The organism is Bacillus cereus group sp. TH152-1LC (assembly GCF_027710505.1).
Taxonomy (GTDB): Bacteria; Bacillota; Bacilli; order Bacillales; family Bacillaceae_G; genus Bacillus_A; species Bacillus_A mobilis.
Genome location: NZ_JAQFNK010000009.1, coordinates 1 through 57,671 on the forward strand (window position 1 = coordinate 1; position 57,671 = coordinate 57,671).

Consider the following 57,671-nt stretch of genomic DNA (forward strand, 5'->3'; position numbering starts at 1 on the left):
GGATCAAACTCTCCAATAAAGTTAGTTTGTCTAGCATCTAAAAATAAAAATTGACGTTTCACGTTGTTTGTTTCGTTCAGTTTTCAAAGAACTACTTGGTCGCTCATTTGCGACTTCCTTATGTTAACATCTTCGTTTTTCGATGTCAACCAAGTTTTTCAATTTCTTTTTTGTCGTTTTCTGCGTTTCCGCATCAGCGACGGTTATTAATATATCATGCAGTACATACAGGGTCAATACTTTTTATAAAAAAATTTCACATCCCGTTAAATCCTTTAAAACATGTTTCAAAAAATCATTATAATCTCCCTTCATTCTTTATCACACTCCGCATTTCATATCTTATCACTTTATCATGTTTCCGAACGAGTGAAAATTCTAAATTTTATGTTATATTATTGTTATAGGAGCGTGGTGAGAATGAGCATTAAGTATTCAAACAAAATCAATAAAATCCGGACCTTTGCATTAAGTTTAGTATTTATCGGCCTCTTCATTGCATACTTAGGAGTCTTTTTCCGCGAAAACATTATTATTATGACAACATTTATGATGGTTGGCTTCTTAGCTGTTATCGCTAGTACTGTCGTTTACTTTTGGATTGGCATGTTATCTACTAAAACTGTACAAATTATTTGTCCAAGCTGCGATAAGCCAACAAAAATGCTCGGTCGTGTCGACGCATGTATGCATTGCAACCAGCCTTTAACAATGGATCGAAATCTAGAAGGAAAAGAATTTGATGAGAAATATAATAAGAAGAGCTATAAATCATAGGTATATACGGGGACAATGTAGCCTTACAAAACTAAACAGTAAAAGGTGATTTCTTAACCAAGAAATCACCTTTTGTATGTATCCTTAATTAAATTAGGTTCTTCACTGAACATTTTAAATCCTCCTGAACCTAATGCAATTCCCATATATAATAAAGAAAGAGGTTGACGTAAAGCCGTCAGCCTCTTTCTTTATTATATATTACGCCTTATGACACTCTGGACAAACGCCATAAATTTCTAAGCGATGACTATTAATAACGAAGCCTGTCGTTTTCGCAGCTTCCTCTTCAAGCTGTTCCAAACCTCCATAAGGAAAATCAACAATCTTACCACATTTTTCGCAAATCACATGATAATGTTGACTTGTAACATAATCAAATCTACTTGAAGCGTCTCCATAAGTTAATTCCTTTACAAGTCCAACCTCTTTAAATACACGTAAGTTATTATAAACAGTTGCAACACTCATATTCGGAAACTTACCTTCTAATGCTTTATAAATGTCATCCGCTGTTGGGTGCGTCATAGATTCCACAAGGTACTCTAAAATAGCATGACGCTGTGGAGTAATGCGTACACCCGTATTTTTCAGCATTTCTAGCGCTTCTTTTAATTCTTCTTTGACCACCGTCATGCACCCCGATTCTATACGGATTATTATTTTATAATTCTTATAAAGAGTGTACTCCTTTTCTTATAAATCGTCAATATTTCTACTATAAGTATGTGGTTTATTTTTGTATATAACCTTATTCTTATATATCTTTCCCCATTTTCTATACATTTACATAGAAAAAAAGTGCGACATAATCGCACTTGGAATACTATCATCTGAGGAGGTATGCCCTACACTTCACTTTATGTAAGACGATAAAATATGTATAGACACTCGCCTTACTTCTATATATTTTATCTCCGCAGTGAATTTACTTTATATAAGAAAGAACATCCTCAATATGTCCTTTCACTTTCACTTTACGCCATTCTTTTACAAGCTCACCGTCTTTATTAATAAGGAATGTAGAACGTTCGATTCCCATGTACTCTTTTCCAAAGTTCTTTTTCAATTTCCAAACATCGTACAATTCTGCTACCTGATGATCTTCATCTACTAAAAGTACAAATGGAAGTTCATGCTTCTCAATGAATTTCAGATGTCTGTTCGCTGAATCAGGACTTACGCCAAGAATAACTGTATCTTTCTCTTGAAATAATCCATATGCATCTCGAAAATCACATGCTTCAGTTGTACATCCTGGAGTCATATCTTTCGGATAAAAATATAGAACTACATTTTTACCACGAAAATCAGCTAAGCGAACTTGTTCCCCGTTACTTCCCTCTAATGTAAATTCTGGAGCCATTTCTCCTACTGTGATCATTGTTATCACTCCTACTCTTTTCTTTTACTATATCAAATGCAATCTTATTTTTCATTGTCTATTACAGATTTCATGACAAAAGCAAACGGTAATGTATATCCAATTAGCGCTTCTGCAATCGCAATCCATCTCCCTATTCCAATCGGAGCTATGTCACCGTACCCAACGGACAATAAAGTAACTGCGCTAAAATATAAGCAAATTTCTACAAGTTGAAAAGATTGGGCATGCAAGCTTTCTCCATCTTCTTTCAAAACTGCAAAGCCCATTTCTTCTAATACAACATAACTTAACCCAAACGCAATTAATACCGTTGTATAAATTAGAAATAGGGAGGCTAAATTATAAAGCGAAAAGAAACGCCTAGAATCTGAATATGAACTCCATAACAATTGGACACTTCTCAAAATAGCAATTGCTGCAATTAATAGAATAAATCCCCATAACATGTCCTCCACCTCATTTTATATGTATGAGACAGCCATTGGATTTATCCCTTAGAAACAAACAAGCTTCTATAATTAATTCCCAGCACCACGGTACCTTTTTACCCCTTGATTCCAAAGAGTAATTGCAATCGTAAAACAGATAACACCAACGAATGGTGTTGCAAATGCATAGCTATTCCACTCTGTTTTTCTTAAAAAGTATGCTGCTGGATACACTCCGACAAACGCAAATGGTAATACAAACGTTAAAATGAAGCGAATCACACGATTATAAATGTTAACAGGATAGCGACCATAGTTACCTATGTTATACATTAGCGGCATAATTGAACTTTTCGCATCCGACCAAAAACCAAGACTTGCAAGCGTAACAAATATCCCTCCGTATACAAGAGCTCCCCCTCCTACCATCAGTAAGAATAAGAAAAAATCGTACCAGTAAAAAGATAATTGCAGCTCCACTGCTGCATATCCCATTACAATCACTCCTGTAATCGCTCCAATTAAAGATTCAAGTTCCATTCTTTCTAATATAATTTGAAATAAACTATGAATCGGTCTCGTTAATATACGATCCATTTCTCCTTTAATAATGTAACGATCATTAAAGTCCCATATGTTAAAGAAAGCTGAGAAAATGGCAAACGGTACTAAAAAGAAACCATAAATAAAGATAACTTCTTCTCTACTCCAGCCTTTTAATGCTTGCGTATGTCCAAACACAACGAGAATAAAGATTAAATTAACAGCCTGCAGTGATAAATCAGAAAGTAATCCAACGATAAAATCGCCCCGATACTCCAATTTTGTTTTTATATATTGGCTTGCATATTGTAAAAATAGGTTTATATATATCATCTCATCATCCCCCTTGTACAATTAGACGTTTTCTCGCCGTTCTCCACATGAGTACAATTGGAATAATAAGTACAATTGCCCAAATTACTTGGAATAATAATGCCTCATACAATTTACTTCCTTGTATACCTTCTGAAAAAATCATACTCGGAATATAACTAATGGCCTGAAACGGTAAAAATACCATTGCCTTCTGAGCCCATAACGGATAAAAGCTAATTGGTAATAATAGACCTGAAAATAAATCAATAACAACACGTTTTGCATACATAATTCCACTATTATTAAATAGGAAGAACGTGAGCATTCCCGTCATTAAATTAATTTGTGTATTAATAATAAAACTAAATATTAAAGATAAGAAGAAATATAACCACGTTTGAAAATTCGTTGTAATTTGCAATGAAAATAATAAAGTAACGATAACCATACCTGGAATTGAAAAGAAGGCAAAACGAAATATCCCTTCACCGAGACCTTGCATTACTTTCATCCCTAAATAGTTATATGGACGAATCAGTTCTACCGCTACACGTCCTTCTTGAATTTCCATCGCAATTTCCCTGTCTATATTATTAAAATAAAAGGCACGTGCCATCCACGCAATTGCGATATACGTAGTCATTTGCGAAATAGATAAACTTTCAATATTCTCTTTTCCGCTATAAATTGCTTGCCATAAAAAATAATACGCACCGATATTAATTGTATAAATTAAAATCCCGCTATAATAGTTTGTACGATACGCAAGCATCATTAAAAAGCGAATCCGAATCATTTCAATATACTTACCCATGTTTAATACCTTCTTCATAAATGTTACGAATGATTTCCTCTGTAGACACTTCGTTAATTTTTAAATCTTTAATTTGAAATGCTTGTACTACTTTAGAAATAAGCATTGAAATGATAACTTCTTCATTCGGTATTTTTGCAACCCACGCGTTTTCCTCTTTCGCTTTCGCCCAAACGACATGACTATCTGGCATAACCATTGATAAAGCCTGATAGGAAACTGGTGCAATAAATTGAAAATGTATTTCCTTCTCCGCTCCCCACTGCGTACGAAGATTATTTAAAGAACCGTCATACATAATATTCCCTTCATCCAGCATGATAACGCACTCACATAAAGCTTCAATATCAGTAATATCATGGGTTGTTAATAAAATTGTTGTTTTATAACGCTCATTCATTTCTTTTAAAAATTCACGTATTTTCAATTTCACAAGAACATCTAACCCAATTGTAGGTTCATCTAAAAATAATAATGGCGGATTATGAATTAATGCTGCCGCTAATTCACAACGCATTCTTTGACCAAGAGATAACTTTCGAACTGGCTTATCTAATAAAGGACCAATATCTAACGTTTCAATTACGTGCTCCATATGCTCTTTATACTGAGCGTCTGATACACCGTACACCTTTTTTAATAAACGAAACGATTCTTGTACAGCAATATCCCACCAAAGTTGCGAGCGTTGACCGAAAACAACACCAATTGTTCTTACAAATTCTTCTCTCTGCTTATGTGGGTTCATCCCATTTACTAAAATCTCTCCTGATGTCGGAGTCAAAATCCCCGTAAGCATTTTAATTGTCGTTGATTTACCGGCACCATTCTCACCAATATACCCAACCATTTCACCTTGTTTCACAGTAAAAGATATGTCATTTACTGCTGGTACTATTTTATAATTACGATTTAATAAATCGCGAAATGCACCCTTTAAACCTGGACGACTTGAATAGGCTGTAAACTCTTTACGTAATCCTTGTACCTCAATTACCGATTTCATAACCGGACCCCCTTCCTAAATGTCACAACGAATAGTTTACCCAACTGCCTTCTCTATCACAAACAATACGTCTTTTCGAAAAACATGTTAGAATAATACATAGATTTTTGTAAGGAGATGAATTGTAGTGAAATTCACAAAATCAGAAGCATTACATAAAGAAGCTTTAGAACATATCGTTGGCGGCGTTAATAGTCCTTCTCGTTCTTTTAAAGCAGTTGGCGGTGGCGCTCCTGTTGCTATGGAACGTGGAAAAGGTGCTTATTTCTGGGATGTAGACGGAAATAAATATATCGATTATTTAGCAGCATACGGTCCTATTATTACTGGACATGCTCACCCGCACATTACAAAAGCAATTACAACAGCTGCTGAAAATGGTGTACTTTACGGAACACCAACAGCGCTAGAAGTAAAATTTGCAAAAATGTTAAAAGAAGCAATGCCTGCATTAGATAAAGTCCGCTTCGTAAACTCTGGTACTGAATCAGTAATGACAACAATTCGTGTCGCTCGTGCTTACACAGGCCGCACAAAAATTATGAAATTCGCTGGTTGTTACCACGGTCATTCTGATTTAGTACTTGTAGCAGCTGGATCAGGCCCTTCTACGCTAGGAACTCCTGACTCAGCCGGTGTACCACAAAGTATCGCTCAAGAAGTTATTACCGTTCCATTTAATAATGTAGAAACTTTAAAAGAAGCATTAGATAAATGGGGACATGAAGTAGCAGCTATCCTTGTAGAACCGATTGTTGGAAACTTCGGTATTGTAGAGCCAAAACCTGGCTTCCTTGAGAAAGTGAATGAACTTGTTCACGAAGCTGGCGCACTAGTAATTTATGATGAAGTTATTACTGCTTTCCGCTTCATGTACGGTGGTGCTCAAGACTTACTTGGCGTAACACCAGACTTAACAGCGCTTGGTAAAGTTATTGGCGGCGGACTTCCGATCGGTGCTTACGGTGGTAAGAAAGAAATTATGGAACAAGTTGCCCCGCTTGGACCTGCATATCAAGCTGGTACAATGGCAGGAAATCCTGCTTCTATGGCATCTGGTATTGCTTGTCTAGAAGTTCTTCAACAAGAAGGGCTTTATGAGAAATTAGATGAACTTGGTGCGATGCTTGAAAAGGGAATTTTAGAGCAAGCTACAAAACATAATATCGATATTACATTAAACCGACTAAAAGGTGCTTTAACTGTATATTTCACAACAAATACAATTGAAGATTACGATGCAGCACAAGATACAGACGGTGAAATGTTCGGTAAATTCTTCAAGCTTATGCTGCAAGAAGGAGTTAACTTAGCACCTTCGAAATATGAGGCATGGTTCTTAACGACAGAACATACAAAAGAAGATATTGAATATACAATCGAAGCTGTAGGCAGAGCATTTGCTGCTTTAGCGGCGGATAAATAATCCCGTCATTACAAGGAAAAAAGAAAACACATCTTTCTTTTTTCCTTTTTTCTATTTCATAAATCCCTCATTAATAGTATAATTATTCATAATTATCTGTTTAATTTTTCTTTTATATCCTTACTATCCTTGTATACAAGGCTGCTCACGCCTTAAATAGTAAGATTATTCAAACTTCAATAAGAGGGGGGATTGACGGATGCTCAATAAAACAAATACATGGACACCGTCTTTATTTCGAGGTTATAAAAATGCAGAACACGATGCGTGTGGAATCGTTTCCGTTATGGAGAAACGAAAATTTCCTACAAAAGAAAACATTGACCTTTGTATACAATCACTAGTCAAAATGAATCATCGGGCTGGCTTCATTAATGGTGAAGGAGATGGAATCGGCATTCACATTGATGTCCCAAAAGCACTTTGGAATGAAAAACTAAAAAGTAGCGGATATAATCCAACGATCGTGGATCATCCCCACTTTATCGTTGGACATTTTTTTCTAAACAAAAATGCAAATATAGTTAATTTAAAGAATCATATTCGTACGCAATTAAATAACGAAAATTTCACTATGATTTTCGAAAGTGACGACGTAATAAATTCCGATGCACTCGGTCCACTTGGTAAACAAGAAGAACCTTTATTTTGGCAAGTTGCTCTTATCGCGGAAAATGAAGTTAAACATATTGAGCAAACATTATTTTCAGTAACGATTAAAATAGAGGAAAACGAAGCGATTCATGTTGCTTCTTTAAGTCGTGACCATGTTGTATATAAAGTTCTAGGTGCTGGGGATACACTTGTTGCCTATTACAATGATTTACAACATCCACTTATCGCTTCAACTATGACACTTGGACATAATCGCTATTCTACTAATACATTATCTAATTTTTTTCGTGTACAACCATTTAGCGTTCTCGGACATAATGGTGAAATTAACACAATTGCAAAATTACGCGATCAAGCTGAAATGATCCATGTTCCACTTACTGCCGGGGGCAGTGACTCCCAAGATTTAAACCGCACCTTAGAAACTCTACTTGTTCAATACGACTACAGTTTATTAGAAGCAATGGACATACTATTCCCACCAATTATTAATGAAATTAAACTTTATGAACCACATTTACAAGATTTATATACGTATATACGTGAAGCTTGGGGCCATTTTGCGCAAGGTCCAGCTGGCATTATTTCACGTTATAAAGATGAAGCTGTTTTCAGCGTTGATTCCCTGGGACTACGACCAGTATGGAAAGTTGAAACAGAAAGCTCTTATATTTTCTCTTCGGAACCTGGAGTTGTATCACCAACTGAATATGTAGCAGAACCAAAACCACTCGCTCCTGGAGAAAAAGTCGGCCTAAAGTGGAATGAACAAGATGAGCTTGTACTCTACGAATACGATGACTACCAAGCTCAAGTATATAACCGTTTTAAAAAACGAGTGGATACGAAAGGTTATCATTTAAACTTATCTATCCCTGAAACGAAAGAAATCTCGGGATTATGTGATTCTATGCAAGTTGAAACGAAGCAATACGTTGCTTTCGGATGGGACCGAGAGCATATTCAGCTTCTTGAACAGATGGCAACAAAAGGCGTTGAGCCAATTCGCTCACTTGGGCATGACTCACCACTTGCCGCACTCGATACTGATAGACGAAATATCGCTGACTTCATTAAGGAAAGTGTAGCCGTTGTTACAAATCCAGCAATCGATCGCGATCGAGAGGTCGAACATTTCTCCACGCGGACGATACTCGGAGAGCGCCCAAGTTTATTGAGCGGCGCTAAACAGCCATTTGTAGTTGAGATGCTTTCCCCCGTTATTTTAGAAGGAAGTGTAGCACAAACTATTGCAGAGGAATTACAAACAATTACGTACGAACAACTTATACAGCTATTCAATACTCACAGCTCTATCGCTACAATCTCTGCTACATTCAGCCCGGCAGAAACTTTACAATCCGCCTTAAATCGAATTAGTTCTGAAGCGATAACAGCCGTTAACGATGGAGCTTCCCTACTATTAATAGACGATGCCGACGCTCATCTAAATGAACGATTATGGATTGATCCGCATTTAGTTACCGCTAAAGTACATCAAGTATTAAGCGAAAATAAATTACGCCGAAACTGCTCTCTCGTTATACGTTCTGGTGCCCTTCGCTCCTTACACGATATCGTCACACTGTATGGATTAGGAGCAGATAGTATTAATCCATATTTATTATTTGCAACCGTAAATGATGGGACGAAAACACCCATTACGAATTTATATTATGCACTTAATAAAGGACTAGAAAAAGTCATTTCAACAATTGGAATTCATGAATTACGCGGTTACGGTCGCCTCTATTCTTCTATCGGATTACATGAGGAAATCGCAAACATATTACAAATTACGAATTTCCTCGGTTCAAACACTTTAGCTTTTTCGCTTGCATCACTTGCTAAAGATGCACAAATGCGCGCGGATGATTACAACGATCCTAAAGTTAGAATGCGAAAATCTTTTCATATATTCCCGCGAATTTGGAAAGCAATCGGCGATATCGCAAAAGGAAATTCTTATGATGATTACCGTGACAAATTAAGTGAGTTAGAAGAAAACAATCCAATCGCGATTAGACACCTTGTTCAAACGAAAGAAACAAAACATATCGTTCCGGCTGAAGAAGTGTCCATCAGCATTCAAAATCATGATTTACCATTTATTATTAGTTCCATGTCATTCGGTTCTCAAAATGAAGTTGCCTTTCGCGCATATGCAGAAGCAGCTGACCAGCTAAATATGATCAGTTTGAACGGTGAAGGCGGAGAAATTAAAGATATGATCGGAAAGTATCCACATACACGTGGACAACAAGTTGCATCTGGGCGATTTGGTGTAAACGCCGAACTACTAAATTCATCAAACTTAATTGAAATAAAAATTGGTCAAGGTGCAAAACCTGGTGAAGGTGGACATTTACCAGGTTCAAAAGTAACAGCCAAAATCGCTGAAGCACGTAACGCTACAATTGGCTCAGATTTAATTTCACCTTCTAACAACCATGATATTTATTCCATTGAAGATTTAGCTCAAATGATTACAGAAATTAAAACCGCCAATCAACTTGCGAAAGTAGCTGTAAAAGTTCCTGTTGTCCCTAACATTGGAACAATTGCTGTCGGTATCGCAAAAGCTGGCGCTGATTTTATTAACATTAGCGGATTTGATGGCGGTACAGGTGCCGCACGTATTCACGCATTGCAACATGTAGGCCTTCCTGTAGAAATTGGTGTGAAAGCCGCTCACAATGCTTTATTAGAAGCAAATATGAGACACAAGGTAGAAATTTGGGCAGACGGTGGTATTCGAAGTGTGAATGACGCCTTGAAAATCATGCTTCTTGGGGCAAACCGTATTGGATTTGGTACATTATCCATGATTGCAATCGGCTGTACAACTTGCCGCGGATGTCATCTAGATACTTGTCACGTTGGAATTGCAACACAAATTGAGTCTGAAGCTCAGGCGAAAGAACATGGATTACGCCGCTTTGTCCCACGTGAATTAGATAGCGCCGTCGCTGGATTATTACATTTATTCACCACTTTTGGCGTAGAACTAAAACAATTAACAGGAAATCTTGGTTATACAAATTTGCAAGAAATTGTTGGGCGTTCCGATTTATTAGAACAAGTTCGAGGTGAAAATTTATTAGACTTATGTAATTTACTACAAACGATAGAACATCCATCTGTCACAAAAACAGAAGACGTACCGGAAACACAATTTGAAACAGTTCATTCCCCTCATTCGAAAGAATTAGTAGGCGTTGGCGTAGAGCAACGCGTTATGGGTGGTCTAGAATCTTGCTATCGCGTTCGTAGTAAATTATATGAAGACACGAAGCTTGAACCACTTACATTAAAGTATACGAATGGCTCTATTCCTGGAAATGGATTAGGTGCTTACAATAGTGAGAACTTATTTATACACGTAAATGGCGGTGCACAAGATGGCATTGGTAAAACTTCCTTTGGTGGTGGTATTTATATAACGAAAGCAAAAGGAAAAGACGGCACATATTATAACGGGTCTGTCGGAAAAGGTTTTGGATACGGTGCACAAAAAGGAGCGCTCTACGTGCAAGGTAACGCTGATGCTCGCGCTGGTATCCGCCTCTCTGGAGCAGACATGATAATTGGAGGGCGCATGACAAAGCCACTCCGCGAAAAAGAACAAGGCAATATAGGTGCATACTCTAATATTAAAGGTTTTGCTTTTGAATATATGACAAATGGGCGAGCGCTTGTTTTAGGGGATCCTGGTCCATGGATCTGTGCTGGTATGACTGGCGGTGTTGTTTATTTACGTCATGATTTAAGCTTAGGTTTAACTGAACAGGCTTTAAAAAGAAGAATCGCAAAAGGAGCGAATGTTACATTACAACCAATTAGTAAAAATGGTGCGCAAGATGTGACTGAGTTATTGCTAGATTATATTCGTGTATTAAATGAGCATGAGCAATACGAAGAAGTTGCTTTATTAACACCGTTACTCGATGATATGCAGCACCAATTTTTTGAAATTATCCCGAAAAAAGAGCAGGCTGATCCGTCTATCTCAACAGAGTGATATAGCTACCTTTCATTTTCAAGAATAAATTGACGAAGTACACTTCTCATAGTAATCTATAGTAACAATTTGAAACCTGCTGAAATTCAGCAGGTTTTTTTACTAAAAATTGATGTTTAAAAAGAATTAGGAAAAAGTATAAATGAATCTTAATTTCTTATGAACGTCACTAAAATATCACTTGCTAACATATTGTAATGAATGTATAGTATCATGTTGTACATTCATTATGACAAGAGAAAGGATCTTATTAAGGGTATGAAACTTGGTGCTCGCATTTTAAAAACGGGTATTGCCATCACATTAGCTTTATTTGCTTGTATTTTACTTCAATTACCGAGTCCGGTATTTGCGGGGATCTCAGCTATATTCGCTGTTCAACCGTCTGTATACCGCTCGTATTTAACTGCTCTTGAGCAAATTCAAGCAAACGTCATTGGCGCGGTATTCGCTATCGTATTTGCTACTGCTTTTGGACATAATCCTTTTATTATTGGATTAACATGTATATTAGTAATTGCGCTTACGTTACAATTACGATTAGAAAACACAATATCAATTGCTTTAGTAACAGTTATCGCCATTATGGAGTATCAGGGCGAAGATTTCTTCAGTTTTGCCTTACTTCGCTTTGCGACGATTATGATTGGAATTATTGCGGCTTCACTTGTAAATTTAGTGTTTATGCCGCCAAAATACGAAACAAAATTGTATCATCGTATCGTTGATAATACAGAAGAAATTGTAAAGTGGATTCGAATGAATAGCAGGCAAGCTTCTGATTTTACAACGCTAAAAACTGATATTGATCGTATGAAAGAAAAAATGATCAAACTAAACCATTACTATTTGCTGTATAAAGAAGAAAGAAGCTACACGAAAAAAGTACAGTTCGCAAAAATTCGTAAGCTCGTTTTATTCAGACAAATGTTAGCGACGACAAGCCGTGCTTTAAGTACGCTAAAATCATTACATCGTACTGAAAATGAACTGCGCTATATGCCAGAAGAATTTCAGGAATCTATCCAAAACGAACTTGATTCATTAACGCATTATCATGAACAAGTTTTATTAAAATTTATTGGTAAAGCAAAAAAACAACAATCCGTTGAAATGCTTGATGAAGTTGAAACAGGTAAACAAGAATTAATCGATATCTTTATGGATTATCAAAACAAAGACGATGAGGAAGCGTATAAAACATGGCTACACCTCTTCCCTCTAATTTCTGCCATTATTAACTATAGTGAAGAAGTAGAGCATTTAGATTTACTTGTGGATAGCTTCTACACATACCATAAACCAGAAGCAGAACTCCAAATCGAAGATAAAAAAGAAGACGAATAAAGAAAACAGCTCCTTTTACGCTAAAGGAGCTGTTTCTGTTATATGTTGAAGTTGATATAAATTGTAATAAAACCCTCTTTTTTTCATTAACTCTTCATGAGAACCTGTTTCTTTAATTTCACCGTCTTCAATATAAATAATCGTATCCACATGCGTAATCGTCGCCAATCGATGTGCGATTATGATCGTCGTTCGATCAGCAGCTAACGTCTGAAGCGCCTCTTGAATATACCGTTCATTTTCTAAATCTAAAGCGGATGTCGCTTCATCTAATATAAGTAACGATGGATTCTTTAGAAACACTCGTGCAATCGCTACACGTTGCCTTTGTCCACCAGATAACTTCACACCGCGTTCCCCAACGACAGTATCATAACCATCGGGTAACTCTATAATAAAATCATGAATTTGCGCAGCTTTGGCAGCTGCAATCACTTCTTCCTCTGTAGCTTTCGGATTTCCATATAAAATATTTGCCCCGATTGTATCACTAAATAACAAATTATCTTGCAGTACAATTCCAATATGACTACGTAAATTTCTCATATCATACTTTCTAACATCTATCCCATCTACATAAACTGCGCCTGAAGAAACATCATAGAAACGCGGGATTAAACTAGCAAGAGATGACTTCCCTCCCCCACTTGCTCCTACAAGTGCTACCTTTTCTCCTGGAAACATAGTTAATGAAAGGTTATGTAATATCTCTTTTTCATCTGAATTGTAACGAAAAGATACATTATCAAATATCACTTCACCATGTAATTTTTTCGTTTGTACCGCACTTGGCACATTCACAATATCGTATTTCTCATCTAACAATTCAAACACTCGATCCATCGATGCGAAAGACTGCGTTAATGTCGTAGAAGAATTAACAAGTCGGCGAAGCGGACTATACAAGCTATCCATATATCCAACAAAGGCAACCATAGTCCCTAATGTTAATTGTCCCTGAATCACTTCGTACGCTGCAAAACCGATCACAAGTAACGGGCCTAAATCTGTTAACGTATTCACTGCCGAAAATGTTCTCGCCGTCCAACTCGTATGTGTTAATGCTTTCGTCAAAAACTCATTATTTCTTTTTTCAAACTGCTTACCCTCATACTCTTCTAATGCAAAGCTACGTGTCACTTGCATCCCTTGAATACGTTCATGTAAATACCCTTGCATCGTCGCTAAAGCCTGTGAACGCTCTTTCGTCAATTTTCGAAGACGCCCGAAAAAATATTTCACTGCCACTACATAAATAGGTAAAATTAATAGCGCAACAAATGTTAATTTTACATTCATAGAAAACATAACAATAACAGCAATAGCGATTGTTGCCGTATCTAACCAAACATTCATCAAACCAGTAATTACAAAATCCTTCGTTTGTTCTACATCATGAATGACACGTGAAATAATCTCTCCTGTTTTTGTATTCGAATAATAGCGTAAACTCAACTTTTGCAAATGACCAAAAATATGTTTTCGCAAATCATATAGTATTGTGTTCGCGATACGCTGCGCGAAATATTGACGATAATATTCAATCGGCGGCCTTACTACTGCAAAAATAAAAAAAGCAATCCCAACAGCTGTTACTAATTGGGATGTTTTATCTTGAAGTGACCCTCCGCCTTGAATCACATCATCGATAATATATTTTAATAACCACGGCATAATAAGCGGGATGCCGAATTTAACTAGACCAATCATAATCGTAATAGCAATAAGCCATCGATATGGTTTAACAAATTGCAAATATCTTTTTATACCTTGCACATAATCCCCCCTCTAATGGGACAAACCTGCCGGGAAATCCCCTGCAGGTTTGTTTTAATTTCTGTACATTAAATATCTTTCATACCACATATCTACGAAATCTGGCGCGAATGGCCCTTTTCTCTGATGAATCCATTGTGTTAATTGTGCTACATTTCGTTTTAAAATAGTATCAATAACAGGTGGGTACTGCATAATTTGACTATGCTTTTCATACTCATCTTCATCTAAAAGCGTATATGTCATATCTGGATACACTTTAATATCTAAATCATAATCAATGTACTTCAATGCTTCAGAATCATATGCAAAAGGTGAGCCTAAATTACAATAATAATATACTCCCTCTTCCCTTAGCATCCCAATCACATTAAACCAATAGTTTGCATGAAAATAACAAATCGCTGGTTCACGAGTAATCCATGTTCGGCCATCTGATTCTGTCACTACTGTACGATCATTTGCTCCGATCACGAGGCTCTGTGTCCCTTTTAAAATTGTTGTCTCTTCCCACATTCTATGAATGGAGCCATTATGTTTATAACTATGTATTTGTACTTTTTCTCCTTCTTTGGGAAATCCCATATATGCTCCCTTCTTTCAACTGCAAATGCCCTTTGAACTGCATCCACTTTTTTTCTATTATAACTTTTTTGTCGAAATTTTAAAACTAAAGCGACAAGACTCCATTTTTCATACTGAATACCATATCCCTAATCTTCTTAGGAGACGAGGTCTTCGCTGAATGATTTACAAACGAGGAAATGGAAATAGAAAAAGCCCTTCCTTATTTCTATCTAAAGAAGAACCTTTCACCAGAAGGTAACAATATGTCTTATCCTAAATTCGAAATCATTTTTTCAGTTTCAAAAGATTGAATCACACTATTTGTTTGCTCTTCGAATTTCTCATGTAACAGTTTTAACGCTAATTCTGTTCTATATATTTCTTGGCGGATAAAATGTAATTCCTTTTTATCGCACGTATCCTTTTCGCTCATTTCAATTTGCTGATACTTTTCTAGATGAGCTTGTAACTTTAACAACTCATCCATCGTTTCCAATTGCTCTCCTACCAACTTATCAAAATCGTTCATTACTTACCCCCTTTTGGACTTATTTATCAATTATTATTCCTCATTACATATTTCTAATCTTTAACTTCCTTCTCCTTTGACTACATTTGTTGACTTATTAGAAGTTATGTCGTTCACTTTCTTTTCATTACCATGACCCAAGCACAAAGAAAACACTTCTCCTGAGTTAGAGAAGTGTTTTTCTTTCGTTACTGATTTGAACTAGAAGATTGTGATTGTTTTGCAGCTGATTTTGCATTTTGTTTTTGTACAGCATGCACATCTGTTTCAGTTGCAAATTCTGTACCATAACTAGCATTTGCACTTTGTGCACCAGAAGCTTGCGCTTTCTTTGCCTCTGATTGTGCGTTTGCTTGTTTTACTGCTTGTGCATTTGTTTCAGTCGCGAACTCTGTACCATAACTAGCATTTGCACTTTGAATGCTAGCACCAGAAGTTGCTTTGTTATAACCTTGTTGTTTTTTACTCATCTTTCTCACCTCCACAACCAATAATGTAACCAATTCCTTTAGAAGCTATCCGTCATTTTCTTTTGAAAAAATTTTGTATATATCTCTCATCACCCATTCAAACTATAGAAAATGGAGGTGGAAATATGTATATAGGACGCGATATGACTGAACTAACGATGGTTTCAAAAAGTGAATGGCAAGAAGATGAATTGGCTTATTTTCATCATTCATTACAACAGATTCTGCCTTATTTAAATGCAGAAGGTCAAAGTATTTACAAAGAAATTGTAATAGAAATTGAAACAAGAGGCGGCTTACAAGAAGGTGAGGCTAGTTGGACTCATGGGACAAAAATTTCTTACGATTAAAAAAGTGTTCCCAATATAGGGAACACTTTTTTATTTATCCCGCTTTAATGGGCAGTAAGACCCCCACCTCAAAATGCAGCGAAAGCAAAGAATTTAGGTGGGGTCGGGCTGCACATAAAAGTTCAATTGGTGAGGGCTGATAATCAGTGGGGGATGAAGAAAACCCCCACTGATTAAAGTTTCACTTTATTGCATTGTAATTTTCTCAACGCAACTCTCATAAATCGTACGATGCGATTTAGAGAAAGGTAACTGTTCAAAAGCTTCTTTCGATACAAATTTCAATGTATCTGTTTCAACAATATCACCAGTTACTTTTCCGTAAAATACGAATATATCCCAAGTGCGATGTGTAAACGTATGTTGTACATTCATCGCGTATTCTTCAATAGAAATCGAGAGCTCGAATTTTTCTTTCATATAATCTGTAAGTTGCTCTTTCTGATTCCGAATACCTTCACCAAGTTCAGCATTTGGAAACTCCCACATGTTAGCTAACAACCCGGTACTTGGGCGTTTATTAATGACGTAACGACCATCTTCCGTTTGAAGCACCCCTGCAACAATCGGTACCATTGTCGGAGCCTTCGCTTTACTTTTTACTGGTAACTCCTTTTGAACACCTTCAGCATATCCTCGGCAATGCTCACGTACAGGACAAAGTAAGCAAGATGGATTTTTTGGAATACAAATCAATGCACCTAATTCCATCAAACCTTGATTAAAATAAGATGGGTTTTCAGCCGAAATAATTTCACGTACAATCTCTTCAAACACTTTTCTAGTTTTCGGTTTTGCAATGTCATCCCATACTGATAAAATACGAGATAATACACGCATAACATTTCCATCAACTGCCGGCTCTGGTATACCATATGCGATACTTAAAATAGCACCTTTTGTATAGGGTCCGACTCCTTTTAATTTTTCGATTTTCTTTACATCACTCGGTACGATCCCGCCATATACTTCTTTTACTTCTTTTACAGCCGCATGTAAATTACGTGCCCTAGAATAATACCCTAAACCTTCCCATGCCTTTAACACTTCTTCATCATCAGCGTTTGCCAAAGCTTCTAGAGTAGGAAACTTCCCCATAAAATTCGCGTAATATGGTTTTACAGCTTCTACCCTTGTTTGCTGCAACATAATTTCTGAAACCCAGACGCGGTATGGATCTTTATTTTTACGCCACGGTAAGTCGCGTTGCTCTTTTTCAAACCAACCAATTAAATCATTTTGAAACTGCTCTATGTTAAAATTATTTAATATTTCAAGTGTCAAACTTGATCCCCCTCATTTTTTTGCATATAAGTACTATTATAAAGATTTTAGGAAAAAATTTAAGTAAGATGACATAGGAAATAGAAGGCAAAGGACTTGAGGTATCGAATAAAAAGAGTTACATTAATAAAAAAACGGAGGTGTATTTCTATGGACACAGCCACTCACCTTGTTATGGGCGTTACTCTAGGCAGTTTGGCAACGTTAGATCCAGCCATAGCACAAAGTGATATTGGACCACAAGCAGTTATGCTTGCTACAATTGCCGGCTCCAATATTCCTGACATCGATACAGTTTTAAAATTGCGTAATAACGCTAAATATATAAGAAATCATCGTGGGATCACTCATTCCATTCCTGCAGTGATTCTTTGGTCATTCCTTATAAGTGGCATCTCTTTCGCCTTCTTTTCAGACGCTCCATATTTGCATCTATTACTTTGGTCATTTATTGCCGTCTTTCTTCATGTCTTTGTAGATATTTTCAATGCCTACGGTACACAGGCATTACGGCCCTTCACAAAAAAATGGGTAGCGCTCGGCATCATTAATACATTTGATACCGTCATTTTCTTTATCCACCTACTCGCAATTGCTTGTATGCTCGTAGGTTCCCATAAAGGGTATACTGCCTTAGCAGCGTATATATTGATGATTGTTTACTATATCGGACGGATTATGATGCATAGAAACATACGTAGCGTCGTATATAAACGTTTCAATAACGTTGAGAAGATAATTATTTCTCCTTCTTATCGATTTTATCATTACCATTTAGCAATTGTTACAACTGATTATTACTACGTTGCTAGATGGCATCGTGGTAACATCATGGTCTATGATAAGTTCGACCGGGTACCGTTCCCAGATAACGCTATTATGCGCGCAGCTAAACAAGATGAGAACATCTCAGCATTTCTATCTTTCTCCCCTGTGTATCGCTGGGATATTTTCGATTATGATCATTATTACGAAGTTCGATTCATTGATTTGCGCTATCGCAGTAAAGATTATTATCCATTCGTTGCAATCGTTCAACTCGATCATAATTTAAATATTATTAGTTCCTATACAGGATGGATTTTTAGTGAAGAAAAACTCCGAAAAAAACTGGAGTTACTTCCACATTAAAAAAAGCGACTTAAGTCGCTTTTTTTAATGTTTCAAATGATCTTCTTGATTGATTAAATGGCTATATTTCGGATTATTTGTACGCATTTCATGAAGGCGTCCTCCATGATTATTAATCCATGATCGCACCACTTGTTCAGTCATTTCTTCTCCTTGATAACGACCTGATTTCGCATAAGTTGTTTGAAAATCTTCCCATAGTAATTCAACCCACGCACGAGCCTGCGCGTAAGAAAGCTTGTCATTTTTGTCTAATAGTTCTTTCGTTAATGCTTCATACATATCATTCATTGTCTAATCTCCTTTTACCTATTTATCCCTTCATTTCTAAAGGATAGTTTCTTCTATTTTGCACATTCTATAATTGATACTTCTTCAAGAGGTATCAACTGATGATGAGGAGGGCGTTCGCAATGGGTAAACAAGCCGAATTTTGGTCTGAGTCAAAAAACAACAGCAAAATCGACGGTCAGCCGAAAGCGAAATCACGCTTCGCTTCGAAACGACCTAACGGCACAATTAACACGCACCCACAAGAACGTATGCGTGCTGCAAATCAGCAGGAAGAGTAGTACAAATTAAATTAACTTCCTACACGAGGTGATAAAGATGAGCTACCGTGATCGCTTAGATAGTCGTTCTGAATTATTTAACCATACGTGGACTCGTCCGAAACATGCTAAAGCGCAGGTTAACGGACAGACGCAACAAACCCAGTCTCTCATTATATTGGCGAATGAATGTAAAAAGCGCCAATTTTAGAATCTCCTATCTCCTGTAACGCCTACCAAAGATGAAAACCAGAGAGATATTCACTCTCTGGTTTTTATTTTTCTTGCAATAAGGAAATCGGTATTCCAATCTCTTCATTATCATTTTGCTTATGTCCCCAAGCAAATACTCCATTGAAATACGTAATTTTAAATAATATACCAGGTTCTTCTACCAATTCATATGTCTCACCAATATGGAATTTATTTATGTCAGTCATATAAGCGCGAGCCATTGCCATCTTTCTCATTAATACATCGAACTCATTTACAATTCCAAGCTGCTCAGCCTTTATCGCTTGCTCTTTCAAAAGGCCAATTTCTTCCCTTAGCTCATGTGGTGTCATTTCACTGTAGCGCTTTGGCATATTCATCTTATTCCCCTCATCCCTCTTCGCGTTTCATCTGCAAAAATATCTCTATCTCATCAATAGAGAATCCTTTGCGATATAACGCTTGTTTCATCTTATTTTCGAATGTCCATCCATCATGCTTCTTATATTTCTCATAATATTTATTCCCATGATAGTGTAACGCTTCTTGTTGCTGTTCGTCATCTTTTTCGTCTTTCAATTCTTCCAAACAAATTTGAATCACATCTCTAGAATATCCTTTACGAACGAGCATTTCGTCTAACTTTAGCTTCATTTGTAAAAAGGAATGCTTTTGATAAGACCTTTTCTTCTTTTCTATAAGAATTAAAGCATTCTCAATTTGCTTTTCCTTCGGATATTCTTGTAAACTATGCGTAATAATTAGATCCTGAACACCTTTATTTAACAACTCTCTTTTAATAACAGTGGGACCTTTTCGATTCACATTACTTTGCGTTCTCGTATATAAAACAGCGTACTCTTTATCATTAATATATCGGTCATGTAATAATTTCGAAACGACTTCAGAGATGATGGCCTGTCCCACTTCTTTTTTTCGTAAATAATCTTCTATTTCTTGTTTCGTTCTCATTTGATAGGATAAATAGGAGATTGCTTGTAAATATGCTTTTTGTACCTCTTCATTGTACAAAATATTTCCTAACGCTATTTCATCAATTTCTAAACCCTTTTGTAATCCATGTTTCATTAAGATTACTTGATCCACACTAAACCCGTACTCTTCACCTTGACCTTTATCAATATAAATGTTAAACCGTTCTTTCGATCGTTTTTGCACTTCTATTTTTGTAATGACAGCCATACTCTCACCTCTCTATTATTTTACCATAGTCAAGGAACGTTTTTGCTTTTCAAGAATATATATAATGAGGAGGAAATAATTGTGAGAATCGCAATTTCTGGTGGCACCGGCTTTATCGGTACATACCTTTCTACTTTTTTTATTCAAAAAGGATATAATGTTTACATTCTTACTCGAAACGAAACTATTGAAACTTCCCACCCTAACCTTCAATACGTACAATGGACACCAGATTTACAAACATTCCCCCTCTCTTCTATTGATGTAGTTATTAATCTAGCTGGAGAGTCTATTAATAGTAGATGGACAAAGAAACAAAAAGACTCCATTTTAAACAGTAGAATTCAAACAACAAAAGGACTCATTAAACAATTGCAAGAACTAAATACAAAACCAAACACATTTATTAACGCAAGTGCTATTGGCTACTATGGAACGTCTGAAACTGAGTCTTTTACAGAACAGCATGAGATTCCTGGAAATGACTTTTTAGCAAATACAGTATATTCATGGGAACAAGAAGCATCTAAAGCTCGTTCTCTCGGAATACGAACAATCTACGCAAGACTCGGAGTTGTATTAGGCGCAGACGGAGGAGCTCTTCCCAAAATGCTACTCCCTTATCAATTCTATATCGGAGGTACAATTGGATCCGGAAACCAATGGTTATCATGGATTCATATAGACGATGTTGTTCGCCTAATTGATTTCATCATACACAAAGAAGAAATTGATGGACCTCTTAACATTACAGCTCCCCTACCTATAAAAATGAAGGAATTTGGAGAAACCATTGCAACTATAATGAAAAAACCTCATTGGTTACCTGTCCCTTCATTTATGCTTCACACTTTATTAGGTGAGATGAGTATACTCGTACTAGAAGGACAACATGTATTACCTAGTAAAGCCATTGAACATGGGTATCAATACACATTTCCAGCAATAGACCATGCATTACAAAATATACTTTCGCATACAATGTAGTACTTCTAAAACACAGTTTTACAGGGGCCCCTTTCAAAACTTTCATTTTCTAGCATCCGGAGCATTATTACACAAATAACCTTTCAGTTACTTTCCCTTAAATTCCATTAACCTTGTAAAGTAACAGAAATGAGGTACCTATGAAAATATTGCTCAAACAAGCCATTGTCTATCCTATTACATCCCAAAAATTTCAAGGGGATGTACTCGTTATAGGAGAAAAAATTGCCAAGGTCAAGCCTTCCATTCAACCTACTCCAGATATGACAGTTATAGATGCTCGTGCTCTTCATCTTTTACCTGGATTTATTGATGTCCATACTCATCTTGGTCTCTATGATGAAGGTACTGGCTGGGCTGGCAATGATGCAAATGAAACATCTGAAGTTTCAACACCACATATCCGTTCTTTGGACGGAATCCACCCTTTTGATATTGCATTTCAAGATGCTGTACAAAATGGAATCACAACTGTTCACGTTATGCCAGGAAGTCAAAACATTATTGGTGGTACTACTTGTGTAATAAAAACAGCTGGAACTTGTATTGATCATATGATTATTCAAGAACCTGCCGGCTTAAAGATTGCCTTTGGAGAAAATCCTAAAAAGGTCCATAGTAATGGAACAAAAGAATCCATAACACGTATGGGAATTATGGGATTACTTCGAGAATCATTCTATGAAGCACAGCACTACGGGCATGAAGCTGATTTTCGAATGCTTCCTATCTTAAAAGCATTACGCCGCGAGATACCCGTACGTATCCACGCTCACCGAGCAGATGATATTAGTTCTGCTCTACGCTTTGCAACAGAGTTCAATCTCGATTTACGTATTGAACATTGTACAGAAGGACACTTTATTGTTGAAGAGCTTTCGAAACACAATTTGAAGGTTTCAGTTGGCCCCACTCTTACACGCCGTTCTAAAATCGAACTTAAAAACAAAACATGGGATACTTACCATATATTATCGAAAAATGGAGTGGAAGTTTCTATAACAACAGATCACCCTTATACACCAATTCAATATTTAAATGTTTGTGCTGCTGTTGCAGTAAGAGAAGGATTAGACGAAAAAACTGCACTAGAAGGAATCACTATATTTCCAGCACGAAATTTACGTTTAGAGGATAGAATTGGAAGCATTGAGGTTGGAAAAGACGCTGATCTCGTGTTATGGACTCATCATCCTTTCCATTATTTAGCCAAGCCTGTACTAACCATGATTGATGGAAAAATAATTTACAAAAAAAATAAAAAAAACTAGTTTATTTTTTTGACTAGATAAAGTATTATACGATTATAAACTGAATGAAACCATAATCAATTTGTGTCGTGATTATCATTTTCAAATTGATGAATGGGGAAGGCAAATGGTGCGCCACCAGCGTTAGAAACTGGTTCTAGTGGGTTCGATTCCCACCCCGAAATTTTTTAAAGATTGATATAAAAATTTCGAGGGTGGGGTGCTTTTTCGTCATGCTACCCTCGTGTGAGGAGGAGTTAGTATGTTGAAAAAACGCGACTTACACGACAGCCACGTTCTATACGAGTTAATGGTGGATCCAGCTGTCTTCCCTTTTGTGCGTCAAAAGGCTTATTCTTATGAGGAATATTTATTTTTAACGAAACAAACGATTGAAGCTGAAGAGCGTGGGGAATTAATTTCACGCACAATTTTAGATGAATGGGGTAACCCTATCGGAACAATTACTTTATTTGATGTGCAAGAAAAAGCCGGATTTCTTGGAACATGGCTTGGCAAACCCTATCATGGAAAAGGCTATAATAAATTGGCGAAAGATTCATTTTTTAGTGAACTTTTCTATGAATTAGATATTGAAACAATCTTTATGCGTATTCGCAAAATAAATATTCGTTCTATTAAAGCTGCCGAAAAACTACAATATGTTAATCTAGCAAACGAAACAAGAAAAGCCGTTTATGATGAAATTAACGCAAATGAAGAAGTATATAACTTATATGAAATTCCAAAAGATCAATATACACTTGCTACAATGCGAGATACAACGTTCCAAGATGCTCACCAATTAAAAGAAGCATAATCTAAATTTTTAGAAAAAATAATTAATCATTAACATTTTGCCATATACGTATATCACCCCATGTCTTTGGAAACGATAGATAGTGACTTTAGGACACGAGGTGATTTGTAATGGATAAAAAGAAACGTGACAAAACAAAAAACACATTATCTAGTACACAGGAAGTTCTCTACCAACGAGAATTCCGCAAAGCAGATCGCGCAGCGGGTTATCGCTCGAAAAGTATTTAAAGTGAGAATGAATAATTAGAAGTTTTCCCCCCTAATTATTCATTCTCATTACATATTTTTTCTACGTGATAGAATAGACAAAAGGTTCCTTATAAATAAGGAACCTTTTTGTGTGGATAACGTTATCCACACAATTTATAGAATTGTGAATAAATTCAACAAACCCTTCACAAGTTTATATGTTGTAACACATAGTAAATGTTAGAATTGTGGATATTTTTCTAAAAATTGTGGACAATGTGGATATAGTTGTTAATATTTCGACTTTACTGTTTAATAAAAGCGCAATCTTCATGTGGATAAGTTACTACTTTATCTTATAAAACAATAAAGAACCCTCTTTAAACATATAAAAGAGGGTTTCATATTAAGTAAATAATTGTGCAAGAGCAGGTGATTTAATAGGTATATGATTCGGTTCTGCATGATTTTCTGCCAAAATTGTATCCACAATATGACCAGCTGGCTCCGGACGATAAATGCTTTTCATCGCTTCTTTCATTTGAAGAAGCTTCATATCATCTTGTAATAATGCCTCTGTCTTTGCAAAAACCTCACTATCATCACGAATGACAACTGCAGCTCCTTTTCTTTCAAAGTACATCGCATTTTCATTTTCTTGTCCTGGGACAGGCTTATATAAAATGACAGGTACTTGCAATGCTGCCGCTTCACTTAACGTAATACCGCCTGGCTTCGTAATCATACAAGAAGTAACACGGAATAACTCATCAATATTTTCAACATAACCAAATACTTTTAATGCATCAGGATTTTTTTCCTGTACCCCTAATAAATCCTGTTTTAACGCTTCATTTTTCCCACAAACGACAACTACTTGTAAATCAGGTACTGACATAAATGATTGGCATAGTTCTTTTACACTTCCTAATACCCCATGAGCACCTGCTACAATTAATAAAATCTTTTTATTCTTACATAACTGATATTTATTATATATAATGTCTGGATTTATCTTCAGCTCAAAACTACTACGAATCGGAATTCCAGTTTCAACAATTTGCTCCGCAGGCACACCGATATCAACCATAACTTTTTTCACGTGATCAGTTGCTACAAAATAACGATCTACTTCCCGATGAATCCATATTTTGTGCACACAAAAATCCGTTAATACGTTATACACAGGAATTGAAATACCTGTTTGCTTTTTTAACTCTGGTACAGCTATGATCGGAAATGTATTAATAACAATATCCGGTTTCTCGGCTTGTAAAAGTAATTTCAAACGTTTTCTTCCAAAGTTCGCATACCAAGATGCTATTTTTTTATCATAAATTTTTTCTACGCCGTAATAAAACAAGCGGTATAATTCTTTTCCTATTGTATAACTTTTTAAATATAAATATTTTGTAATATCGGTTATAACTGGATGGGATTCTCCGAACAAATCGCATACAATTACATCTTCAATTCCTTTTTGGCGAAATGTTTGTTCTAATGTTTTCGCTACTTGCACATGACCGTTACCGTAATGTGCAGTTAATATTAAAACCTTGGGGTTTTTTATCAAACAAATCCACTCCTAGCTTATTGTTTCTCCATATTGCATATACGACAATAGGAAAAACATTTTCCTTAAAAATTACATAAACAGATTCTAATACTTCTCTTTCAGCTATGTACCTGTCGTGGATATGCAAAGCATATAAGATTGACCCCTTAATCCTATCTGTGCTCATATCTTTACATTATACTTTCCTATAAGAGCTTTCGCAATAACTTACAAATGTTCTCTATTCCATGATACTCACTCTTTTACTTCTTAATTCTTTTTACTATTTTGATTTCCCTTTACAATTATGTAAATTTCTCCACTTATTCCTTACAAAAATATGGATATTCTATTTTCAGTATACTCTTTTCTATATACATACTCTAGGTTTTATTGTAAAGAAAGCAAAAAGCCTAATCCAATATTTGGATTAGACTGTTTGTAAAATATGTCTTGCTTGCTCTACATTTTTTTCAGTAGGTGGTTCTACATTTGCAAGTGGATACTTATGCCCAAGTGCCTCCCATTTATATACACCAAGCTTATGGTACGGTAGCACTTCAACTTTCTGAACATTAGACAGACTTTGAATAAAGCTAGATAATTTTTGTAGATCCTCTTCATTATCCGCAATACCAGGAACTAATACGTGTCGTACCCAAATCGGTTTATTTTTATCCGATAAATAACGAGCAAATTGTAAAATATGTTCATTTGGTTTTCCTGTTAATTTACGATGTTTCTTTGAATCAATATGTTTCAAATCTAATAAAACTAAATCTGTGTAATCCATTAAAATATCTAGCTTATTTTGGAATTCTGGTTCTTCAGAATAACAACCACCCGAAGAGTCAATTGTTGTATGAATTCCAGCTTCCTTACATTTCTTAAATAACTCAATTAAGAAATCTAGCTGTAGTAAAGGTTCACCACCACTAACTGTTATACCGCCTCCAGAAGCTTCAATAAAAGGAAGGTAACATGTCACATCCTGCATTACTTCTTCAACTGTTATTTCGTTTCCTTTACCAATCTCCCACGTATCAGCATTATGACAATATTGACAACGTAATAAACACCCTTGTGTAAATATGACATAACGAATTCCTGGGCCATCAACAGTACCACAAGACTCTACAGAATGAATTCTTCCTTTTACCATGTTACTTCCTCCTTTATTGAAGCAGCCTCCCCCTGCTATTTATATAAAGCAGAGGGACACTTTTTCACTTACATACTTTCATGCATTGTACGGTTAATTACATCGATTTGTTGTTCACGAGTTAATTTAATAAAGTTTACAGCGTAACCAGATACGCGAATTGTTAATTGTGGATATTTTTCAGGATGTTCCATTGCATCCATTAATGTTTCACGATTAAATACGTTAATATTTAAGTGATGACCTTCTTTTACTGCATAACCATCAAGCATTGATACTAAGTTACGTACTTGTACATCATCTTCTTTACCAAGTGCTTTTGGAATAATAGAGAATGTATTAGAAATACCATCTTGTGCATCTTCATATGGTAATTTAGCTACAGATAATAATGAAGCTAATGCACCTTTTGTATCACGGCCATGCATTGGGTTCGCACCTGGTGCAAATGGTTCTCCAGTACGGCGACCATCTGGAGTGTTACCAGTTTTCTTACCGTATACAACGTTAGATGTGATTGTTAAGATCGACATTGTATGAACAGAATTTCTGTATGTTTTATGTTTACGAAGTTTATTCATAAATGTTTTCACAAGATTTACAGCGATTTCATCTACACGATCATCATTGTTACCGTATTTAGGGAAATCTCCTTCGATTTCAAAGTCAACTGCAATTCCGTTTTCATCACGAATTGGTTTTACTTTTGCGTGTTTAATTGCACTTAAAGAGTCTGCTACTACAGATAGACCCGCGATACCTGTTGCCATTGTACGAAGAACATTTGTATCATGAAGTGCCATTTCAATACGTTCGTAGCTATATTTATCGTGCATGTAGTGAATAACATTTAATGTGTTTAAATATAGACCCGCTAACCATTCCATTGTCATATCAAACTTATGCATAACTTCTTCATAATCTAATACTTCAGAAGTAATTGGTGCGTACTCAGGACCAACTTGTGCTTTAGATTTTTCATCTTTACCACCGTTAATCGCATATAGTAATGCTTTTGCTAAGTTTGCACGTGCACCGAAGAACTGCATTTGTTTACCAATTCTCATTACAGATACACAACAAGCAATTCCGTAGTCAGCACCGTAGTCAGCACGCATAATATCATCATTTTCATATTGAATTGCTGATGTTTTAATAGACATTTTCGCACAGTAGTTTTTAAAGTTCTGTGGTAATTGTTTAGACCAAAGAACTGTTAAGTTTGGTTCTGGAGCTGGTCCTAAATTATCTAATGTATGCAAGAAACGGAATGAGTTTTTTGTTACTAATGGACGACCATCTAATGCCATACCACCGATAGACTCAGTTACCCAAGTTGGATCACCAGAGAATAATTCATTATAATCAGGTGTTCTTGCAAATTTCACAAGACGTAATTTCATAATGAAGTGATCCACAATTTCTTGTACTTCTTCTTCTGTTAAAGTACCATTTGCTAAATCTCTTTCAATATAAATATCTAAGAATGTAGAAGTACGTCCAAGACTCATCGCAGCTCCGTTTTGCTCTTTAATAGCTGCAAGATATGCGAAATATAACCATTGGAATGCTTCTTGCGCGTTTGTTGCAGGCTTAGAAATATCAAAGCCATGAGAAGCAGCCATTTGTTTTAACTCTTGAAGTGCACGCATTTGCTCAGATAACTCTTCGCGTAAACGCATTGTCTCTTCGCTCATTACACCACCAGTTAAATTCAAATCAGCTTTTTTCACTTCAATTAAATGATCAATACCATATAGTGCTACGCGTCGGTAGTCACCGATAATACGTCCACGTCCGTATGCATCTGGAAGACCAGTAATTACACCTGATCTACGAGCTGCTTTCATTTCTGGTGTGTATGCATCAAATACACCTTGATTATGAGTTTTTCTCCAGTCTCTGAAAATACGACTAAGTTCTTTATCCATTTCGTATCCATAAGATTCACAAGCTTGTTCCGCCATACGAATACCACCATATGGTTGTAAAGAACGTTTAAATGGTTTTTCAGTTTGGAAACCAACTACTTTTTCAATATCTTTATTTAAATATCCTGGGTCATGTGATGTAATAGAAGAAACAATTTTTGTATCCATATCAAGAACGCCACCGTTTTCACGTTCTTTCGTTGTTAAATCCATTACTTGATCCCAAAGTTGTTTCGTTGCTTCAGTTGCTCCCGCTAAGAAAGATTCATCTCCTTCGAAAACGTTTACATTATTTAAAATGAAATCGCGAACATCAATCTCTGCTTTCCATTTTTCACCTTTAAAGTTTTCCCATGCGTTTTTAACATTTTCTAATACTTGAGTCATCCTAATCTCCTCCATTTTTGATTAGTACAGGACTAAGATTTTTTATATAACAGCTTACACACTTAGAATACTACTTTTTTGCGAAAGTGAACGAAATAGTTGTGACATGTTTGTGAAATTTTGAGCAAACTACTATATGCATAGTGTTAACTTCACTTAAAAGCCTTTATAATTAACCCTTTCCTTAATTGTATTTTTTTGGTATCCTTATATACGAGTCCTATTTTGTAATATAAAAACAATACCCATTGTAGAGCTGTAATACTCTTATCTCCTAATCTGTTATAGTTTTTATAACAGAACAAAAAAGTGTACATATGTTGTACACTTTTTTTGTTACTACTCTAAAACATCTCTTTTTCTATTCCCATCATAGAATCCACCACGACTACCTTCTAATACAATTAATTGCTCTAATCCTTCTATATGATCACCTATAATTCGCAAGACAGCTGGAGGATGACCTATTTTTGCAAAATGTTCACTGGGACGAATACGGTTCATCTTATCGACCTCTACACGACTAACACACGCGATCTCGAATCCTGACAGAATAGCTTTCACTTGGGCTACACAAGGTGAAAGTAAAGATCTATATCCGATTTCTTTCAAACACTTACGACTAAACGCATTCGGTACAGCGATAAGAGAGCCTACTCCTAGATCTTTTCTATCACAAGCTAAATTTAATGCATATTTAAATGCAGTTACAAGGTGAAGCGGTACTCTTAAATCTAAATAATGATTTAGATCATTTAAGGCGACATCCATTCCATCTGCAATAGCTTTTGCGAAAGGATATAATTCCCTAGCTGGAATAACAAAGTCACCGTCTATAAATAATACAATTTCTCCTTTTGCAAAATAAGTTCCAAGTGAACGCCCTACATCATTTCCAAGTGCTTCTTTATATACAATTGTTGTTGCTCCCTTGTCTTTTGCAATCGTTGCTGTTTTATCAGACGAACCATTTACAACAACGATAATTTCAAAAGGTTCAATTTTGCGAAGCTCTTCTATAACGTTTCCAATTGTTTTCTCTTCATCTTGTACAGGAATAATGACCGATAATTGCTTTCCTTTATACAACTTAGATACGACGCCCCATCCTTGATAAAAATCTTCGAAACTTAAAGTATGATAAACACACTCTCTTTTCCTATTTCCATCATAATACCCTCCGCGCTCATCACTGCCCGCTATTCGCTCCGCTACAGCTTCTATATGGTCACCTATCATCCGTTTTTCAGATTGAGAAAGACCCGTGCCATACGCTGCATGCTCGGTCGGCCGAAATTTATTCGGCGTAATAACGTCAATTGCACAATGGCGGCTAATTCTCCATTTGCTTTGAACTAAGCGTAAATGGGCGACAATAGGATTCACAAAACATTCATATCCAATGCTTTGAACAACTTCTTTCGTCAACGCATGAGGTACAGATAACAAAGAATCGATTTTTAACTCTTCACGCTCTAGCATTGCATTTAATATTTGGCGCCATACTGTTATAGAGTGTGGTTTTTGTTTCTTTAAAAATAATGCGTCCAAATTATTTAAAACGATGTCGGCCTGATCATGTAAAATTGGATTCAGGAATAATTGTAATTTTGAAGTTTGAATAGCAAAATCTCCATCTATAAATAGTAGTACATCACCTATCGCGTGTTTTGCGCCAACCGCACGTCCAACATCGTTCCCGAGTAGCTCTGTATACTCGATTACTTTACACCCTAAACGACTGGCAACCTCTTCTGTACCATCGTTACAACCGTTTGCTACTACAATAATCTCTATTGGATTTAATCCTTTTACCGATTGAATAACGTCTGAAATCGTATCCGCTTCATTACATACAGGTATAATAATTGATAGCGACTTAGCCATTGTTTTCTTCACGAAACCATTTAATAGTTTCTTTCAATCCTTGTTCCCACGTTACTGTCGCTTCAAACTGCACAAGTTCTTTTAATTTCGTTACATCTGGTCTTCTATTTGGAATTTCTTCAAAGCCATGTGGGTATACCTCTTCGAAAGGAACTTGGACAAGCTTTGAAGAAGATTTCGTTAGCTTTTTAATTACTTCTGCTACTTGTTTTATACTCTTTTCGTTCTCAGAACCTATATTAATAATCTCGCCATTTACCTTCTCATCCATCGCTCGAATCGTTGCCTCTACCGCATCACTCACATACGTAAAGCAACGTGTCTGCTTTCCATCTCCATATACGAGAATGTCTTCTCCTTGCAGGGCCGCACTAATAAATCGTGGGATTACCCCTGCATACGGACCATCTTTCGCTCTTGGACCATAAATATTAAAATAACGAACAACCGTTACAGGTAAACCTTCTAAAGCGTATCCTAAACACAATGTTTCTTCTAACGTTTTACAAATTGCATAACTCCAACGTATTTTAGAAGTCGCCCCGTATAATCGATCCCCCTCTTCAGAGAAGGGTGGCTTTGCCTTGCCATATACTTCTGAAGTAGACGCAAAGACCACTTTCTTCTTTCCTTTTAGCGCCGCTTGTAAAATGTTTCTCGTTCCATCAAAATTCGTTTCAATAAGCTCTATACTCTTCTCCATTGTCGTTTTCACACCTAAAATTGCTGCTAAATGAAACACTACATCATGTTGATTTACTAATTCATAAATTGAATTTTTATCTAAAACGCTTATTGGAATAACCCGAATTTCTTTCATTAACTCATCATGATATTTATTTTTTCCTTTATAGAAGTTATCAACAATTGTGACCCCATAACCTCTTTTCACCAATTCTTCAGCTAGATGCGATCCAATGAATCCTGCTCCACCTGTAATTAAACATTTCTTACTCATACACTCACCTTCTTTACAATTCCACGTGTATCTATTACTCGCTTCATTCCTTTAAAAAGCTTCCAATCGATATTAGAGTGATCAGTTAAAATTAAAATACAACTCGCTTGTTTCATGACTTGTTCATCCAAAGAAACAGATTGATACACCTTATCTCCAAATTTTGCAGAAGAAATATATGGATCATGATATTCTATCTCATATCCTTCTTCTATTAACAATTCAATAATTGGCAACGCTGGCGATTCTCTTAAGTCATTTACATCTTTCTTATACGCAATCCCTACAATTAAAACCGATGCAGGTGATTGCACCACGCCTTTTACTTTCCTGACTATTTTCTCTGGCATTTCTTCATTAATTACATGTGCCGCCTCAATTAATTGACTGATTGCTCCATTCTTTTTTATTCTCCATTGAAAATATAGAGGGTCTACTGGAATACAGTGTCCCCCTATCCCTGGCCCTGGCCAATATGGAGTAAATCCAAACGGTTTTGTAGATGCAGCTTCAAGCGCCTCATAAAAATCAATTCCTAAACTTTCACATAATGTGTTTAACTCATTTACTAATGAAATATTGACTAGGCGCTGAATATTTTCAAATAGCTTACACATTTCCGCTACTTTCGGAGAACTAACTGGAACAACTACATCAAATGTAGTACTATACAACTCCTGTACTTTTTGTTTACACGTTTCTGTTTGTCCACTAATAACTTTTGGAATCGTTTGAACGGAATAGTGACTATTAGCCGGATCAATCCTCTCAGGAGAATATCCGATATAGAAATCTTCTCCTACCTTTTGACCTGCTTGAGAAATAATCGGAATAATAACTTCCTCAAGTGTGCCTGGATATGTGGAGCTTTCGAAAATGAAGGTTTGTCCTTTTTGAAGGTGTTGTTGTATATAATGAGAAGCTGAAATGAGGGCACTTAAGTCCGGTTCTCTTTTTTCATTAATTGGCGTCGGAACAGTGACAATAACATAATCACTATTTTGAAAATCAGCAATACCTTGATCTGGTGTATTTACTATTAAATTTTTTTACTCAATAAACTTTGTAACAATTTAGAAGAAACATCTGGAATATAACTTTCTCCTTTTATAATCGATTCTATTTTTCTAGTATCTTTATCTAATCCAATTACTGTATGTCCTCTCTCTGCAAAATGAACTGCCAAAGGAAGGCCAACATATCCTAATCCGATAATGGCAACTGTACTACTAACATTCATCTGTATTCTCTTCTTCCTTTCTCAATTGTTGAATTATATTTCTATCCCGCTCTCCATCTGTAAAACTCCCACGCTCGTCTGTGGATTCCAATAAATATGCAATTGCCTCAAGTTGATCCCCAAAAATACGATCAAATGCTGGAATACGCCCATTTACAAATCCATGTTGCTCTGGGCGTACCCGATTTGTTTTTATAACATCTACAAACTCTACCGCTGTAATAGAGAATCCCTCCAAAATAGCTTTCATCTGAGCTAGTGGCGGAATGATAAGAGAATCATATCCTATTTTCTCTATTACCTTTTTATGCATAGCATGTGGTACTGCCGTTAATGAGTTATTCCATAAATCTGGTCGCTTCGCTACCAAATTCACAAAATATTTCCCCATGCTAATTGGATCTGCCGGATGAAACATATCTAATAAACACTGTAAATCATTTAATGCCACATCATGCCCATCTTCAATCGCATGTAAAAATGGAATTAGCTTTTTTCCCGGAATAACAAAATCACCGTCGACAAATAAACAAATATCAGCCGTAGCATGCATAGCTCCTATCGCCCGGGCCACATTATGTCCGAGTGCTTCCCCGAATTCAATAACGATAACATCCTCTAGCTTTGCTTGTTTAATTGTCTGCATATCAGCTCCATTCGCAACCACTATAATTTCATCTACACCTGCTTTTTTTACTTCTTGTATAACAGACCTTATAGTCATTTTTTCTTCTGATACTGGGATAATCGCACTATATTTCGCTTTTTTCTTTTGTAATATAACTGGTTTATACTTTCCTACAAGCTCTCTATCCCTTTTTCCTTCCGAAAAACCAACACGCTTACCATATGTTTCGATTACATATTGCAAAGCACGTAAATGATCCCCCATAATACGACTAGTCGCTTTCGGATAAGGCGAACCAGGCGATGTACCAGTATGAACAGGACGCACTTTATTTGTATGAATAACATCGACCGAAGCCATATCAACAATATCTACTCCTCTAGACATCGCCATCGCTTGAAATAGTGCTGGATCTGCTAAATTCCACCAACCAAATTTCTGAATAACTTCTCTACTCATTGCATGTGGAATTGCGATTAAAGAACCAACAACAAGCTCTTTTTTATCCAAATAACGATTCAACATAAACTTTCCGACTGTCGTATAATGCGGCCTCATCTTTAAACAAACTGACCATGTTAAATTATTCACAACAATTTGGTGACCTTGCTGAATTCCTTTTATGAAACGTTGCAACTCTTTATTATCAATAACGATGTCACCATCTAAAAATAAAACAATATCACCTTTCGCTTCTCTTGCTCCAATTGCCCGTCCAACATCATTACCAAGAGAATATTGATAATAAATGACATGGCAATGATGTTGTAACGCTATTTCTTTCGTCCCATCTGTCGATCCATTATCTACTACGATAATTTCATATGGTTTCAATTTCTCTACTTCTACTAAAACTTGTGATAAAGTACTCGCTTCATTATGCACTGGAATAACAACTGATACTCTCATACTTGTATCACTCTTACCCTTCCAAGCGAACATAAGAAATAATAGGAATACGTACAACTACATCTTCCGGTGGCCCATAAGAAGGAGAAGTACGAACGCTTACTGCCCCGTCTGTCACAGATAACAGAATACCTGCAACAATTTCAACAGCTGTCACAACTTGCATTAACTCACCAACATGGTTACGCAATTCATCAGTAAATAACATATATAAGTCTCCTTTCTTACACTTCTTTAATTGATATAATACTTATAAATGGTAATAAAACTTCTGTTCCTATTCCTTCTTGCAGTGTTAAGAAATCATCCCCAACCGCGACAATCACACCCGTTAACTGTCCAACCGTTACAGTAATTTCTACATTTTTACCCAAATACTGCTTTGCAATTTCTTTAAAAGGTGATGTATTACATTCTTTTAATATGTTACAAATAATAGATTGAAATTGACTTGATTCAATAAACTCTTCCGTAGCTTTCTTTGAATTTCTTTGAATAAACCTTGCGAAGTTTTGTGAAAATAAAAGTCGTTCCACAGCCGGCAATAACTTATTATCTAAAAAATAATCTAATTGCCTATTAAACAATCTCGATAACTTTTTCCAATACTTACCGAACAGACACATACACTTCTCCTCCTATTATTTTTTTTAATATAAAAATTACATTCATACATCTTAATGTATACAAAGCAGACTTTTTTTGTGATAGGTAAGACATACATTTTTCAAAGAAACAATCTTTTCTAATCACAAAAAAAAGATAGATGGTGTCCCATCTATCCTTATATATATTTTAATTTTTAATTGTAATTATGGCAGAGACGCTGTAATAAACCGCTCGTGGTAATTCTGCCTGTTCACTTATAGAAGCTGTAACTAGTGAACCACCACTGGCCGAGAAATACTTAACAGCTTCTAACGGAATACCATCTTCTTTCACATCAATATGCGTTCCATCTCGCCAGTCTATTTTTTGCATTGTTGCTGAAAGGTCCCCCGTCACTTTACCAAATTCTTTACCATCCACTCCTAAAAAGATCCATTCCCACTTCTTTAAACTTATTACTTGTTTCAATTCTCCAATTTTCTTTCCCTCTACATCGGAAAAAATATAAAAATTGCGTACTCCCATCTTCTTTTGAACACGCAACAATCTTTCTCCCGAGTGGTTATATAAATAAAATTGTTGCTTATGTAGTCCCTTAACAAAAAAAGAAAGTACAACTTGCCATACACGTTGCATAACAAAATCATACTCTTCTTTTAAAAAACCTACTGCACTGCCATCTAACCCAAAGTATGTTATTACTTGAAATATCCCTACCTCTTTGCGAACAACAAATTTTTGTTGCTCAAACAATTCAGAAGTCTCTATATTATAATTTTCCTGTTTAAGCATTTTTGATCTTCTTTTTTCTATAAAACTATATATTAACAATCCAAATGCTGGCAGTACAATACCTATTAATTTTAGATTTTCTTTCTCCGAAGTGAATAGCACCCCTTTTTTATATTCCATTACTAGTCCAATTGCGACAATAATCCATACGATGACAGATACAAAAAAAATTCGTTTCGCGTTACGTGCGTGATGTTTATGTATACTCATACCCCTCCCCCTTTTCCATTTTTTTTATTATCTCATTGCACATACACTTCCTCAATAAAAAAAGACCATCCAAAAGGATAGTCTCTTACACTTCGATATTTCGCAACATCGTGTAAATGTCGTTATTCACTTTACCAAATGATTTAATGTTGTTTTGAATGTTAGATAATAAAACGACATACACACTTCCGTTTTTACTAAATCCATTTAAACAATTCCATCCTGGCATTACACCGTGGTTTGAATAACTTCCTGGTCTACATACCAACCAAATCCGTAATCCTTTTTCACGGCCGTAAACATTTGATCATAACTCTCTTTTGAAATCAACTTTCCAGAGAAGAGTGCTTCATTAAATAAATATAAATCATGTGCACTTGTATATATATCACCACAACCATATAGTTGTGACATACTTGGAATATTAGGTGTTGTCATATTGTTATTTACTATTTTATAACCTGTCGACGGAAACCTTGTTTGCTCTAGCGCTTTACCGAAACCAGAATGTTTCATACCCGCAGTAGCAAAAATATGTTGTTTAATGTACTCTTCTAACGGTTGTCCACTTACCTTCTCAGCGATGTAGGCCAGTATAGAATAGTTCGAATCGGAATACTTCCATTTCTCTCCTGGACTCCCAATACGCTTTTGCTTTCCTATTCGTTTTATCAATTCTTCATGAGAAATATCTTCTATTCCCTGTTCATACTCTGGAATTCCTGATGTATGTGTTAGTAAATGTTTTAACTGAATCCCATTACCTTGAGGGAAATCTGGAATATACTTCGCAACCGTATCCTCTACGTTTAATTTATTTTGATCTTTTAATTGCATAATAGCAGTCGCTACAAACGCCTTTGAAATAGAACCAATATAAAAAGTTGTCTCTGAATTATTCGGTACTTGTTTCTCTTTGTTCGCCATACCGTATCCTTTATTCAAAAGAACTTTTCCGTTCTTCACAATAACAGCTGTCCCGCTAAATCCTGCATTTTGTAAATATTGATCTAATTGAGCGTTTTCATTAATTTCTTGAGGTGGTCCCTCAGCAGGCTTTTCCAAAGCTTGTACTTGCTTCACTTGTTCTTCCTGCTCTTTTTGTTTTTGTGCTTCTTGCTTCTTTTTTTCTTCTTCTTTCTTTTTCAGCTCTTCTTGTTTCTTCATTTCTGCCGCTGCTTTTAAAGTTTCTTCTTTCTTATTATGCGCAACAATTTTTGTATACATGAAATATACAAGTGAAAATAGTAAGACGAGAATGATTGTTCTTTTTATGTATACAATCGGCCGACGTGATTTCCCATTCGCATTATTTTTTTCTTGATCCATGATTGCTTTTTTCCCCTTACTCAACAATAATTTACTTCCTCTACTAAAGATTTTTTTAGTAGATTATGGATACTCAATTCTATGTCATCCCTACTTTATCACGCACTGCACATATTACCAACCTATATGTATAAAAAAGAAAAAGAAAATTTACAAAAGTAAGATTGCTGTTAAATTGTTAACAAAAAAAGAGGATATCCTCTTATCTCATTATTTATACGTGTTTTTTCATATCATCGGCAACAGATTCAACATTTGTACCTACGATAACTTGGACACTCGTATTACTTAATTTCATAACACCTTTTGCACCAGCACGTTTTAATGCTGCTTCGTTTACTTGACCAGCATCTTTCACTTGTAAGCGTAAACGTGTTGCACAGTTATCAATAACCGTTAAGTTTTCTTTTCCACCTAAAGCTGCTACGTAAGTTTCACCAATTGAACCTGCAACTGGCGCATCACCCTCTTCAGCTAACTCATCGTCATCTTCACGACCAGGGGTTTTCAGGTCAAACTTCTTAATTAAGAAGTAGAATACTACAAAGTAAATTACTGCGTAAATTAAACCGATTCCCGCTAGCAATACTGGTTTTGTTGCAATACCGAAGTTTAAGAAGTAATCAATTGCACCGGCACTAAATGTGAAACCATCGTGAATGCCAAGTGATGTTGTTACAAATAAAGAAATACCTGTTAACACGGCATGAATACCATATAATACTGGTGATAAGAACATGAATGAGAATTCAATTGGTTCTGTAATACCAGTTAAGAATGAAGTTAATGCTAGACCACCTAACATACCTGTAACCATTTTACGTTTTTCTGGTTTAGCAGCTGCAATCATTGCGAAACATGCTGCTGGTAAACCGAACATCATAACTGGGAAGAAACCAGTCATAAACATACCTGCCGTTTTATCCCCTGCAAGGAAGCGAGCAATATCACCATTTACAACATTACCTGCTGCATTTGTAAAGTCACCAAATACGAACCAGAAGTATGTGTTCATTACATGGTGTAAACCAATTGGAATTAATAGACGGTTTAATAAACCAAATAGACCTGAACCAACTGCACCTAAATTAACAATTCCATGAGCTAATGCATCGATGCCATTTTGAATTGCTGGCCAAATTTGAGCGAATAGAATTCCTAATATTAGCATCACAACCGATGTAACAATCGGAACGAAACGTTTTCCAGCAAAGAAACCTAACCATTCTGGAAGTTTAATCTTATGGAATTTATTATAAAGGAATCCTGCTATAACGCCGACAATAATACCACCTAAAACTTTCATATCCACTTTAGTCGATAATTCGGCGGCCTTAGATACTTGTGTCATTGTATCTGCCAGCTTAGATGGATCTACATTTGCGCTATTGCCTATTAAATCTTGAACTTTACCTAATTTATCTTGTAATTCTACAGTAGAATATCCCTTACTAAGTGCATCAATACTGTTTTTCATAACCAGATAACCAATTGCACCTGCAAGACCTGCTGCACCACTACCATCAACTGAAAGACCGATTGCAATACCAATTGCAAAAATAAGTGCTAAATTATCAAAAACCGCTGCGCCGGCCTGTGCCATAACAGGAATATCAAATACATCCGGTTGCCCTAAACGAAGCAATAATCCTGCTGCTGGTAGTACGGCGATTGGAAGCATTAACGCTTTACCAATACGTTGTAAAAACTGCAACATTTTAATTCCCCCTATCAAATTTATGAAATCGTTATCATTATAAGTACGCTTTAGAAAACGCTTTCTATTTACATAACCATAATAACATATAGTTGTATAGATGTGTAGTTTTTATTTTCGAATTTTTTATGGATAAATCTCCTATTTCCAAACTGTTATATAAAAGGAAAATTCTCCTGTTTAAATATAGAATACTCGAAATGAAATACCTACTATAGAACATGTAACTTTCGTTTTATCATTCCACTTTTTCATGTTATTATTTATTTCCGAGCATATCGGGAAAAGTAAACGTAGTTAATTCGAAATAGGAGCGTTGGTACTATGCAGTGCATTGAAACAAACAACTTACAACAGTTGTTAGAACAAGTAAAACCATATACGAAAAAAGGAAAGCTTGCTACTTATATCCCCGAACTAGGAAATGCAAATCCAGATGATTTAGGGATTGCCATTTTCCATAAAGAAACAGAATACATCCATGCTGGCAACTCACAAACACTATTTACTCTTCAAAGTATTTCAAAAGTAATTACACTTGCACTTGCCCTTTTAGATCGTGGTGAAGAATACGTATTTTCTAAAGTTGGAATGGAACCAACTGGTGATCCATTTAATTCTATTATTAAGTTAGAAACGACAAGTCCTTCTAAGCCACTTAATCCAATGATTAATGCAGGAGCATTAGCCATTACAAGCATGTTAACAGGAAAAGATAATGAAGAAAAAATGGAGCGTATCCTTCATTTTGTACGTGAAATAACAGATAATCCTACTATTAATTATTCTTCTAAAGTTGCCAATTCAGAATTAGAGACAGCTTATTTAAACCGTTCACTTTGTTACTATATGAAACAAAACGGAATTATCGATTGTGACATCGAAGAACTTATGGATCTATACACTCGTCAATGTGCAGTTGAAGTAAACTGTATCGATTTAGCACGTATCGGCTTAATTTTTGCGATGGATGGATATGATCCATATAAGAAAAAACAAATTATCCCTAAACATATTACAAAAATCTGTAAAACATTTATGGTTACATGTGGTATGTACAACGAATCTGGTGAATTTGCGATTCGTGTTGGTATTCCAGCAAAAAGTGGTGTAGCTGGTGGCATTTTCGGCTGTGTAAAAGGAGAAATGGGAATTGGTATTTTCGGACCGGCTTTAGATGCAAACGGAAATAGTATCGCTGGTTTTAAAATTCTTGAACTTCTTTCTGCTCAAGAAGGTTGGAGCATTTTTTAATTGAGAGCTATCCTGCTATACTAGCAGGATTTTTTTATTACATAAAACACTCAACTTTATCAGCTATCCGTCCCCTCACAAAAACCGTACTGAAAGTTTCTCTATATTATGCATATTTGCTCCCCCCTCCTGAATAATATAGTACAACCTAACGCTATATGTGGAGGTGTGAAAGATGAAACTAATATTTCAAATGGAAAAACAGCCTGTTCTTGAAAAAACAATACTTCTTTTTATATTGAGTATTGTAGAAAGCTTGAAGTTAAAAGTGGTTTCACTCGATGAAGCTCACCGATACATATTCAATTTAGAAGTACTTGAACTATTAATGGATCGGAACATCGATGATCAAGTGCTTGAACTTATTCATTTCGGAATGGGACTTGAAGACATTCATCACGTGCTTCCTGAAGAACTTGAACATACTATCGAAGAATTAAAGTGGCTCTGTATTCAAGTTTTAAGTGAGTACAGTATGCATGAAGAATCGGAACAACTAATTGAAGATATACGTTGAAAAAGCACCTATGTAGGTGCTTTCATATTTATATAAACAGTAACGTTTCGGTAATTGCACATTCGATGTCGATATATGCAATTCATTCGAGTATTTCCGAGGAAATGCTCGAACATTGTATGTTACAATAACTGATCTATCCCAATAAGAATTAATAGCACGCCTGCAATAACAGTAGCCCATTTCCCTAAGTATGCTGCTAAAAATCGTTTTCCTATATACGCAAAACCACTAATACAAATAAAACTAAACACCCCAGAAATACATGCCGTAAGCCACAGATTCAAGTTTGTTACCCCAGCATCAAATCCACCTGCGATATTATTAATAGACAATGCAACGCCTAACACAATTGCTTCAGAAAAACTAATTGTTTTAGATCCATCGAAATCTGCTTTTTCTGGATCACGTAAAATCCCCATAAGTACATTACCATCTTTAGAGTCTACGATATTTCTTTGCCCCAAGAAAGGCTGACATAAAATAAACACTCCAATTATGCCTAAAACAATGGCCCCAATCAAATTTGCCGTAAACTCTGAAATAAATAATGCGATCCAGTTCCCAAAAAATCCAGCTAATAAAGTAAATAAAAATCCAAAAAATGCAATGATAAAATTATTAAACCACGAAATTCGAATTTTACGAATGCCATATGCAATCCCAACACCTGCATTATCTAAATTAGAAGCAATTCCGATTAAAAAAATTGAAAATAAACCTGCAGTACTCATAAACAGCCACCCCTTTTCTCACTTTTCCATGCATATTATGAAAATGTTGAGCAACTGTGCCTGTCTGTTTCATATACATGTAATAAATGCTCAACATTTTTTCAACAATAAGAAAGGAGTGCCTTCACTATGCCTAAAGAAAATCCAAATGAGCGGCTTAGTACATTAATAAAAAAACTTTTAAAAGAGCGTGCCTTATCCATGCGCCAATTAGGAATGCATACAAATATTGATCCCGCAACAATCTCAAGAATTATGAATGGTAAACAACCACCAAAACAAAAACATCTACAAAAATTTGCAGAATGTTTGCAAGTTCCACCCCAATTGTTATTTGATGAAATGTATCCTGATTCTCCTCACATTAATAAAGAGAAGACGGATATGTACACATCTCTTGATACCATTCAGCAAACGCTGCAATCCTCTAACTTATTCGATTTCGACTACACAACAACGCGCGTAAAACAAGAACTTGAAAACTATGAACGCTATGCTCAAACAACAGAAGGTGAAAAACGGATTCATGAAAGCTTCGCGAGTAAATTAGAACAAATTGATAGCGCTGGCCCTTTTATTGAACAATTAACAGATATGTATCAACAATTTTGCAATGAGACTATTTCAAACGAGGAACGTGCAGTTCTCGGAGGCGCATTATTATATTTCATTTTATCAACAGACATTATCCCCGACTATCTCTTTCCAATTGGCTATTTAGATGATGCAATTGCTGTTGAATTAGCGAAAGAGAAATTAATCGAACTAAAGCGAAAGACATAGAAAAACAAAGAACTATTTCAGTTGTTTCTGTTCAACTCTGAAATAGTTCACTAAAAAATCGTACAAGTATACATACCTGTACGATTTCCACATACTAATCTATTTTTTTGTATGACACCATTCATATATAAATGCGGTTATTACTTTTGTAAATTCAATTAACTGTTCTACTTCAACTTTCTCATTTATTGAATGAGCTTCTTCTAGTGTACCTGGTCCGTAAATAACAGCTGGAATATGAAATTCACTAAACCAACCACCATCCGTTACCGTTGCAGACATATCTAAAATTGCATTTTTAGATAGAATTGCTTCGTGTACTGAGCTAAGATTTTTTACTGCTGCATGTTCACTATCTATTTCTAAAGAAGGAAAAATTTCGCCACGATCCACAATCATTGATTCTCCTCCCCACTTAAATTGTGGTAGATTTTCACTTAACCATGGATCGGCAGCTGCTACTTTCCCAATATACTCTTCAATTTCTTTTATTATTTGTTCATGTGTTTCATTCGGATAGAAGTGCACCGTTATCCATAACCGGCACTCATCCGCAATAAACGCTGCATGCCGTCCACCTTCAATAACAGCTGGGTTAATTGTTGTTGTTCCAGATGGATAGCCTTCATATGTTTTCATAACTGCCCAATGACGCTCTAATTCTTGTAAACTTTGCACAATTTTCATCATTTTTTCAATCGCACTCGCTCCAAATAAACGTCCGCCAGCATGGATCATTTGCCTACGTGTTGCATCATGAAACGTTTGAGGGCTTTTCACAGTAATCCATCCAGTAATTACGCCGCCCTGTCCTTGCATATGTAAATCACTCGTATCCACTACGACTGCAAAATCAGCATCATATCCCCTTTTGCAGCATTGAAGTGTACCTGCCTCTCCAACTTCTTCCCCAATTACTGATTGAAAGATTAAATCTCCAGGTAATTCAATGCCTGCTTCTTGTAAAAGCTGAATAGCAAATAGCGCTCCAGCCAGTCCACCTTTCATATCTGCCGCACCACGTCCAACTAACCAACCATCTTTTATAAACGGCTCAAACGGATTGGTTTCCCACGCCTCATCTGCTGACACTTCAGCTACATCCATATGTCCGTTAATAATAAGACTTTTATGTGTGTCACTTTCTATCCCTTTTTTCACCCCAACAACGTTCGGGTCATTCGGATATACATCCCATTTATCAACACTAAAATTTCGTTTTCTTAGAAAATCTGCAACAAATTCTTGTGCCTCATTTGTGTTTCTCGCCGGCGGTGCCGGTGTTTCAAAACGAATTAAGGTCTTTGTAAGCTCTAGTAATTCGTCTTTTCGTAAATCAATCTGTTCTAATAGCTGTGAAACTTCTTGATTCATCACTAATTCCCCTTTGCATACATAGTATGTTTCCAGCTTTATTGTCACAAAAAAAGAGACTGTTTACAATTTTACAGTCTCTTTCTTCAGCATAGGTTTCTAATATATTTATAAACTTTCTGCTTCTGTTGTATTTACTTTTTCAACATGTTCTATCTTGCTTCCCTTATTTTTTGTCGCACGATAAAACAGTAAACAAACAATCATAAATGGAATTCCACAATATAACGCCATTCTTTGCTCTGGGATAAAAGCCATAGCTACGATTACTGTTATATTTAATACTAACGCAAGCAGTGGTACGAATGGATATAGCGGTGTTTTAAATTTCAAGTCCTTCACATCCCCGCCCTGCTTAATATATGCCCTTCTAGCTAATAAGTTAGATAGAGCAATAGATGTCCAAACTAATATCGCCCCAAATCCAGCAATAGAAAGTAGCCATAAATAAACTGTATCTTCCGCGTAAATACCTGATAGTAATGAGAGACAACCTACAATTGTACTTACAATCAATGCATAAATAGGAACACCATTTTTAGATAACTTACCAAAAATCGGACTAATCATTCCTTGATTAGACATAGACCATAGCATACGAGAAGTTGCATATAACCCTGAATTCGCAACAGATAGAACTGCTGTAATAATAACGAAATTTATAATATCAGCCGCATAAGGAATACCAATTTTATCAAATACAACTACGAATGGACTTTCTATTACTCCCGCTTGCTGCCAAGGAAATAGTCCTGCAAGAATAAAAATAGATAATACAAAGAACACCAGTATACGCCAAACTGTATTATTAATTGCCTTCGGGATCGTTTTTTCTGGATTTTCACTCTCTCCAGCCGCAATACCAACTAGTTCCGTGCCTTGGAAAGAGAAATTAACTGCAATCATCGTAATTAAAATAGCTGATAATCCATTTGGAAACAACCCACCATAATCAGTAAAGCTGGAGAACATCGGTGCTGGTTCGTTTCCTTTCATATCTAGAAAACCAAACATCGCTGCCCCGCCTAGAATAATAAATGCAATAATTGTAATGACTTTAATACTTGCAAACCAAAATTCAACTTCTGCAAAACTTTTTGAAGATAACGCATTGATAGCAAAGAGCAGTACCGCAAACACTACACACCAAATCCATGACGGTACATCAGGAAACCATCGTTTCATTAAAATACTAACTGCAATCAGCTCAATACCTATCGTAGCAGACCAGTTTAGCCATGACATCCATCCAACTACATAACCCGCTGCAGGGGAAATGTGCTTTGTAGCATACGTTTGATAAGATCCTGCGTCAGGCATCGCAACAGCTAACTCTCCAAGACAGAGCATCGTTAAATACATAACAAATCCTCCAACAAGATACGCTACAATCGCTCCTCCAGGCCCAGCTTCATGAATTGTATACCCAGATCCTAAAAAAAGACCGGTACCAATAACTCCCCCAAGTGCAATCATAAATATGTGCCTGCTTTTTAATTCCCTTTTTAACCCTTGGTTTTGATCCATCATATAAATCCCCCCATTTCATGTAAGCGTTTTTAAAAATCTTCATAATAAGAATAATTATTGAAAAGAGCAAAATACATAGTATTAATCACTACCTGTTATTAAAAGATCATCCCTCACTGTTATTAATAACTTTTTATCAGCGATAGCTTGTCCCTCTACTACTTCTAATGATTCGATATACCCACTGATTCCTACCTTAATTTCTACTTTCTGTTTATCTATTGTTTCAATTAACGCTAATTTCTCCCACTCGTATACGTATGAACTTTCCGCAACAAATAGCTTCTCTACTTTCCCGTAACAAGGACTATACACGCCTTCTATAACCGTCTTCACTTTATAAACTCCTCCTTCTTATTAATCGCTACTGAAACGTTGCATATCCCTCCTTTAGAGATTTCAACTATTATTTATGCAAAATGCGTACCAATCTCCAATTCCTATTTAAAATGAAGGTTTCTCAAAAAAAAATCTTCATAACCGCAAAATTTTTCTATCATTTGAGAAGTTTTAAAAGGAAAATAGCAAAAAAATTTTGCGATTTTATAAGAATTTTAATAAAATTATAAAAAGTCAGTCTTCATAGGGTGAAATGAGGAGAAGATAATCTATGCGTACAGAAGAAATTAATTTTAAACAGATCATTGAAATGAATATGCTATATGAAACTTTACTCAATGAGCTCGATATCGGGATTCATATTATTAATGAGGAAAGTAAAACGATTATCTACAACCGCAAAATGATGGAAATTGAATCAATGGAACGCTCAGATGTGCTATATAAAAGTCCTTTAGAAGTATTCGCATTTGAAGAAAATAAAAATAGTACTCTTATAGAGGCATTAAAATTAGGAAAAACAAACAAAAATATAAAACAAACGTATTTTAACAATAAAGGACAAGAAATTACTACGATTAACAACACTTTCCCTATAATAGAAAACGGAAAAATTAAAGGCGCTATTGAAATTTCAACAGAGATTAGCCATTCCAAACAAACAATGAAAACGAACCTTTCTCGAAAAACAAATAATAAGTTTACCTTTGATCACATAATCGGTGATTCTAGTGCTATTCAATCCGTCATTACAGAAGCGAAGAGAGTAATTCGTACATCCTCATCCATACTTCTCGTAGGAGAAACAGGAACCGGTAAAGAACTATTTGCACAAAGCATCCATAATGAAAGTCAGCGTTCCACAAAACCATTTATTTCACAAAATTGTGCCGCCATACCTGACACACTCATGGAAAGCTTATTATTTGGTACGAACCGAGGTGCATTTACAGGAGCCATCGATAAAGCTGGTTTATTTGAAGAGGCAAACGGAGGCACTTTATTATTAGATGAGATCAACTCATTGGGTCCAGCTCTTCAAGCGAAATTACTACGAGCTATACAAGAAAAAACAATACGAAGAATCGGAGGCACACAAGAAAAAGAAATTGATGTTCGTATTATAGCAACTATTAATGAGGACCCTCTTGAAGCTATTACACACAATCGATTACGGGAAGACTTATATTACCGATTAAGCGTCGTTACTTTATGTCTCCCGCCTTTACGCGAACGAAAAGAAGATATTCCAGCTCTTGTTCAGCACTTTATCGAAAAGTACAACATTCAATTTGGGCTCAGCGTGACGGATTTAGATGCACATGTAAGAGAATTCTTGTATGCATATGATTGGCCTGGAAACGTACGAGAACTAGAACATATCATTGAAGGTTCAATGAATTTAGTTGAAGAAGAAAATATCATTACAGCGTTTCATCTTCCCACTCGCTTTCGCGAACGGATAAAAAAAGAATTCAATATGCAACCTTTCCTAACTAATAACGATGCTGATGCACCTAAAACGTTAAAGCACACAATAGAGGCAATGGAAAAGAACTACATCAATCAAATTCTGAAAGAGTACCACGGTAATATCTCACAAGCTGCAAAGTTTTTGGGATTAAGTAGGCAAAACTTACAATATCGAATTAAAAAATTGCATTTACACATATGAAATGAAGTGAAACTTTAATCTGTGGAGGTTTTGCCCACCCTCACCAATTGGACCTTTATTTCCTGTTAATGCAGGATCAATCTACTTCCAAGTGGAAATACAAATTGGTAAAATATGCTACAATAAACATATAACATACTAGAAAGGAATGATATATATGAGTAATAATAACAAATTAAAGTTATTACAATACTTAGCCTTCTTCCCTACCCTTGTATGTATGATGTTACTCATGGATATGAACAGCTTTCCTTACGCAAAGCTATTCGCAACAATTAGCGGTTCCTTTGCAGCTATTATGCTTGCTGTTTTTTGGAATTTGAAGATACGTATGAAGAAAGAAAAATCTTCTTAATGCCAAAACATAAAAAAATCGAGCCTACACAGCTCGATTTTTTTACTGACTATTAAAACTCAACATCCTCCAAATACAAACCACTCGCCTCAGCAAGGCAATTAATTTGATTGCGTTGTTTCGCCTCTAAAATGTGTGGAATTGCTTCTGCATCTAATTGTCCTAATCCAACTTCAATTAATGCCCCAACAATTTTTCGTACCATGTTATGAAGGAATCCGTTACCACTTACTCTAATTTGTACAAATCCTGCCTCTTCCATCACATCAAGTGTGTATACTTCTCGAACCATAGACTTTTTCTTTGATTTCGCATTTGAAAAAGCAGTAAAGTCATGTGAACCAATTAAATGTTTCGCAGCTTCTTTCATGCTTTTCACATTTAGTTTTTTATTCACATGCATGCTGTATTTACGCATAAATGGATTTGTATGCTCTTCATTCCAAATCTTATAAAGATATGTTTTTGCTTTAGAATTGTAACGAGCATGGAAGCGATCTTGAACTTCTTCTACATCCGTAATGCTAATATCGTTAGGTAAATATTGATTTAAATATTTTTTCACTTTATGTTCCACTAACTTCTCATCACTTTGAAAGTTAGCAACTTGATTCAAAGCATGTACACCAGCGTCTGTTCTACTACAACCGATAATTTCAATTTCTTTTCCGACCATTTCAGATATAAACACTTTCGATTTTCCCTTGAATCGTATTATCGTTATTACCGAGACGTTGCCATCCTTTAAAACGTGCACCATCGTACTGAATCGTTAATTTATAATTATTCATTTTACTCTCCTTCATAGAAAATATTCCCTCATATCGTGAGGGAATATGAATACACTTTACTTTCTAACAAGCTTCACTACATTTTCTACATGAGCTGTATGCGGGAACATATCAACTGGTTGCACATACTCCACTTCATAACTCTTCATTAATGCTTGTACATCACGTGCTAATGAAGAAGGATTACAAGATACATAAACAACTTGTTTCGGTTTCACTTTTAAAATTGTTTCCAGTAATTTATCATCGCAACCTGTACGTGGTGGATCGACAACAATTACATCTGGACGCCATCCTTCTTTTACCCATTTCGGTAACCACTGTTCAGCTTTACCTGCTTCATATTTCGTATTTGTAAATCCGTGACGCTTCGCATTTTTTCTTGCATCTTCAATCGCTTCTGGAATTACATCCATACCACGTACTTCCGCTGCATCATTTGCAAGCCAAAGACCGATTGTACCAACACCACAATACGCATCTACAATTTTCTCATCGCCTGTTAAAGCAGCTGCCTTTTTCGCTTCATCATATAAAACAACCGTTTGTTCCGGGTTCAACTGGAAGAATGCACGTGCTGATAATTCAAATGATAAATCACCTAGTGTTTCTTGAATTACTTCTTTTCCAGCTAATTTAAATGTTTTATCACCGAAAATAACTGATGTTTTACGCCAATTCACGTTTTGCATAATTGATTTCACACTTGGCATTTGCTTTTGTACTTCTGCGATAAACTGCTCCTTATTTGGCAATTCTTCTTTTGTTGTAATAAGTGTAACTTGTACTTCACCTGTTTGAACTGCAGTACGTGTCACAATTGTGCGTACTAAGCCTTTTTGTTTTTTCTCATTGTAAATAGAAACATTTAACTTTTCTAATATACGTCGTACAACTTTTGTCGCTTCATTCGTTGCTTTATGTTGAATCATGCAATGAGCAATATCAATTAACTGATGTGAGTTTTGCTTATACAGCCCTGTAATAACCTTTTCGTCTTTACGTCCCACTTGTAATTGACTCTTATTACGATAATGCCATGGATTTTCCATACCAAGCGTTGGACGAATTTTCTCTTCCAGGCTGTTGTTCATATACTTCTCAAATGCTTGTACAACGATATCACGCTTTTGATTTAATTGTTCTTTATAATCTAAATGTTGCAGCTGACAACCGCCACACTCTTCATATACCGGACATGGTGCTTTCACACGATGTGGTGAAGCTTTACGAACTTTTTTCACTTTCGCTTCAGCGAAGCCACGCTGAATTTTCGTTGTTTCTGCAACAACTTCTTCTCCTGGTAATGCCCCTGGAATGAAAACGACTTGTCTCTTAAAATAGCCAACGCCTTCTCCGTTAATCCCAAGACGCTTAATTGTTACAGGAAATGTTTGACCAACTTCCAACTTACTCTCATGTTGCTTTTGTATCATTATTACACCTCTACTCTATACTTTTCCATAAATATAACGCTGCATAACTGCAGTATGGTTCACACTCTTGTTTCACTTTTTCTAAAAATACATCATCAGGTTTATCATCTAATTGAAATATCCCTTGCACCGCACGCTGAATTCCAATGTCCGTTTTCGGAAACATATTTTTCCGTCCAAGTCCAAACATTAAAAAGTTTTGCACTGTCCATGCACCAATCCCCCTAATCGGTAACAATTGTGCCGAAACCTCTTCTTCCGCCCTGATTTCTATACTCGCTAAGTCTAATGTACCGCTGACAATACTTTGACCTAATCCTACTATATATTCAGCCTTTCGTTGACTAAACTTCTGCTCTCTCAATTCTTCTATTGAAATATTTGCTACTATTTCCGGAGTGGGGAAAAAGAATACACCATTCTTCTCTGTTCCATATCGTTTCACAAACTGTTCTGTTAACCCAGTAGCAAATTTCAAATTTATTTGTTGATGAATGATACAGCGAAGAAGACAAGCGAAATAATCAAATTCTAAAATAATTGGAGTATAAGCATATGTTTCAAATAGTGGACGTAATGATGTGTTTAAAAAATGATTTTGTATATCTTGAAACGGTTCATTCCAATGAAAAATGGCTCTCATTCGTTTCATGACTTTCTCCGGATCTCCTGTTTGACTAGAAATCCAAAACTGTGGATTTTGAACAGTACCAATCCCTTGCAAGCGAACAACAACCTGTTCCTCATCTATACAAAGCGGGACATAAATAACTTTCTCATCTAATTGAATGACGTTAAGAGGATCAAAAGATAACCGTTTTAATACCTCTTCAAAATGATACGGATACTCTAACGTAACATGTTCGCTCCACATACGTTTCCCCATCCTTTTTACACATCATTATAGCATGAGAAAACCGCAAGCATACATGCTTACGGTTGATTGCTTTTTACTAAGTCATCTAGACTTTTAAAATGATACCCTTTCTCGCGCAAATCATCAATGATTTTCGCAAGTGCTTCTGCATTATCTTTCGAGATTGCATGAAGTAATAAAACAGATCCTGGATGAATCATCGTCATGACATTATTATGTGCATATTGCCATCCTCTTTGCTCGTCCACTTTCCAATCCAAAAATGCAAGTGACCAAAATACATTATAATAGCCCATTTCTTTCGTAAGAGCTAACGTTCTTTCACTGAACACACCTCGTGGCGGTCGTACATATTTTACTTCTTTTTGCCCAGTTACTTTTTTAATTTCTTCTGTTACACTCGTTAATTCTTCACGAAGTTTCGCATCATTTACCGTTGTAAAATCAGGATGACTCCACGAATGGTTTCCAATAATATGTCCTTCATCCTTCATTCTTAATAACAAATCTTTTTGTGTTTTAATATAATGACCCGTTACAAAGAAAGTTGCTGGTACTTTTTTCTCTTTTAATACGTCTAAGATTTTTCCTGTGTATCCATTCTCGTACCCATTATCGAATGTTAAATAAATATCTTTTTTCTTTGTATCCCCTAAATAAAACCCACCATTTTTTTGTAGTAAATCTGTATATAACTTTCCAGCATCTGGTACTGTTTCATTTTTAGGGCGCGGGATTCCCCAGTTATGTGGAGTGTTTGTATAAGCTAATGTTGAAACTGGAACAAGTGCCATCATAATTGAAAAAATGAGACCGATATATAACCATTTATATTTCATAAATAGTCTCCTTTCCATATATAATCGTACTTGTAGTTTCTGTTGCTACGCATTCTTTCATGCTGAACATGTTTTTCTATATATGCCAAAAAAATGCATCCCGAATGATTCGAGATGCATTTTTGTTTACTTAAATACTGGCTCTTTAAAGCTAGCTAATTTTTCGAGTGATGTTTTATCAACATCTGCATGTAAGCTATTACCATGAGAATCCATCGTTACAACTGCTTTAAATCCTTCAATACGTAAATGCCACATTGCCTCTGGAATGCCAAATTGTAAGAAATTAACATCTTTTACTTCTTTAATACATTCAGCATAATATTGTGCTGCACCGCCAATTGCATTTAAATATACACCACCATGCTCTTCTAAAGCCGCTAATGTTTTCGCACCCATACCGCCTTTTCCAATGACAGCGCGAATACCGAATTTCTTCATAATATCGCCTTGGTACGGTTCTTCACGAATACTTGTCGTTGGACCCGCCGCTTTAATTTGCCAGTTTTCATTTTCATCTTTTACGACAACTGGACCACAGTGATAAATAACTTGTCCATTTAAATCTACCGGACAATCGTTATCCATTAAATGCTTATGGATTGCGTCACGCCCTGTATACATCATGCCATTAATTGTTACAACATCACCAACGCGAAGTTCACGAATTTGCTCTTCTGTAATTGGAGCTTGTAATACAATCTCACGTTGCTCTGTTTTTTCTTGTGCTTCTTGCTGAAGTGTATCGTCACCTTCTTGATATAGCCAATCCATAATTTCACCTGTTTCAGGATGGATTGTTACGCCAAGGCGACGATATGCCCAGCAATTATATGCAACAGATACGTAGAAGCTAGCTGGCAGACGGTTATACACGCCAATTTTACAGCCAAGTAAAGTTGTTTCTCCGCCAAATCCCATCGTACCAATGCCAAGCTTATTCGCATTTTCTAATACGTACTCTTCAAGTTTTTGTAACTCTGGTACTGGATTGACATCATCTAATGTACGGAATAATTGATTTTTTGCTAATTCGTAACCCGATGTGCGGTCTCCCCCGATACCAACACCAATTACACCTGCACTACATCCTTGACCTTGTGCTTGATATACTGCATGAAGAAGGCATTTACGAATCCCTTCTAAATCACGGCCAGCTCGTCCAAGTCCTTCTAATTCACATGGTAAGCTATACTGAATATTTTTATTCTCACAGCCACCGCCCTTTAGAATTAAACGTGCATCAATATAATTTTTTTCCCATTGTTCAAACTTAATAACCGGTGTACCTGGTCCTAAATTATTTCCACTATTGTCTCCAAAAAGAGAATCAACAGAATTGGGACGCAGTTTACCATCTTTTGTCGCCCGCTCAAGCGCATGATAGATAGCTTCCTTCAACTTTAGTTGATTCACACCAACTGGTGTATAAATTTTAAACGTTGGCATCCCTGTATCTTGGCAAATTGGTGAGATGTTATCATCAGCCATTTTAATATTATTCGTAATTGTGCCAAGTGCCATCGCAGAACGAGTCCCTGCATTTTCTCGTTCTTTTGCTTGTTGAATCGCACGACGAACATCTTTCGGTAAGTTCGTTGACGTTTCAACAATTAGTTGATACATGCTTTCTTGAAGCTTTTCCATTGTTACTTCCCCCTCAATTGTGAACGCTACCAAAACGTTATGAGATGAAAATCCCATTGTTATGCTCTTCAGCTTTTTATTTGTTTCACGCTATTCAAGCATAAATGAAATTTTTCACAACTTGATTATACCTCTTTTTCTATCGTCCTTCTATTATCCACACAGAAAAAGGCTACCAAATTGGAATTGGCAGCCTTTTTAATATATTATTCGTCTTTTTTAAATTGCTCACATTTTAATTCTAATTCATCTAACATTGCAAGAAGACGATCCACATCTTCTAATTCTACTTCTTCAGGTTCAATTGTATCAATTACTTCAATGAACATATTTAAACGTTCTTTTAAATATACTAATTGTGTATCTTTATCTTGAATTGCTTTTCCCATGAAGGCACTCTCCTTTTAATTCGAGTTGCTTTTATTATACCGCAAAAATGATTGCTGTGGATATGTAATTTCATCAATTTTGTCACAGTAATTCATTCAAATGTAAGCCCTATCTCTTTTTTCACAAAAAAGTTTCACTTTATAAAAAGCACATATTCTTCTATTATAGAGAATGGACAAATTGTTATTTCAATAGTCAAAGGAGTATTTCATATGACGATATCACAAAAAATGAAGCCGATTACTCCTTCTTACGATCCATGGGAAGCGTATATGGACCTTGAAGAGTACGGCAAACTACTATTAACAAATGTTGAGTTTACAACGACGACGTTATGCAATATGCGCTGTGAGCATTGCGCTGTTGGTTACACGTTACAGCCGAAAGACCCGAATCCGCTTCCGATGGATCTTTTATTAAAACGATTAGATGAGATTCCTCATTTACGTTCTTTAAGTATTACTGGCGGAGAACCTATGCTTTCAAAAAAATCCGTCGACAACTATGTAACACCACTCTTAAAATACGCTCATGAACGAGGCGTTCGCACTCAAATTAACTCAAACTTAACTATAGATTTAGCACGTTACGAACAAATTATTCCCTATTTAGACGTATTGCATATATCTCATAACTGGGGAACAATTGACGACTTCGTTGAAGGCGGATTTGCAATGATGGAGCGTAAACCTACGTATGAACAACGTGCAAAATTATTTGAACGCATGATTACAAATAGTAAAGCTCTATCAGATGCAGGTGTACTCGTATCAGCCGAAACGATGCTGAATAAACGAACTCTACCACACATTGAACATATTCATCGTCAAATCGTTGAAGAAATGGGATGTAAACGTCATGAGGTTCACCCAATGTATCCAAGTGACTTCGCGAGTAATCTAGAGATTTTAACAAAAGCTGAAATTCGTGATGCAATTGAGCATTTACTAGAAATTCGCGATGAAAATGTATGGATGTTATTTGGAACTTTACCTTTCTACGCTTGTAGCGATGACGAGCGAGATATCGCCACATTTAAGAAATTACAAGAAAGCAAAAATGTAACAGTTCGTAACGATCCAGATGGCCGTTCTCGTTTAAACGTCAACATTTTCGATGGAAATATTATTGTAACTGATTTCGGTGACGTTCCCCTTCTAGGTAACGTACAAACAAACACACTACAAGAAGCATATGACAAATGGAGTGCCTCAAAAACAGCACAATCATTAAGCTGTCACTGTCCTGCAGTAAAATGCCTTGGACCGAATGTTCTTGTAAAAAACAGCTACTATCCGACAGAAGATTTCTTATCAAAAACAGCAAATATTACATTATAAATAAAAACGTCAGCTTATAAGCTGACGTTTTTTTCATATTATTGCGAGTGAGAAGAAGATATGAATTTAAAATATAAATGATCATGAATTGGAATAGCAGCTCCGATTCCTTGTGATGTAATGTTTTTCACGACAAGCCTCTTTTGATTGCCTTTTAATACAAGATATACTTCTCCAAATGTTACTTTTCCTTTTTCATTTACTGCTGGTGTATAAGCGTATAAATATCCAAGTTGACTCGGACTAATATTATACACACGCTCATGCCCTGTACCATAACCAATGGTCGTTTTAAATGAAAGCGGCAATTGTACTTTTTCAAGTGCTTTGAGAAGCATCATTTTTTTCACATCCGCAGTATTTTTCATATCTGCTGTTAAATCACCTTCAACCGTCTTTTGCGTTTCTTGTTTATAGCGTAGCGGATATAAACGATCTCCTCCACGATTATCGTACACATTGCGGTTTACTTGTTTATATTCCCAATTAATCGATGTATCAACCGATTCATAATTCAAAGCCCATTGACCTAAATAAATCTTTGCTCGGTACCCTACCGCAAGCGGCGCATTCGAAATTGTCGTTTCATTAAACATTCGAATTAAGTCCGGATTTTCAATTTTAATATTTGCTGTTTTCAATAGTTCTTGAGCAAACTTACTCGGCTGTAAGCGCGGCAAATCTTGCGCATCATTTGGAAACGTATTGTCTTTAGAAATATTTAAAACAGATGAAGGCATTTTTGTTTCTACCGTTGTCTTTGCAAAACTCATGTTAGGAAATAATAGAATAAACGAGACCATAGTTGAAAGACATATGCTGTATACTCGTTTCACCTGTCTGGCTCCTTCCTACGTAAATGTATATATACTACTTTGTTTATTGTTTTCTCTCAACACAATTGTTATGCCTATTTTTCATAATAAATAAAAACCAATTCCCATAATGACATACGCTGCTAACAAAGTACCTCCTTCAAACCAGTTTGTATCTCCATCATTTGAAATCGCAATCGTTAAGAAAACAGCTGTAATCATAGAAACAAGTTCTGGTATTGTAAATACTAAAGGCATCCTTTGTGCAAAAAACATAGAAAGCAGTACTAATACAGGAGCAACAAACATGGCAATTTGTAACGTAGAACCTATTGCAATCTCAACTGCAATATTTACTTTATTTTTATACGCCATAATAATTGCAGATGCATGTTCCGCTGCATTCCCAACAATTGCAACGATAATAACCCCTATAAATAACTCTGACCAACCAAACGACTTTGCAACTGTCTCAAATGTATGCACAAGCGCCTCTGACACATAAGCTACTGCAATTGTCGCTATTGCTAAAATGAGTAACGCTTTACCTTTCGACCACTCTGGTTCTTCCTCATGAGCTACTTCATCCGTTTTATGTTGATATACACCACGATGCGTAACAAGCTTAAATAGCAGCGCAGCAAGGTACATAATAATCATAATGATAGAAACACCGATACTTAATTGATACGTCTTTCCAGCGTCCATCTTCATTGAAAAAATCTCTGGAATAACAAAGGCTACGACAACAGCAAATATTAATAAAGCTGAATTATGCCTTGCATCATACACATTAAAACTTTGTCTTTTGTATTTAAGCCCTCCTACAAAGAAGGATAGCCCTCCTACTAATAATAAATTTCCAAGTACAGAACCCGTTAAAGAGGCTAACACAACCTCAATTAACCCTGCCTGAAGTGCAAAAATTGAAATGATTAGTTCAACTGCATTACCGAAAGTAGCATTTAATAATCCACCTATTCTAGGGCCAGATACAATTGCCAAGCTTTCTGTCGCCCTTCCCATAAAACCCGCTAATGCGATAATCGTAATACAATACACAGCGAACATAATTGTTTGAGGCCAATGAAGTGTTTTCCCAAGTATAGAAAGTGGTACACCTATAAGCGCTACGATAAGAAATATTTTGTTAAACATGCTTTTCATCCTTCCATCGTATGTATTTCTCCTCGTTATTATTATTATTATTCTTCTCCTAACTTGTCCGATTTCATCACAATTACGTTTAAAAAGTCGGATTGAAGAAAACAGTATGAAAGATATTCAAATTATCTTGTTTAAACGAAGAAAACAATAAATTATGAACAGGGGTTAAAAGCATGCATTTAAAAGAAAAAATTGAAACTATTATTTGTGGTCAACGAACTGGTGTATTATCTACTGTACGTGAAAATAAACCTCATAGTGCCTTTATGATGTTTTTCCACGAAGATTTTGTGTTATATATTGCAACAGATCGAAAATCAAAAAAGATAACAGATATTGAAAACAATCCAAATGTCTATGTACTACTTGGACGAGAAGGAAAAAAATTAGATGAAGATTATATTGAAGTTGAAGGCTTAGCTTCAATCGAGGAAGACTCCACATTAAAAAACAAGTTTTGGAATAACAGCTTAAAACGCTGGTTACTCGGTCC

Annotated in this window: 54 protein-coding genes and 4 pseudogenes (1 of these 58 running past the window's edge); 19 read left to right on the forward strand and 39 right to left on the reverse strand. The window is 35.9% G+C overall.

Annotation, left to right across the window (positions count from 1 at the left end; all coding sequences use genetic code 11):
• Positions 1-420: 420 nt before the first annotated feature.
• Entirely contained in the window at positions 421-777 is a 357-nt protein-coding gene (locus PDL00_RS19725) for a YgzB family protein (protein ID WP_000025063.1), read from the forward strand.
• Positions 778-978: 201 nt separating this feature from the next.
• Here the strand turns inward: PDL00_RS19725 and perR are convergent, their stop codons facing one another.
• From perR to PDL00_RS19755, 6 genes are all read right to left on the reverse strand, one after another.
• Positions 979-1,407 carry a peroxide-responsive transcriptional repressor PerR gene (perR, locus tag PDL00_RS19730; RefSeq protein ID WP_000237831.1) on the reverse strand — a complete coding sequence of 143 codons (429 nt, stop codon included), beginning with the start codon at positions 1,405-1,407 and terminating at the stop codon, positions 979-981.
• A 298-nt stretch (positions 1,408-1,705) separates the two neighbouring features.
• Complete coding sequence (bcp, locus tag PDL00_RS19735; protein WP_098238087.1) at positions 1,706-2,161, reverse strand: thioredoxin-dependent thiol peroxidase; 456 nt, start codon at positions 2,159-2,161, stop codon at positions 1,706-1,708.
• Between the two features lie 44 nt (positions 2,162-2,205).
• On the reverse strand, positions 2,206-2,610 hold the full coding sequence (locus tag PDL00_RS19740; protein WP_270730798.1) for a potassium channel family protein: 405 nt from the start codon (positions 2,608-2,610) through the stop codon (positions 2,206-2,208).
• A 72-nt stretch (positions 2,611-2,682) separates the two neighbouring features.
• Positions 2,683-3,468 (reverse strand): ABC transporter permease, encoded by a 786-nt coding sequence (locus PDL00_RS19745; RefSeq protein ID WP_242257268.1) that lies wholly within the window; start codon positions 3,466-3,468, stop codon positions 2,683-2,685.
• 4 nt (positions 3,469-3,472) lie between these two features.
• Complete coding sequence (locus tag PDL00_RS19750) at positions 3,473-4,264, reverse strand: ABC transporter permease (RefSeq protein ID WP_000521523.1); 792 nt, start codon at positions 4,262-4,264, stop codon at positions 3,473-3,475.
• Positions 4,257-5,270 (reverse strand): ABC transporter ATP-binding protein, encoded by a 1,014-nt coding sequence (locus tag PDL00_RS19755; protein WP_270730799.1) that lies wholly within the window; start codon positions 5,268-5,270, stop codon positions 4,257-4,259. Before PDL00_RS19755 ends, PDL00_RS19750 begins: the two co-directional genes overlap by 8 nt.
• 127 nt (positions 5,271-5,397) lie before the next feature.
• Between PDL00_RS19755 and hemL the strand changes: the two genes are divergently transcribed.
• The 3 genes from hemL (at position 5,398) to PDL00_RS19770 (ending at position 12,679) form a co-directional block, all read left to right on the forward strand.
• Positions 5,398-6,696: a glutamate-1-semialdehyde-2,1-aminomutase gene (gene hemL, locus PDL00_RS19760; protein ID WP_141435072.1), complete on the forward strand. Its 1,299-nt coding sequence runs from the start codon at positions 5,398-5,400 to the stop codon at positions 6,694-6,696.
• Between the two features lie 199 nt (positions 6,697-6,895).
• On the forward strand, positions 6,896-11,332 hold the full coding sequence (locus PDL00_RS19765) for a glutamate synthase-related protein (RefSeq protein ID WP_270730800.1): 4,437 nt from the start codon (positions 6,896-6,898) through the stop codon (positions 11,330-11,332).
• A 258-nt stretch (positions 11,333-11,590) separates the two neighbouring features.
• The gene (locus tag PDL00_RS19770; RefSeq protein ID WP_061676753.1) at positions 11,591-12,679 is read left to right on the forward strand and encodes an aromatic acid exporter family protein; all 1,089 of its coding nucleotides are present in this window, start codon (positions 11,591-11,593) and stop codon (positions 12,677-12,679) included.
• Positions 12,680-12,694: 15 nt separating this feature from the next.
• Here the strand turns inward: PDL00_RS19770 and PDL00_RS19775 are convergent, their stop codons facing one another.
• From PDL00_RS19775 to PDL00_RS19790, 4 genes are all read right to left on the reverse strand, one after another.
• Complete coding sequence (locus PDL00_RS19775) at positions 12,695-14,455, reverse strand: ABC transporter ATP-binding protein (protein WP_270730801.1); 1,761 nt, start codon at positions 14,453-14,455, stop codon at positions 12,695-12,697.
• Between the two features lie 54 nt (positions 14,456-14,509).
• Entirely contained in the window at positions 14,510-15,040 is a 531-nt protein-coding gene (ntdP, locus tag PDL00_RS19780) for a nucleoside tri-diphosphate phosphatase (protein ID WP_000506626.1), read from the reverse strand.
• A gap of 250 nt (positions 15,041-15,290) precedes the next feature.
• Positions 15,291-15,551 (reverse strand): YgaB family protein, encoded by a 261-nt coding sequence (locus tag PDL00_RS19785; RefSeq protein ID WP_000997582.1) that lies wholly within the window; start codon positions 15,549-15,551, stop codon positions 15,291-15,293.
• Positions 15,552-15,739: 188 nt separating this feature from the next.
• Positions 15,740-16,021, reverse strand: coding sequence for a gamma-type small acid-soluble spore protein (locus PDL00_RS19790; protein ID WP_242257407.1), 282 nt, complete (start codon positions 16,019-16,021; stop codon positions 15,740-15,742).
• A gap of 125 nt (positions 16,022-16,146) precedes the next feature.
• Here PDL00_RS19790 and PDL00_RS19795 point away from each other — a divergent pair, with 125 nt between their 5' ends.
• On the forward strand, positions 16,147-16,371 hold the full coding sequence (locus PDL00_RS19795; protein ID WP_061676749.1) for a hypothetical protein: 225 nt from the start codon (positions 16,147-16,149) through the stop codon (positions 16,369-16,371).
• 186 nt (positions 16,372-16,557) lie between these two features.
• Here PDL00_RS19795 and mutY read toward each other — a convergent pair whose 3' ends face one another.
• On the reverse strand, positions 16,558-17,655 hold the full coding sequence (mutY, locus tag PDL00_RS19800; protein ID WP_242257408.1) for an A/G-specific adenine glycosylase: 1,098 nt from the start codon (positions 17,653-17,655) through the stop codon (positions 16,558-16,560).
• A gap of 150 nt (positions 17,656-17,805) precedes the next feature.
• Between mutY and PDL00_RS19805 the strand changes: the two genes are divergently transcribed.
• Positions 17,806-18,786: a metal-dependent hydrolase gene (locus PDL00_RS19805; protein ID WP_073518178.1), complete on the forward strand. Its 981-nt coding sequence runs from the start codon at positions 17,806-17,808 to the stop codon at positions 18,784-18,786.
• A 24-nt stretch (positions 18,787-18,810) separates the two neighbouring features.
• Here the strand turns inward: PDL00_RS19805 and PDL00_RS19810 are convergent, their stop codons facing one another.
• Positions 18,811-19,077 carry a YfhJ family protein gene (locus PDL00_RS19810; RefSeq protein ID WP_242257467.1) on the reverse strand — a complete coding sequence of 89 codons (267 nt, stop codon included), beginning with the start codon at positions 19,075-19,077 and terminating at the stop codon, positions 18,811-18,813.
• 122 nt (positions 19,078-19,199) lie between these two features.
• On the opposite strand from PDL00_RS19810, the gene PDL00_RS19815 reads away from it, so the two are divergent.
• Together PDL00_RS19815 and PDL00_RS19820 are read left to right on the forward strand one after the other, a co-directional pair.
• Positions 19,200-19,358, forward strand: a complete 159-nt coding sequence (locus PDL00_RS19815; protein WP_000517891.1) for a small, acid-soluble spore protein K — start codon at positions 19,200-19,202, stop codon at positions 19,356-19,358.
• A 37-nt stretch (positions 19,359-19,395) separates the two neighbouring features.
• On the forward strand, positions 19,396-19,548 hold the full coding sequence (locus tag PDL00_RS19820; protein ID WP_000122093.1) for a YpzG family protein: 153 nt from the start codon (positions 19,396-19,398) through the stop codon (positions 19,546-19,548).
• Between the two features lie 64 nt (positions 19,549-19,612).
• Here PDL00_RS19820 and PDL00_RS19825 read toward each other — a convergent pair whose 3' ends face one another.
• Both PDL00_RS19825 and recX read right to left on the reverse strand, forming a co-directional pair.
• Positions 19,613-19,930, reverse strand: coding sequence for a YfhH family protein (locus PDL00_RS19825; protein WP_001057029.1), 318 nt, complete (start codon positions 19,928-19,930; stop codon positions 19,613-19,615).
• Between the two features lie 10 nt (positions 19,931-19,940).
• Positions 19,941-20,753, reverse strand: a complete 813-nt coding sequence (gene recX, locus PDL00_RS19830; RefSeq protein ID WP_242254544.1) for a recombination regulator RecX — start codon at positions 20,751-20,753, stop codon at positions 19,941-19,943.
• A gap of 81 nt (positions 20,754-20,834) precedes the next feature.
• Here recX and PDL00_RS19835 point away from each other — a divergent pair, with 81 nt between their 5' ends.
• The 4 genes from PDL00_RS19835 (at position 20,835) to PDL00_RS19850 (ending at position 24,040) form a co-directional block, all read left to right on the forward strand.
• Positions 20,835-21,740, forward strand: a complete 906-nt coding sequence (locus PDL00_RS19835; protein WP_270730802.1) for a TIGR01777 family oxidoreductase — start codon at positions 20,835-20,837, stop codon at positions 21,738-21,740.
• 140 nt (positions 21,741-21,880) lie between these two features.
• Positions 21,881-23,011: an amidohydrolase gene (locus PDL00_RS19840; RefSeq protein ID WP_242254547.1), complete on the forward strand. Its 1,131-nt coding sequence runs from the start codon at positions 21,881-21,883 to the stop codon at positions 23,009-23,011.
• A gap of 241 nt (positions 23,012-23,252) precedes the next feature.
• On the forward strand, positions 23,253-23,810 hold the full coding sequence (locus PDL00_RS19845; RefSeq protein WP_000914737.1) for a GNAT family N-acetyltransferase: 558 nt from the start codon (positions 23,253-23,255) through the stop codon (positions 23,808-23,810).
• A gap of 110 nt (positions 23,811-23,920) precedes the next feature.
• On the forward strand, positions 23,921-24,040 hold the full coding sequence (locus PDL00_RS19850) for a YfhE family protein (RefSeq protein WP_000358487.1): 120 nt from the start codon (positions 23,921-23,923) through the stop codon (positions 24,038-24,040).
• A 367-nt stretch (positions 24,041-24,407) separates the two neighbouring features.
• Here the strand turns inward: PDL00_RS19850 and PDL00_RS19855 are convergent, their stop codons facing one another.
• The 13 genes and pseudogenes from PDL00_RS19855 to PDL00_RS34750 all read right to left on the reverse strand — a co-directional run.
• Complete coding sequence (locus tag PDL00_RS19855) at positions 24,408-25,574, reverse strand: diglucosyl diacylglycerol synthase (protein ID WP_242254548.1); 1,167 nt, start codon at positions 25,572-25,574, stop codon at positions 24,408-24,410.
• Positions 25,575-25,986: 412 nt separating this feature from the next.
• A complete protein-coding gene (gene pflA / locus PDL00_RS19860) occupies positions 25,987-26,718 on the reverse strand; it encodes a pyruvate formate-lyase-activating protein (RefSeq protein WP_270730803.1) in 732 nt (243 codons plus the stop codon).
• Between the two features lie 68 nt (positions 26,719-26,786).
• The gene (pflB, locus tag PDL00_RS19865; protein WP_270730804.1) at positions 26,787-29,036 is read right to left on the reverse strand and encodes a formate C-acetyltransferase; all 2,250 of its coding nucleotides are present in this window, start codon (positions 29,034-29,036) and stop codon (positions 26,787-26,789) included.
• Between the two features lie 339 nt (positions 29,037-29,375).
• Positions 29,376-30,923, reverse strand: coding sequence for a glycosyltransferase family 2 protein (locus PDL00_RS19870; RefSeq protein ID WP_242254551.1), 1,548 nt, complete (start codon positions 30,921-30,923; stop codon positions 29,376-29,378).
• The gene (locus PDL00_RS19875) at positions 30,916-31,881 is read right to left on the reverse strand and encodes an NAD-dependent epimerase/dehydratase family protein (protein WP_242254552.1); all 966 of its coding nucleotides are present in this window, start codon (positions 31,879-31,881) and stop codon (positions 30,916-30,918) included. Before PDL00_RS19875 ends, PDL00_RS19870 begins: the two co-directional genes overlap by 8 nt.
• Positions 31,878-33,121, reverse strand: a pseudogene (locus PDL00_RS19880) (nucleotide sugar dehydrogenase). Before PDL00_RS19880 ends, PDL00_RS19875 begins: the two are co-directional and overlap by 4 nt.
• On the reverse strand, positions 33,111-34,691 hold the full coding sequence (locus tag PDL00_RS19885; protein WP_442868342.1) for a glycosyltransferase family 2 protein: 1,581 nt from the start codon (positions 34,689-34,691) through the stop codon (positions 33,111-33,113). The pseudogene PDL00_RS19880 and the gene PDL00_RS19885 overlap by 11 nt, the downstream one beginning before the upstream one ends.
• A complete protein-coding gene (locus PDL00_RS19890; RefSeq protein WP_270730809.1) occupies positions 34,672-34,866 on the reverse strand; it encodes a hypothetical protein in 195 nt (64 codons plus the stop codon). The genes PDL00_RS19885 and PDL00_RS19890 overlap by 20 nt, the downstream gene beginning before the upstream one ends.
• Before the next feature lie 16 nt (positions 34,867-34,882).
• Complete coding sequence (locus PDL00_RS19895; RefSeq protein WP_242254565.1) at positions 34,883-35,284, reverse strand: DUF2642 domain-containing protein; 402 nt, start codon at positions 35,282-35,284, stop codon at positions 34,883-34,885.
• A gap of 169 nt (positions 35,285-35,453) precedes the next feature.
• On the reverse strand, positions 35,454-36,269 hold the full coding sequence (locus PDL00_RS19900) for a sugar ABC transporter ATP-binding protein (protein WP_242254568.1): 816 nt from the start codon (positions 36,267-36,269) through the stop codon (positions 35,454-35,456).
• A gap of 85 nt (positions 36,270-36,354) precedes the next feature.
• Positions 36,355-37,598, reverse strand: a pseudogene (locus tag PDL00_RS19905) (serine hydrolase domain-containing protein).
• A 214-nt stretch (positions 37,599-37,812) separates the two neighbouring features.
• Complete coding sequence (nagE, locus tag PDL00_RS19910) at positions 37,813-39,315, reverse strand: N-acetylglucosamine-specific PTS transporter subunit IIBC (protein ID WP_270730811.1); 1,503 nt, start codon at positions 39,313-39,315, stop codon at positions 37,813-37,815.
• 183 nt (positions 39,316-39,498) lie between these two features.
• A pseudogene (locus tag PDL00_RS34750) lies at positions 39,499-39,570 on the reverse strand (transcriptional regulator); the annotation flags it as partial.
• Between the two features lie 69 nt (positions 39,571-39,639).
• Between PDL00_RS34750 and glsA the strand changes: the two are divergent.
• Both glsA and PDL00_RS19920 read left to right on the forward strand, forming a co-directional pair.
• On the forward strand, positions 39,640-40,569 hold the full coding sequence (gene glsA / locus PDL00_RS19915) for a glutaminase A (protein ID WP_063221674.1): 930 nt from the start codon (positions 39,640-39,642) through the stop codon (positions 40,567-40,569).
• A gap of 175 nt (positions 40,570-40,744) precedes the next feature.
• Positions 40,745-41,086 carry a DUF3969 family protein gene (locus tag PDL00_RS19920; protein WP_000766602.1) on the forward strand — a complete coding sequence of 114 codons (342 nt, stop codon included), beginning with the start codon at positions 40,745-40,747 and terminating at the stop codon, positions 41,084-41,086.
• A gap of 122 nt (positions 41,087-41,208) precedes the next feature.
• Here PDL00_RS19920 and PDL00_RS19925 read toward each other — a convergent pair whose 3' ends face one another.
• Positions 41,209-41,820, reverse strand: a complete 612-nt coding sequence (locus PDL00_RS19925) for a manganese efflux pump (RefSeq protein ID WP_242254574.1) — start codon at positions 41,818-41,820, stop codon at positions 41,209-41,211.
• A 129-nt stretch (positions 41,821-41,949) separates the two neighbouring features.
• Between PDL00_RS19925 and PDL00_RS19930 the strand changes: the two genes are divergently transcribed.
• Complete coding sequence (locus PDL00_RS19930) at positions 41,950-42,603, forward strand: DUF1232 domain-containing protein (protein ID WP_088022750.1); 654 nt, start codon at positions 41,950-41,952, stop codon at positions 42,601-42,603.
• A gap of 99 nt (positions 42,604-42,702) precedes the next feature.
• Here the strand turns inward: PDL00_RS19930 and PDL00_RS19935 are convergent, their stop codons facing one another.
• The 3 genes from PDL00_RS19935 to PDL00_RS19945 all read right to left on the reverse strand — a co-directional run bounded on the left by PDL00_RS19935 (position 42,703) and on the right by PDL00_RS19945 (position 45,843).
• Positions 42,703-43,977, reverse strand: a complete 1,275-nt coding sequence (locus PDL00_RS19935) for an acetylornithine deacetylase (RefSeq protein WP_242254576.1) — start codon at positions 43,975-43,977, stop codon at positions 42,703-42,705.
• 108 nt (positions 43,978-44,085) lie between these two features.
• Positions 44,086-45,507: an amino acid permease gene (locus PDL00_RS19940; protein WP_270730819.1), complete on the reverse strand. Its 1,422-nt coding sequence runs from the start codon at positions 45,505-45,507 to the stop codon at positions 44,086-44,088.
• An 81-nt stretch (positions 45,508-45,588) separates the two neighbouring features.
• Entirely contained in the window at positions 45,589-45,843 is a 255-nt protein-coding gene (locus tag PDL00_RS19945; protein ID WP_000859483.1) for a biotin/lipoyl-containing protein, read from the reverse strand.
• A 274-nt stretch (positions 45,844-46,117) separates the two neighbouring features.
• Here PDL00_RS19945 and PDL00_RS19950 point away from each other — a divergent pair, with 274 nt between their 5' ends.
• Positions 46,118-47,521, forward strand: a complete 1,404-nt coding sequence (locus tag PDL00_RS19950; protein ID WP_270730822.1) for a sigma-54 interaction domain-containing protein — start codon at positions 46,118-46,120, stop codon at positions 47,519-47,521.
• Between the two features lie 157 nt (positions 47,522-47,678).
• A complete protein-coding gene (locus tag PDL00_RS19955; RefSeq protein ID WP_242254583.1) occupies positions 47,679-47,876 on the forward strand; it encodes a hypothetical protein in 198 nt (65 codons plus the stop codon).
• Positions 47,877-47,928: 52 nt separating this feature from the next.
• Here PDL00_RS19955 and truA read toward each other — a convergent pair.
• From truA to PDL00_RS19985, 6 genes and pseudogenes are all read right to left on the reverse strand, one after another.
• Positions 47,929-48,667, reverse strand: a pseudogene (gene truA / locus PDL00_RS19960) (tRNA pseudouridine(38-40) synthase TruA).
• Between the two features lie 56 nt (positions 48,668-48,723).
• Entirely contained in the window at positions 48,724-50,103 is a 1,380-nt protein-coding gene (gene rlmD / locus PDL00_RS19965; RefSeq protein WP_061676722.1) for a 23S rRNA (uracil(1939)-C(5))-methyltransferase RlmD, read from the reverse strand.
• 10 nt (positions 50,104-50,113) lie between these two features.
• Positions 50,114-50,977, reverse strand: a complete 864-nt coding sequence (locus PDL00_RS19970) for a DNA-3-methyladenine glycosylase family protein (RefSeq protein WP_270730825.1) — start codon at positions 50,975-50,977, stop codon at positions 50,114-50,116.
• A gap of 59 nt (positions 50,978-51,036) precedes the next feature.
• Positions 51,037-51,819 carry a delta-lactam-biosynthetic de-N-acetylase gene (gene pdaA / locus PDL00_RS19975; RefSeq protein ID WP_061676720.1) on the reverse strand — a complete coding sequence of 261 codons (783 nt, stop codon included), beginning with the start codon at positions 51,817-51,819 and terminating at the stop codon, positions 51,037-51,039.
• 126 nt (positions 51,820-51,945) lie between these two features.
• Complete coding sequence (fumA, locus tag PDL00_RS19980) at positions 51,946-53,466, reverse strand: class I fumarate hydratase (protein WP_270730827.1); 1,521 nt, start codon at positions 53,464-53,466, stop codon at positions 51,946-51,948.
• Between the two features lie 206 nt (positions 53,467-53,672).
• Positions 53,673-53,855: an SE1561 family protein gene (locus PDL00_RS19985; protein WP_000513558.1), complete on the reverse strand. Its 183-nt coding sequence runs from the start codon at positions 53,853-53,855 to the stop codon at positions 53,673-53,675.
• Between the two features lie 213 nt (positions 53,856-54,068).
• Here PDL00_RS19985 and yfkAB point away from each other — a divergent pair, with 213 nt between their 5' ends.
• Positions 54,069-55,196, forward strand: coding sequence for a radical SAM/CxCxxxxC motif protein YfkAB (gene yfkAB, locus PDL00_RS19990; RefSeq protein ID WP_242254594.1), 1,128 nt, complete (start codon positions 54,069-54,071; stop codon positions 55,194-55,196).
• 38 nt (positions 55,197-55,234) lie between these two features.
• Here yfkAB and PDL00_RS19995 read toward each other — a convergent pair whose 3' ends face one another.
• Positions 55,235-56,032 (reverse strand): YfkD famly protein, encoded by a 798-nt coding sequence (locus tag PDL00_RS19995; RefSeq protein WP_033662157.1) that lies wholly within the window; start codon positions 56,030-56,032, stop codon positions 55,235-55,237.
• 81 nt (positions 56,033-56,113) lie between these two features.
• Positions 56,114-57,169 carry a calcium/proton exchanger gene (gene cax, locus PDL00_RS20000; RefSeq protein ID WP_242254597.1) on the reverse strand — a complete coding sequence of 352 codons (1,056 nt, stop codon included), beginning with the start codon at positions 57,167-57,169 and terminating at the stop codon, positions 56,114-56,116.
• 182 nt (positions 57,170-57,351) lie between these two features.
• On the opposite strand from cax, the gene PDL00_RS20005 reads away from it, so the two are divergent.
• Positions 57,352-57,671, forward strand: partial view of a pyridoxamine 5'-phosphate oxidase family protein gene (locus PDL00_RS20005; RefSeq protein WP_270730831.1) — the 5' portion only. 97 nt of this gene lie beyond the right edge of the window; only the first 320 of its 417 coding nucleotides appear in the window; it begins with the start codon at positions 57,352-57,354; the stop codon falls past the right edge of the window.

Bases quoted from the DNA above. Each gene is read 5' to 3' on its own strand.
- PDL00_RS19955 (WP_242254583.1), top strand. From the start codon at position 47,679: ATGAGTAATAATAACAAATTAAAGTTATTACAATACTTAGCCTTCTTC.
- recX (WP_242254544.1), bottom strand. From the start codon at position 20,753: ATGGCTGTCATTACAAAAATAGAAGTGCAAAAACGATCGAAAGAACGG.
- PDL00_RS19765 (WP_270730800.1), top strand. From the start codon at position 6,896: ATGCTCAATAAAACAAATACATGGACACCGTCTTTATTTCGAGGTTAT.
- yfkAB (WP_242254594.1), top strand. From the start codon at position 54,069: ATGACGATATCACAAAAAATGAAGCCGATTACTCCTTCTTACGATCCA.
- PDL00_RS19985 (WP_000513558.1), bottom strand. From the start codon at position 53,855: ATGGGAAAAGCAATTCAAGATAAAGATACACAATTAGTATATTTAAAA.
- glsA (WP_063221674.1), top strand. From the start codon at position 39,640: ATGCAGTGCATTGAAACAAACAACTTACAACAGTTGTTAGAACAAGTA.
- PDL00_RS19770 (WP_061676753.1), top strand. From the start codon at position 11,591: ATGAAACTTGGTGCTCGCATTTTAAAAACGGGTATTGCCATCACATTA.
- PDL00_RS19820 (WP_000122093.1), top strand. From the start codon at position 19,396: ATGAGCTACCGTGATCGCTTAGATAGTCGTTCTGAATTATTTAACCAT.
- PDL00_RS19840 (WP_242254547.1), top strand. From the start codon at position 21,881: ATGAAAATATTGCTCAAACAAGCCATTGTCTATCCTATTACATCCCAA.
- PDL00_RS19940 (WP_270730819.1), bottom strand. From the start codon at position 45,507: ATGATGGATCAAAACCAAGGGTTAAAAAGGGAATTAAAAAGCAGGCAC.
- cax (WP_242254597.1), bottom strand. From the start codon at position 57,169: ATGTTTAACAAAATATTTCTTATCGTAGCGCTTATAGGTGTACCACTT.
- PDL00_RS19850 (WP_000358487.1), top strand. From the start codon at position 23,921: ATGGATAAAAAGAAACGTGACAAAACAAAAAACACATTATCTAGTACA.
- PDL00_RS19875 (WP_242254552.1), bottom strand. From the start codon at position 31,881: ATGAGTAAGAAATGTTTAATTACAGGTGGAGCAGGATTCATTGGATCG.
- bcp (WP_098238087.1), bottom strand. From the start codon at position 2,161: ATGATCACAGTAGGAGAAATGGCTCCAGAATTTACATTAGAGGGAAGT.
- pflA (WP_270730803.1), bottom strand. From the start codon at position 26,718: ATGGTAAAAGGAAGAATTCATTCTGTAGAGTCTTGTGGTACTGTTGAT.
- PDL00_RS19925 (WP_242254574.1), bottom strand. From the start codon at position 41,820: ATGAGTACTGCAGGTTTATTTTCAATTTTTTTAATCGGAATTGCTTCT.
- PDL00_RS19950 (WP_270730822.1), top strand. From the start codon at position 46,118: ATGCGTACAGAAGAAATTAATTTTAAACAGATCATTGAAATGAATATG.
- PDL00_RS19935 (WP_242254576.1), bottom strand. From the start codon at position 43,977: ATGAATCAAGAAGTTTCACAGCTATTAGAACAGATTGATTTACGAAAA.
- pdaA (WP_061676720.1), bottom strand. From the start codon at position 51,819: ATGAAATATAAATGGTTATATATCGGTCTCATTTTTTCAATTATGATG.
- PDL00_RS19920 (WP_000766602.1), top strand. From the start codon at position 40,745: ATGAAACTAATATTTCAAATGGAAAAACAGCCTGTTCTTGAAAAAACA.
- PDL00_RS19815 (WP_000517891.1), top strand. From the start codon at position 19,200: ATGGGTAAACAAGCCGAATTTTGGTCTGAGTCAAAAAACAACAGCAAA.
- PDL00_RS19805 (WP_073518178.1), top strand. From the start codon at position 17,806: ATGGACACAGCCACTCACCTTGTTATGGGCGTTACTCTAGGCAGTTTG.
- rlmD (WP_061676722.1), bottom strand. From the start codon at position 50,103: ATGATACAAAAGCAACATGAGAGTAAGTTGGAAGTTGGTCAAACATTT.
- ntdP (WP_000506626.1), bottom strand. From the start codon at position 15,040: ATGGGATTTCCCAAAGAAGGAGAAAAAGTACAAATACATAGTTATAAA.
- PDL00_RS19785 (WP_000997582.1), bottom strand. From the start codon at position 15,551: ATGAACGATTTTGATAAGTTGGTAGGAGAGCAATTGGAAACGATGGAT.
- pflB (WP_270730804.1), bottom strand. From the start codon at position 29,036: ATGACTCAAGTATTAGAAAATGTTAAAAACGCATGGGAAAACTTTAAA.
- PDL00_RS19740 (WP_270730798.1), bottom strand. From the start codon at position 2,610: ATGTTATGGGGATTTATTCTATTAATTGCAGCAATTGCTATTTTGAGA.
- PDL00_RS19745 (WP_242257268.1), bottom strand. From the start codon at position 3,468: ATGATATATATAAACCTATTTTTACAATATGCAAGCCAATATATAAAA.
- PDL00_RS19790 (WP_242257407.1), bottom strand. From the start codon at position 16,021: ATGAGTAAAAAACAACAAGGTTATAACAAAGCAACTTCTGGTGCTAGC.
- PDL00_RS19755 (WP_270730799.1), bottom strand. From the start codon at position 5,270: ATGAAATCGGTAATTGAGGTACAAGGATTACGTAAAGAGTTTACAGCC.
- PDL00_RS19750 (WP_000521523.1), bottom strand. From the start codon at position 4,264: ATGGGTAAGTATATTGAAATGATTCGGATTCGCTTTTTAATGATGCTT.
- PDL00_RS19900 (WP_242254568.1), bottom strand. From the start codon at position 36,269: ATGAGTATACATAAACATCACGCACGTAACGCGAAACGAATTTTTTTT.
- PDL00_RS19930 (WP_088022750.1), top strand. From the start codon at position 41,950: ATGCCTAAAGAAAATCCAAATGAGCGGCTTAGTACATTAATAAAAAAA.
- fumA (WP_270730827.1), bottom strand. From the start codon at position 53,466: ATGGAAAAGCTTCAAGAAAGCATGTATCAACTAATTGTTGAAACGTCA.
- PDL00_RS19970 (WP_270730825.1), bottom strand. From the start codon at position 50,977: ATGTGGAGCGAACATGTTACGTTAGAGTATCCGTATCATTTTGAAGAG.
- PDL00_RS19825 (WP_001057029.1), bottom strand. From the start codon at position 19,930: ATGAATATGCCAAAGCGCTACAGTGAAATGACACCACATGAGCTAAGG.
- PDL00_RS19890 (WP_270730809.1), bottom strand. From the start codon at position 34,866: ATGTTATTTACTGATGAATTGCGTAACCATGTTGGTGAGTTAATGCAA.
- PDL00_RS19725 (WP_000025063.1), top strand. From the start codon at position 421: ATGAGCATTAAGTATTCAAACAAAATCAATAAAATCCGGACCTTTGCA.
- nagE (WP_270730811.1), bottom strand. From the start codon at position 39,315: ATGTTGCAGTTTTTACAACGTATTGGTAAAGCGTTAATGCTTCCAATC.
- PDL00_RS19885 (WP_442868342.1), bottom strand. From the start codon at position 34,691: ATGTTCGCTTGGAAGGGTAAGAGTGATACAAGTATGAGAGTATCAGTT.
- PDL00_RS19845 (WP_000914737.1), top strand. From the start codon at position 23,253: ATGTTGAAAAAACGCGACTTACACGACAGCCACGTTCTATACGAGTTA.
- PDL00_RS19810 (WP_242257467.1), bottom strand. From the start codon at position 19,077: ATGAATGATATGTATGAAGCATTAACGAAAGAACTATTAGACAAAAAT.
- PDL00_RS19795 (WP_061676749.1), top strand. From the start codon at position 16,147: ATGTATATAGGACGCGATATGACTGAACTAACGATGGTTTCAAAAAGT.
- PDL00_RS19895 (WP_242254565.1), bottom strand. From the start codon at position 35,284: ATGTGTCTGTTCGGTAAGTATTGGAAAAAGTTATCGAGATTGTTTAAT.
- PDL00_RS19870 (WP_242254551.1), bottom strand. From the start codon at position 30,923: ATGGCTAAGTCGCTATCAATTATTATACCTGTATGTAATGAAGCGGAT.